Origin of the sequence: Croceibacterium xixiisoli (genome assembly GCF_009827305.1) — a bacterium.
In the GTDB taxonomy this organism is placed as follows: Bacteria; Pseudomonadota; Alphaproteobacteria; order Sphingomonadales; family Sphingomonadaceae; genus Croceibacterium_C; species Croceibacterium_C xixiisoli.
This window is the reverse complement of sequence record NZ_WTYJ01000003.1, coordinates 172769-230439: the sequence shown is the minus strand read 5'-3', so window position 1 is coordinate 230439 and position 57671 is coordinate 172769. Positions and strand designations below refer to the sequence as shown.

Annotated in this window: 42 protein-coding genes (2 of these 42 running past the window's edge); 19 read left to right on the top strand and 23 right to left on the bottom strand. The window is 63.3% G+C overall.

The features are described 5' to 3' along the window. A protein-coding gene (locus GRI97_RS14710; protein ID WP_161391965.1) for a DEAD/DEAH box helicase crosses the window boundary here: on the top strand, nt 1–1400 show its 3' portion. The gene continues 421 nt to the left of window position 1, outside the view; only the last 1400 of its 1821 coding nucleotides appear in the window; the start codon falls outside the window, past its left edge; its stop codon occupies nt 1398–1400. Nucleotides 1401–1642: 242 nt separating this feature from the next. Here the strand turns inward: GRI97_RS14710 and GRI97_RS14705 are convergent, their stop codons facing one another. The 6 genes from GRI97_RS14705 to GRI97_RS14680 form a co-directional block, all read right to left on the bottom strand. Continuing rightward, the gene (locus GRI97_RS14705) at nt 1643–2062 is read right to left on the bottom strand and encodes a hypothetical protein (RefSeq protein ID WP_161391964.1); all 420 of its coding nucleotides are present in this window, start codon (nt 2060–2062) and stop codon (nt 1643–1645) included. Between the two features lie 190 nt (nt 2063–2252). Then, entirely contained in the window at nt 2253–2780 is a 528-nt protein-coding gene (locus GRI97_RS14700; RefSeq protein WP_161391963.1) for a hypothetical protein, read from the bottom strand. A gap of 104 nt (nt 2781–2884) precedes the next feature. After that, nucleotides 2885–3343 (bottom strand): hypothetical protein, encoded by a 459-nt coding sequence (locus GRI97_RS14695; RefSeq protein ID WP_161391962.1) that lies wholly within the window; start codon nt 3341–3343, stop codon nt 2885–2887. Between the two features lie 11 nt (nt 3344–3354). Beyond that, entirely contained in the window at nt 3355–4956 is a 1602-nt protein-coding gene (locus GRI97_RS14690; protein WP_161391961.1) for a GMC family oxidoreductase, read from the bottom strand. 4 nt (nt 4957–4960) lie between these two features. Next, nucleotides 4961–5341 (bottom strand): nuclear transport factor 2 family protein, encoded by a 381-nt coding sequence (locus tag GRI97_RS14685; protein ID WP_161391960.1) that lies wholly within the window; start codon nt 5339–5341, stop codon nt 4961–4963. Next, the gene (locus GRI97_RS14680; RefSeq protein WP_202392780.1) at nt 5338–7062 is read right to left on the bottom strand and encodes a GMC family oxidoreductase; all 1725 of its coding nucleotides are present in this window, start codon (nt 7060–7062) and stop codon (nt 5338–5340) included. Before GRI97_RS14680 ends, GRI97_RS14685 begins: the two co-directional genes overlap by 4 nt. A gap of 47 nt (nt 7063–7109) precedes the next feature. On the opposite strand from GRI97_RS14680, the gene GRI97_RS14675 reads away from it, so the two are divergent. Further along, the gene (locus GRI97_RS14675) at nt 7110–8618 is read left to right on the top strand and encodes an aldehyde dehydrogenase family protein (protein WP_161391959.1); all 1509 of its coding nucleotides are present in this window, start codon (nt 7110–7112) and stop codon (nt 8616–8618) included. 110 nt (nt 8619–8728) lie between these two features. On the opposite strand, the gene GRI97_RS14670 is transcribed toward GRI97_RS14675, so the two are convergent. The 7 genes from GRI97_RS14670 to GRI97_RS14640 all read right to left on the bottom strand — a co-directional run bounded on the left by GRI97_RS14670 (nt 8729) and on the right by GRI97_RS14640 (nt 20049). After that, complete coding sequence (locus GRI97_RS14670) at nt 8729–9034, bottom strand: hypothetical protein (protein WP_161391958.1); 306 nt, start codon at nt 9032–9034, stop codon at nt 8729–8731. An 8-nt stretch (nt 9035–9042) separates the two neighbouring features. Beyond that, nucleotides 9043–10095 carry an ankyrin repeat domain-containing protein gene (locus tag GRI97_RS14665; protein WP_161391957.1) on the bottom strand — a complete coding sequence of 351 codons (1053 nt, stop codon included), beginning with the start codon at nt 10093–10095 and terminating at the stop codon, nt 9043–9045. Between the two features lie 106 nt (nt 10096–10201). Next, entirely contained in the window at nt 10202–11869 is a 1668-nt protein-coding gene (locus GRI97_RS14660; RefSeq protein WP_161391956.1) for a CocE/NonD family hydrolase, read from the bottom strand. 14 nt (nt 11870–11883) lie between these two features. Continuing rightward, nucleotides 11884–13191 (bottom strand): cytochrome b/b6 domain-containing protein, encoded by a 1308-nt coding sequence (locus tag GRI97_RS14655; RefSeq protein ID WP_328598570.1) that lies wholly within the window; start codon nt 13189–13191, stop codon nt 11884–11886. Between the two features lie 169 nt (nt 13192–13360). Further along, nucleotides 13361–15184, bottom strand: a complete 1824-nt coding sequence (locus GRI97_RS14650; protein WP_161391955.1) for a hypothetical protein — start codon at nt 15182–15184, stop codon at nt 13361–13363. Nucleotides 15185–15223: 39 nt separating this feature from the next. Next, entirely contained in the window at nt 15224–17428 is a 2205-nt protein-coding gene (locus GRI97_RS14645; protein WP_235917859.1) for a PQQ-dependent dehydrogenase, methanol/ethanol family, read from the bottom strand. An 89-nt stretch (nt 17429–17517) separates the two neighbouring features. Continuing rightward, nucleotides 17518–20049, bottom strand: coding sequence for a TonB-dependent receptor (locus GRI97_RS14640; RefSeq protein WP_161391954.1), 2532 nt, complete (start codon nt 20047–20049; stop codon nt 17518–17520). 199 nt (nt 20050–20248) lie between these two features. On the opposite strand from GRI97_RS14640, the gene GRI97_RS14635 reads away from it, so the two are divergent. Then, complete coding sequence (locus GRI97_RS14635) at nt 20249–21199, top strand: helix-turn-helix domain-containing protein (protein WP_161391953.1); 951 nt, start codon at nt 20249–20251, stop codon at nt 21197–21199. A 142-nt stretch (nt 21200–21341) separates the two neighbouring features. After that, on the top strand, nt 21342–22265 hold the full coding sequence (locus GRI97_RS14630; protein WP_161391952.1) for an SMP-30/gluconolactonase/LRE family protein: 924 nt from the start codon (nt 21342–21344) through the stop codon (nt 22263–22265). A gap of 66 nt (nt 22266–22331) precedes the next feature. Here the strand turns inward: GRI97_RS14630 and GRI97_RS14625 are convergent, their stop codons facing one another. After that, nucleotides 22332–24734: a TonB-dependent receptor domain-containing protein gene (locus tag GRI97_RS14625; RefSeq protein WP_202392779.1), complete on the bottom strand. Its 2403-nt coding sequence runs from the start codon at nt 24732–24734 to the stop codon at nt 22332–22334. On the opposite strand from GRI97_RS14625, the gene GRI97_RS14620 reads away from it, so the two are divergent. Continuing rightward, nucleotides 24727–25092 carry a hypothetical protein gene (locus GRI97_RS14620; RefSeq protein WP_161391951.1) on the top strand — a complete coding sequence of 122 codons (366 nt, stop codon included), beginning with the start codon at nt 24727–24729 and terminating at the stop codon, nt 25090–25092. The two genes, GRI97_RS14625 and GRI97_RS14620, sit on opposite strands and share 8 nt — an antisense overlap. Before the next feature lie 14 nt (nt 25093–25106). On the opposite strand, the gene GRI97_RS14615 is transcribed toward GRI97_RS14620, so the two are convergent. Together GRI97_RS14615 and GRI97_RS14610 are read right to left on the bottom strand one after the other, a co-directional pair. Next, nucleotides 25107–28307: an error-prone DNA polymerase gene (locus tag GRI97_RS14615; RefSeq protein WP_161391950.1), complete on the bottom strand. Its 3201-nt coding sequence runs from the start codon at nt 28305–28307 to the stop codon at nt 25107–25109. After that, nucleotides 28304–29800, bottom strand: coding sequence for a Y-family DNA polymerase (locus GRI97_RS14610; protein WP_328598569.1), 1497 nt, complete (start codon nt 29798–29800; stop codon nt 28304–28306). The genes GRI97_RS14615 and GRI97_RS14610 overlap by 4 nt, the downstream gene beginning before the upstream one ends. Before the next feature lie 1227 nt (nt 29801–31027). On the opposite strand from GRI97_RS14610, the gene trxB reads away from it, so the two are divergent. Then, nucleotides 31028–31999, top strand: coding sequence for a thioredoxin-disulfide reductase (trxB, locus tag GRI97_RS14605; RefSeq protein WP_161391948.1), 972 nt, complete (start codon nt 31028–31030; stop codon nt 31997–31999). Between the two features lie 101 nt (nt 32000–32100). Here trxB and GRI97_RS14600 read toward each other — a convergent pair whose 3' ends face one another. Next, nucleotides 32101–32523 (bottom strand): hypothetical protein, encoded by a 423-nt coding sequence (locus GRI97_RS14600; RefSeq protein ID WP_161391947.1) that lies wholly within the window; start codon nt 32521–32523, stop codon nt 32101–32103. Between the two features lie 160 nt (nt 32524–32683). On the opposite strand from GRI97_RS14600, the gene GRI97_RS14595 reads away from it, so the two are divergent. Continuing rightward, on the top strand, nt 32684–33856 hold the full coding sequence (locus GRI97_RS14595) for a lysozyme inhibitor LprI family protein (protein WP_161391946.1): 1173 nt from the start codon (nt 32684–32686) through the stop codon (nt 33854–33856). A gap of 68 nt (nt 33857–33924) precedes the next feature. Further along, nucleotides 33925–34815, top strand: coding sequence for an SHOCT domain-containing protein (locus GRI97_RS14590; RefSeq protein WP_161391945.1), 891 nt, complete (start codon nt 33925–33927; stop codon nt 34813–34815). 70 nt (nt 34816–34885) lie between these two features. Here the strand turns inward: GRI97_RS14590 and GRI97_RS14585 are convergent, their stop codons facing one another. Then, nucleotides 34886–36559, bottom strand: coding sequence for a thiamine pyrophosphate-requiring protein (locus GRI97_RS14585; RefSeq protein ID WP_161391944.1), 1674 nt, complete (start codon nt 36557–36559; stop codon nt 34886–34888). A gap of 159 nt (nt 36560–36718) precedes the next feature. Between GRI97_RS14585 and GRI97_RS14580 the strand changes: the two genes are divergently transcribed. From GRI97_RS14580 to dcd, 3 genes are all read left to right on the top strand, one after another. Next, nucleotides 36719–37609 carry an MBL fold metallo-hydrolase gene (locus tag GRI97_RS14580; protein ID WP_161391943.1) on the top strand — a complete coding sequence of 297 codons (891 nt, stop codon included), beginning with the start codon at nt 36719–36721 and terminating at the stop codon, nt 37607–37609. Between the two features lie 248 nt (nt 37610–37857). Then, nucleotides 37858–40989: a bifunctional proline dehydrogenase/L-glutamate gamma-semialdehyde dehydrogenase PutA gene (gene putA, locus GRI97_RS14575; protein ID WP_235917858.1), complete on the top strand. Its 3132-nt coding sequence runs from the start codon at nt 37858–37860 to the stop codon at nt 40987–40989. A 48-nt stretch (nt 40990–41037) separates the two neighbouring features. After that, complete coding sequence (dcd, locus tag GRI97_RS14570) at nt 41038–41592, top strand: dCTP deaminase (RefSeq protein WP_161391941.1); 555 nt, start codon at nt 41038–41040, stop codon at nt 41590–41592. 53 nt (nt 41593–41645) lie between these two features. Here the strand turns inward: dcd and gltX are convergent, their stop codons facing one another. The 4 genes from gltX to rpoB all read right to left on the bottom strand — a co-directional run bounded on the left by gltX (nt 41646) and on the right by rpoB (nt 52209). Next, nucleotides 41646–42977: a glutamate--tRNA ligase gene (gene gltX / locus GRI97_RS14565; RefSeq protein WP_161391940.1), complete on the bottom strand. Its 1332-nt coding sequence runs from the start codon at nt 42975–42977 to the stop codon at nt 41646–41648. A gap of 91 nt (nt 42978–43068) precedes the next feature. Then, nucleotides 43069–43542 (bottom strand): hypothetical protein, encoded by a 474-nt coding sequence (locus GRI97_RS14560; protein WP_161391939.1) that lies wholly within the window; start codon nt 43540–43542, stop codon nt 43069–43071. A gap of 122 nt (nt 43543–43664) precedes the next feature. Then, on the bottom strand, nt 43665–47963 hold the full coding sequence (gene rpoC, locus GRI97_RS14555; protein ID WP_161391938.1) for a DNA-directed RNA polymerase subunit beta': 4299 nt from the start codon (nt 47961–47963) through the stop codon (nt 43665–43667). Nucleotides 47964–48042: 79 nt separating this feature from the next. Next, a complete protein-coding gene (gene rpoB / locus GRI97_RS14550; RefSeq protein WP_161391937.1) occupies nt 48043–52209 on the bottom strand; it encodes a DNA-directed RNA polymerase subunit beta in 4167 nt (1388 codons plus the stop codon). Nucleotides 52210–52564: 355 nt separating this feature from the next. Here rpoB and GRI97_RS14545 point away from each other — a divergent pair, with 355 nt between their 5' ends. The 5 genes from GRI97_RS14545 (at nt 52565) to rplL (ending at nt 54735) form a co-directional block, all read left to right on the top strand. Then, the gene (locus tag GRI97_RS14545) at nt 52565–52711 is read left to right on the top strand and encodes a hypothetical protein (protein ID WP_161391936.1); all 147 of its coding nucleotides are present in this window, start codon (nt 52565–52567) and stop codon (nt 52709–52711) included. A gap of 20 nt (nt 52712–52731) precedes the next feature. Further along, on the top strand, nt 52732–53268 hold the full coding sequence (locus tag GRI97_RS14540) for a DUF2975 domain-containing protein (protein WP_161391935.1): 537 nt from the start codon (nt 52732–52734) through the stop codon (nt 53266–53268). Further along, complete coding sequence (locus GRI97_RS14535) at nt 53268–53474, top strand: helix-turn-helix domain-containing protein (protein ID WP_161391934.1); 207 nt, start codon at nt 53268–53270, stop codon at nt 53472–53474. Before GRI97_RS14540 ends, GRI97_RS14535 begins: the two co-directional genes overlap by 1 nt. 303 nt (nt 53475–53777) lie before the next feature. Next, nucleotides 53778–54293 carry a 50S ribosomal protein L10 gene (gene rplJ / locus GRI97_RS14530; protein ID WP_161392204.1) on the top strand — a complete coding sequence of 172 codons (516 nt, stop codon included), beginning with the start codon at nt 53778–53780 and terminating at the stop codon, nt 54291–54293. Between the two features lie 67 nt (nt 54294–54360). Next, nucleotides 54361–54735, top strand: a complete 375-nt coding sequence (gene rplL / locus GRI97_RS14525) for a 50S ribosomal protein L7/L12 (RefSeq protein WP_161391933.1) — start codon at nt 54361–54363, stop codon at nt 54733–54735. Between the two features lie 185 nt (nt 54736–54920). Here the strand turns inward: rplL and GRI97_RS14520 are convergent, their stop codons facing one another. Next, nucleotides 54921–55520 (bottom strand): c-type cytochrome, encoded by a 600-nt coding sequence (locus GRI97_RS14520; protein WP_161391932.1) that lies wholly within the window; start codon nt 55518–55520, stop codon nt 54921–54923. Between the two features lie 154 nt (nt 55521–55674). Between GRI97_RS14520 and GRI97_RS14515 the strand changes: the two genes are divergently transcribed. The 3 genes from GRI97_RS14515 to groL form a co-directional block, all read left to right on the top strand. Further along, nucleotides 55675–57054, top strand: a complete 1380-nt coding sequence (locus GRI97_RS14515) for an MATE family efflux transporter (RefSeq protein WP_161391931.1) — start codon at nt 55675–55677, stop codon at nt 57052–57054. A gap of 143 nt (nt 57055–57197) precedes the next feature. Continuing rightward, nucleotides 57198–57485: a co-chaperone GroES gene (groES, locus tag GRI97_RS14510; RefSeq protein WP_161391930.1), complete on the top strand. Its 288-nt coding sequence runs from the start codon at nt 57198–57200 to the stop codon at nt 57483–57485. A gap of 53 nt (nt 57486–57538) precedes the next feature. Then, nucleotides 57539–57671, top strand: the 5' end (the start) of a protein-coding gene (groL, locus tag GRI97_RS14505) for a chaperonin GroEL (RefSeq protein ID WP_161391929.1). Its footprint extends 1505 nt past the window's final position; only the first 133 of its 1638 coding nucleotides appear in the window; it begins with the start codon at nt 57539–57541; its stop codon lies beyond the right edge, outside the window.

Sequence of the window (57671 nt, the reverse complement as noted above, 5' to 3'; positions counted from 1 at the left end):
GCGGGGCGCTGGACCTGTCAGCGCTGCGCATCATCGTGCTGGATGAAGCCGATGAAATGCTCGACATGGGTTTCCGTGACGATCTGGAAGAAATTCTCGACGCCACGCCGGAAGAACGTCGCACCCTGCTGTTTTCGGCGACCATGCCGCCGCAAATCGCCAATCTGGCGCGCCGTTACCAGCGCGATGCGCTGCGCATTTCCACCATTGGCGACAGCCGTGGCCATGGCGATATCGCCTATCAGGCCGTATCGGTTTCCCCGGCGGAAATCGAAAACGCCGTGGTCAATCTGCTGCGTTTCCACGAAGCGGAAACCGCGATCCTGTTCTGCGCCACGCGCGATAATGTCCGCCGTCTGCATGCAACCTTGCAGGAACGCGGTTTTGGCGTGGTGGCCCTGTCAGGCGAACATTCGCAGTCGGAACGCAACCAGGCGCTGCAGGCCCTACGCGACCGCCGTGCCCGCGTCTGCGTGGCAACCGACGTGGCCGCACGCGGGATCGATCTCCCCTCCGTCACGCTGGTGATCCATGTGGAAATCCCGCGCGATGCCGAAACCATGCAGCACCGTTCGGGCCGTACCGGCCGCGCCGGCAAGAAGGGCACGGCCGTGCTGATCGTCCCCTATCCGCGCCGCAAGCGGGTGGAAGGCATGCTGCGCGGGGCGCGCGTCACCGCCGAATGGATCAGCCCGCCGACCCCGGAATCGATCCGCCAGCAGGATCGCGAACGCCTGCTCGCCACCCTGCTGCAGCCGACCGAGTTCGAGGAGGAAGACCGCGAAATCGCCGCACGTGTGATGGAACAGCGCAGCCCGGAAGACATTGCCGCCGCCTATGTGCGGATGCACCGCGCCAGCCTGCCGCAGCCGGAAGATTTCAACGAAGATACATCGGCCGGTTATGAAGCGGGCCGCAAGGACCGCCACCGCGAAGGATTTGAGGATATCGTCTGGTACCGGATGGATATCGGCCGGCGCCAGAATGCGGACGCCCGCTGGATCCTGCCGCTGCTGTGCCGTCGCGGCCATATCACCCGCAATGAAATCGGCGCGATCCGCATTGCCGCGAACGAAACCTATTTCCAGATTCCGCGCAATATTGCCGACAAGTTCACCGCAGCGGTGGAACGCACCGCCGGCGGCGCGGAAGACGGCAGCGATGTCATGATCGAGGCATCGTCCGTTCCGCCGCGCGATACCGCCCGCCAGAACCGCAAGTTCGGCAAGGGTGCAGACAATGCCAGCGGCCGCCCCCAGGGCCGGTTCGATCGTGGTGGCGATCGCCCGGCCAAGAGCTTCGTGCGCAAGGACGGTCAGCCCGCCAAGGGCGGTTTCGGCAAGGGTGGTCCGCGCAAGGACGCCCACCGCAAGGGGCCGAAGCCGCGCCGCCCGGATTGATCATCCGGCACGGCCAGTTGCAGCAAACAGGAAGGCCCGGGCCATTGCCCGGGCCTTTTTTCATGGGTTTGGCTGATGCGACACCGCCAGAACCACCCACAGCGCAGACCTCGTCAGAATGTTGCGGTCATTCGCTTCGCATTGCCTCAACACGACATTGACGCGATCGCTTGGGTATCGTGCGCCTTTTAGCCGATTCCGTGTCGAAGACCGGCGCGGAAAGGCGTTCAAAGTCCGGTAGCCTAAATTTCTCCAACCGAAGGCGGCTCATAGGGGCAACGCCCCCACACCATCTGCCGACTGCTAACCTTGTACAGCGCCGCCAGACTCTCCAAAATCTCGCCCGCGCCAGTCTGATAGGCAAAATAATTGATCCGCTGGCAATAGCGCTGCCCTTCGACCGGTCGGCGGCAGGACAATTCCCGACTGCCGGCAACGCGGGCCGGACGGATGGCGCAGTCGAACCCATTGCGCTCCAACACGGTCAGTCGCGCATCCAGCGGTGTCTGCCGGGGGATATGCGCATCGATCGTGGCGGTAAGTTTCCCGGAATCCCCACCCTCGGCAACATGGGCCAGCAACTCGGCCGCCAGTGGCCCGGAAGCGCGCGGCTCTTCGTGAAACCAGAAGCGCCAGCCGCCATAGAGTGCCGCACAGGCCACCAGCAACGTGGCAATCAGCAGGATGGTTCGCGCCTTGATCGCACATCTCCGTCAGCTTCGATGACAAATGAGTAATCAGGCTGGGCGTCATGGGCAAGACAACCCGTCCTGATCTCTCACCCTGTCTGAAAGCTGCCATCTTCAGCAGCCGATTGAAACGCCTCTTGGACCTTAAGCCGGGCTGAAAGGCTTAAGCGCCTTGCATCGCAGGCGGCAAAGAGGGGCCACGTCCCCATTTTTCCGTAAAATAGGTTGCGACGAGGAATGACAGAGCAGATGCGGTCAGCGGCAGAGACCAACTGCGCTGCCAATTGATCGCGGGGGACATTAGCGGCATGTACCACAGGAATACTGTCGTGCTGACAAGGGCCAGCGCTCCGATGGCAGGGAGCATCAGCCAGGCAAACCGGAATGGAAATGTTTTCCTGACAAACAAGCCTGCCGCCGCTGATGCGAAGGCGATCGGCCAGACCGTCAATGACATCATCAGCAGCCAGAACGGCAGGCCAGTCCCCAAGGTAGACAGAAAAGACCACGCACGGTTCATGCCGGCCAAACTATGAATCAGATAGGCAAAAGACCCGCCGAAAGCACCCAGTGAACCAGTGGCCATTATGCGCAATACTGTCGCCAGCGGGCGCGATGATCTCGCTTCTTCGCAAAACCAGAACCGCCAACTGCTGTAGAGGCCAGCACAGGCCACCATCAGCGTGATCATCAGAAGGAGTGTTCGTACTTGCATCACACTTCTCCGGCTACTGCCATGAGCAGCGAGTAATCAGGGCAGATGTCAGGGGCAAGGCGGACAGTCCTGCTGCGGCGTCAGCTGCCGTCACGCCGGACAGGCCGCAGTCGCCTCAGACGCCGAGCTAGGGTGTAGGGCTGTCGCAATTCGAACCGTCTGGCATCGTTCTGGGCGTTGGTCTCGCCCGCTCTGGCCGCTTTTCGTATCCAGTGCCGATAGCCCTGCAGATCCCCGAAATTGAAATGGGTCATTGCCAGGTTCTGGGCGGCATTCGGTTCTCCCAGGCGATAGGCCCGATACATCAGATTGAACGGGCTGAACCATTGGGCCGCTGTTCCCAGTTCGGATCGCGCGCCGGTCCGGGTGGCATGGTTGGCGATCTCCAGCATGGAACGGCCATGATGGCGCAGAGCCAGATGCCACAGGATGGGCGCCCCCAATCCGGTCTTTCGTCCATAGAGAATGGCTTCGGCACGGTTGAAGAGCCGGTCCATCCGGTTTTCGGAATTCTGTTTGCCGGAATGGGGGGCTGGCATTCTGTTTCTTCTCACCCCCCAGCGATCATCGCTGCCGCCTTCTCACCGATCATGATCGACGCGGCATTGGTGTTACCGCCCACGATGCGCGGCATCACGCTGGCGTCGGCCACGCGCAGCCCGGCCAGGCCGTGCACGCGCAACTGGGCATCACACACCGCCTCCGTGCCGGTGCCCATGGCGCAACTGCCCACCGGGTGCATGGCGGTGTTGATCGCCTGGCGGGTCCAGGCGTCGATCTCGTCATTGCTGCGCACCTGCGGACCGGGGGCGATTTCGGATTTGATCACATCAGCCAGCGGGCTGGTGGCGAAGATTTCGCGGATCTGCGGCACGATCCGGCGGAAAAACGCGCGGTCGTTTTCCGTCGCCAGCACATTGGACAGGATGCGCGGTTTGGCCGTCGGATCCTTGCTGGCCAGCTTCACCCAGCCGCGACTTTCGGGGCGCAGCTGGACGCAGGCCATGGCCACCACATCGGGTGCGGGTTTCTTGACGCCGGGGAACCAGGGGCGGGCAAAGATGCTGGTCGGCTGGAACAGGCATTGCGCGTCGGGCCGCTCCAGATCTTCCCGCGTCTTGATGAAGCCATTGGCCGTCACCGGCATGTTGGCGATGCGCCCCTTGCCGCTGGCCAGCCATTCCAGCATCGACAGCGTCAGCCGGTCGAAGCGCAGATCGTTGGTCAGCGTTACCGACCGTTCGGCATGGGTGATCACCGCGACGGAGGGGTGATCCTGCAGATTGCGCCCGACCCCGGGCAGATCATGCACCACATCCACGCCCAGATCGCGCAGCTCGTCCGCCGGGCCGATGCCCGACAGCATCAGCAGCTGCGGGGAATTGAACGCCCCGCCCGAAAGCACGATATCCCGATCGGCGTAAAGCGTGTGTTCGGCGCCGTCCTGCCGATATTGCAGCGCGGTGGCGCGCCCGCCTTCCACCACGATCCGCGTCGCCTGCGCGCCGGTGATGATGTTCAGATTGGGGCGTTTCATGGCCGGATAGAGGAACCGCGCCGCCGTGCTGCCGCGCCGGCCGTTGTGGATCGAGATATCAGGCGATCCCCAGCCTTCCTGATCGGCGCCGTGATGGTCCACCTGGGTCTTGTAGCCCAGCTGCTTCACCGCATCGATGAACCGGGGGTACAGCGCCTTGTCCGGGATATGCTTGGTGATGGACAGCGGGCCGCCCTTGGCGTGGTAATGGTCGGCCGCGCCCCAGTGGTTTTCCGATTTCTTGAAGAACGGCAGCACGTCTTCATAACCCCAGCCTTCCAGGCCCAGCTGGCGCCATTCGTCATAATCGCGCGCATGACCCCGGGCATAAAGCATGCCGTTGATCAGCGATGATCCGCCCAGCCCCTTGCCGCGCGGCTGGCGCAGGCGGCGCTGGTCGGCATGAGGTTCCGGTTCCCCTTCGTATGACCAGTTGAAGCGCTTGTCGGCCATCACCATGGGGAAGGCGATCGGCATGATCAGCAGCGGATGTCGCTCGCGCCAGCCCGCCTCGATCAGGGTGACATGCACGCCCGGATCCTCGCTCAGCCGGGCGGCCACCACGGCGCCGGCCGAACCGGCGCCGATCACGATATAGTCTGTCCTGTCGCTCATCTGCTCACTTGCTCGAATAGCGGCCGGATTTGATCTGCACGATCTTGCCATTGCGCGTGCGGTACATGTTGATGCTTTCGACCAGGCGCACATCGCCCGCCACGGTCGGCCAGATCTCGAAATCGGGCCAGTCCTTGATGGTGGTGAACTTGGTACGGCTGTGCAGCGCGGCGCCATCGGGCGCGACGATCAGATCGACCACTTCCAGTTCTTCCTGAATGTGATCGAACACGCCGGTGTAGAAATCCACGATCCCCTGTGCGCCGATGATCTGCTTGCGATCGCCCAGGTTGAATTCGACATTATCGGCGTAATATTTCGAAAAGCCGGCAAAATCGCGCGCGTTGAAGGCGGCGATATAGCTGCGAAAATCCTGTTCGTTCATGCGGCATCCCTCTCGTTCTTGTTTATGGCCGGCAGGCTGCGCCCGCGGATGATGTCGGCGGCTTTTTCCGCGATCATGATCGTCGGGCCGTTGGTGTTGCCACCCGGCACATCGGGCATGATCGATGCATCGACCACGCGCAGACCGGCCAGGCCGTGCAGCCGCAGTTCCGGATCGACCACCGCGCCGGGCCCCGTGCCCATGGCGCAAGTGCCGACCGGGTGCTGGGTGGTGCCGGCGGTGGCGCGAATATGCGCGTCGATCGCCGGATCGCTGGTGACATCGGCCCCGGGAATGTTTTCCCCCGCGATCAGGCTGCCCATCGGTTCGGTGGCATAGATCTGCCTTGCCAGCCGCAGCCCGGCGCGTGCGGTGATCAAATCGGCTTCATTGTCGAACAGATTGAGCCGGATGGCCGGCAAATCGCGCGGATGGGCGGATTTCAGCCGCACCGAACCGCGTGCCTGCGGGTGCAGCAGGATGACATCGGCGGAAAAGCTGTGCGGCGGGCTCTTGATGAAACCGGGAAACCACAGATGTGCGCTCAGCTTCACCGGGTTGGAAAACAGCTGTATGTCCGGCTGGCTCAGCCGTGGGTCGCTGCGCAGCATGGGATTGGCGCTGTTAAGCTGCCGGGCGAAGGGCCCGCTGCCGAACAGATACCATTGCGCCACCGCCCGCACCGCCCGGTCGAACCGCAGCTGATTGACGAAGGTGACCGGGCCCTTGGCCGCGAATTCCACCGGCACGCGCGGATGTTCGGACAGATTGCCGCCCACGCCGGGCAGATCATGCACCACCGCTATGCCCATCTCGGCCAGATGCGCCGCCGGGCCGATGCCCGACAATTGCAGCAGCTGGGGCGAATTGAACGCCCCGCCGGACAGGATCACCTCCCGCCCTGCGCGCACGGTCTTCACCTGGCCATCATGTTCATATTCCACGCCGGTCACCCGGCCGCCTTCCACCAGCACGCGGCGCGTCAGCGCGTTGGTCAGCACGGCCAGATTGGGCCGCTGCATCGCCGGCTTCAGATAGGCTTCATAGGTGGATGCACGGCGCCCCTTCTCGTCGATCGTCAGTTCGACCAGGCTGGCGCCTTCTTCTGCCCCGCCATGGATATCATCCGTCACCGGCAGGCCGGCATTGGCGACGGCCTGTATCAGTTCGTCATGCAGCAAATACTGGGTGTTGTTCTTCGTTACCGGCAGCGGGCCATCATGGCCGTAATCGGCATTGTCCGCCCGCCAGCTGCGCTCCATCTTGCGGAAATAGGGCAGCACATCGGCATGGCTCCATCCCCGGCAGCCCTTCTGCGCCCAGCGATCGTAATCGCCCGAATGGCCGCGCATATAGACCATGCCGTTGATCGATGAACTGCCGCCCAGCAGCCGGCCGCGCGGCAGGAACAGCCGGCGGTTGTCCAGATGCGGTTCGGGTTCGGTCATCATCCGCCAGGTCAGTTCGGGCTTCAGCATGGCCTTCATCATGCCCAGCGGCATGCGGATCAGGAAATGATCCGCCCCGCCGCCTGCCTCCAGCAGCAGCACGCGCGTGCCGGGATCCTCGGTCAGCCGCGCGGCCAGCACGCAGCCGGCCGAACCCGCGCCGACGATCACATAATCGAACTGCCCTTCCAGAGCCTCTCTCCCGTCTCGATCCCGTCCGGCGTTATCGCCGTTCTTGTTGTTGCAGGCGCCTGTGGTAAGCCCCCGTGGCAATTGTTATGCGCTGCCGCGCAGCAGACAACAAGCCATGGGAGAAGGCGATGAACGCCGAAACATCGATTGAAAACCGTTTGGACGCATTCCGCCAGCGTTGGCAGGGCAAGGTTGGCAAAATGCTGATCGGCGGCGAATGGCGCGAAGCGGAAAGCGGCGAAACCTTCTCCACCGAAGATCCCTCCACCGGGGAAAAGCTGGCCGATGTCGCCAGCGCCGGCGATGCCGATGTCGATGCCGCCGTGGCCGCCGCGCGCAAGGCCTTCGATGGCCCCTGGCGCAAGGTGAAGCCGGATGAACGTGCGAAGCTGATCAACCGGCTGGCCGATCTGATCGAAGCCAATGCCGACGAACTGGCGCTGACCGAAACGCTGGACGTGGGCCGCCCGATCCAGTTCAGCCGCATCGCCGATGTCGGCGGCGCGATCAGCCAGCTGCGGTACCAGGCCGGCTGGGCCACCAAGCTGACCGGCGACACGACGGAAATTTCCGCACCCGGCGAATGGCTTAGCTACACGCTGCGCGAACCGGTCGGCGTCTGTGGCCAGATCGTGCCGTGGAACTTCCCGCTGGCGATGGCCGCCGGCAAGATCGGCCCTGCGCTCGCCGCCGGTTGCACCGTGGTGCTCAAACCTGCCGAACAGACGCCGCTCTCCACCATTCTGCTGGCCGAACTGGCGCTGGAAGCCGGCTTCCCCGAAGGCGTGATCAACGTCATCACCGGCTATGGCCGCACGGCGGGCGCATCGCTGGCCGCGCATCTGGATGTGGACAAGGTGGCCTTCACCGGTTCGACCCAGACGGGCAAGGCGATCATCGATGCCAGCAAGACCAATTTCAAGCGCGTCAGCCTGGAACTGGGCGGCAAATCGCCGACCTTCATCTTCGCCGATGCCGATCTGAAGAAGGCCATCCCGGCTGCCGCGATGAGCATTTTCTTCAACGCCGGCCAGGTCTGCGCCGCCGGCAGCCGCCTGTTCGTGGCAGAGGAAGTGGCCGATCAGGTGCTGGAAGGCATCGCCGGCATGGCCCGCATGCTGCCCGTCGGCCGGACGCTGGATCCCTCCACCGTGATCGGCCCGCTGGTCAGCGAACTGCAGCTGGAACGCGTGACCGGCTATATCGAAAGCGGCCGCAAGGAAGGCGCGACCGTGCTGGTCGGCGGTGGCCGCAAGGGCGATGGGCCGGGCTGGTTCGTCGAACCGACCGTGCTCGTCGATACGGAGGCGAGCATGCAGGTCCGGCGGGAAGAAATCTTCGGCCCCGTGCTCTGCGCCACCCGCTTCACCGATGCCGATGATGCCGACCGCCTGGGCGCGCTGGGCAATGAAACCCAGTTCGGCCTGGCCGCCAATATCTGGACCAGGGACATCAGCATGGCGCACAAGCTGGCACGCCGCCTGAAAGCCGGATCGATCCGCGTCAACGGAGCTGGCGGCGTCGATCCCGCACTGCCGCTCGGCGGCTTCAAGGCCAGCGGCTGGGGCCGCGAAAACGGCCGCGCCGGGGTGGAAGCCTATACCGAGCTGAAGGCGGTATCGGTCGCACTGGATTGAGGAATAAATGGGGCAGTCCGCAAGGGCTGCCCCCAATCTGAAAGACGGCGCGTAACTGTCAGCCGCCAAACTCCCAGCGAAAGCTGGTATCTTGGGCGTCAGGGATCTGACTAACCCAACCGGTGCGGTGACGGGTCGCCCCGTTCGCTGATCAACTCACTGCGGGCCTGGGCCAGACACTGGCGATATTGCGCGGCCACCGTCTCCCGCTCCAGCCGAGCAGCCTCTGCCGCCAGCGCAACCACTCCGGCTTCATCCTGCACCGCGATTTCGCGCACCAGCTGCTCTTCTTCCAACCCCAGCATCCGCGCCAGCAACCGCGTAGCGCGGGCGCGCTGGCGGAATTCAAAATCCATCAGCCGGGCGGATTCGAATTCCTCCTTCTTCAGCAGTGCGGCGCGAAGATCCCAGACCATGCGCCATGCTATCGCGTATAGGCAGGCTTGCCCAGAATCACCGGCGCCGGATTGGCGGCAACCCATTGCACCGCCAGTTCGCACAGCCCGGCCAGCGCCTCATCCGATCCACTGCCGCCTCTGGCATCCTCGGCATAATCACGCGCTCGATCGAGATCGGCCGGGGGCAGGGCCTCGCCCGATCCCAGATGATCGACCAGCGCGGACAACATCTTGCGATAGCCGGCATCCCAATTGCCGCCGCCATTCTCCGCCTGTTCGATATGCACGCGTCCGGAAATGCGGATCACTTCTCCCTGCACGGTCTCCGCCGCGCCGGAGGATGGGATCAGCCATTCCCACAATTCCTGATGCTGCTCGCGCCAGCCGCCCGGCTTGGCCACGATCGGGTCGGTGCCATTGTGGCTCCGCCGCACGGGCGCCGCATCCACGGCGAACAGCTGATACAGCCGTTGCAGTGCCGCGTCGGTTTCCGCCAGAAAATCGGGATTGAACCCAGCCCGGTGGAATTCGAAATCCTTACCGATCCGCTGCACGGTTTCGCGCATGTCTTCGGTCACCGGCGTTCCGGCATCGATCAGATATTCGGCCAGCAGCGCCATCTGCGGCAGGGCGGCATTGCGGCAACTGCGCAGGGCGATGGTCAGCGCATTGTCGCCGTCCCGCCCCGTGGCTAGCGGATCCACCCCACGATCCAGCAGCAGGCGCACGGTTGATGGTTTGATGCTGCTCGCCGCGCGTTGCAGCAGCGTTTCCTTGCCCGTGTCCATCGCGGCTCCAGCGTCGAGCAGCAGAGTCACCAGCGCATCATTACCGGTCGAAACATGCCGGCTGGCCGGCGTATTGCCATATCCGCAATCGGCATCGATCTGCGCCCCCTGATCGACCAGCCAGCGCGCCAGCTCGGGTGTGCAGCCATAAAGGCCTAGCGCCGTGGACCCGCCCGGCCCATCGCGCGCATCCAGTTCACAACTGTCGAACACCGCCGTCAGCGCGGCGAGATCGCCCTGTTCCAGCAGATCACGAAAATCCTTCGGCAGGCGTTTCTTCTTCTTGGCCATGGCGCATCCCCGCAATTGCTGATGCCGTGATCTGCTGTTCCGTCGCAGAAATGGTCAAGCGGCCATACCACGCGGAGAAGTGGTTTTGCGGCGGAGCGTGCGTGGCTCAGCTGCTGGCCGCCGGGATCAGCGGCAGCAACAACCGGCTGTCATATTCGCCCCCGCAATACAGCACATGCCGCCCGCGATTGCGCGTGTCCTCATGCCGGGCAAAGGGCAGGCGCGGCAGGGCGTCGCGATAGAGATCACGCCCGCCGATGCGCAGCCGCAGGGTTTCACCGGCACGGAACAGGGTGGACGACGGCCAGATCTCGATATCGCAGCAGACGGGGCCCGCATCAGGCAGCGGCTCTTCCCGATCATGCGGATGCACCGGCTGCAGATCGCTCGACCGGTCCGGATCGATCGCCCGGTGGGTGGCACGCAGCCAGCCGAGCGCCACCGGCCCGTTTTCGTAGAAGGCGTAGAAGGTGAAGCCGACCGGCTCGCCCGCCCGGTCCAGCTTTTCCAGCGCCACGAAGATATCGGCATCCTGCGCATCGGGTGCCTCCAGCCACAGCCGCAACGCGGCATGGCCGGTAAACTCGCTGTCGGTGTCAAACCGATGATCGAACACCACCTCGTCATGTGCGCTGTCCCACTCCACCCGCGCGGGCGATGCGGGGTCAGCTTGCAGCGCCTCACCGGACGCCAGGTAAAGCGCCGTCGGCTGCTGGCGCGGCAGTGGATAATCCTCTTCTGCCCGCGTCGCAGCCACGCCGGCGGCTTCGCGCACCTCCAGCTGCACGCGCGGCCAGGCCGGCAGGGTGCATCCCGGTTCCAGCAGGAAATGGTCAAAGAAGCTGTGCCGCCGCCGGGTGCTCTCGGGCAGATAATAATGCGCCCATTTCTTCTGCCCGTGGATATCCAGCCATTTTTCGCGGCTGGCCATCTGCTTGAACGCTTCCAGCGTACCGCGCGTGTGCAGCCCTTGATCGGCCCAGCTGGCCACCACCCAGCAGGGCTGGGTAATCGCGGTCAGATCGATCTGCTTGCTGCGCCAATATTCATCCAGCAGCGGGTGGCGCTGCATCTGCTCCCAGGTGTTTTCGGTCAGGTTCGGGCCATACTGGATATTGTCCGATGCGCGCGGGGCGAAGCCGGTTTCCGGAATCCCGCCATGGGTGCCGAATTCGCGATACCAGTCGGAAAATCCCTCCCACGGGTTGAGCGCCTTGAGCGAAGGCGGCTGCAGCCCGGCCACGATATACTGGATGCAGGCGAGATAGCTGACCCCGGTCATCCCCACCCGGCCATTGGCCCATGGCTGCGCGGCCAGGAACTCGATCGTGTCGTAGCAATCCTGCGCCTCGATCGGGCCATTGTGATAATAATCGCCGTTCGACCGCCAGGCCCCGCGCGGATCGATCACCGCCACGGCATAGCCACGCGGGCACCAGTCGAACGGGTCGGGCCCTTCGAAGGGGGTCAGCGGAGACAGCCATTCCGGGTTCACCCCGGATGGCGGCCAGAACACCTGGTTGGACTGGGCATGCTTGCCATAGGGGCTCCAGCTCAGGATCACCGGCAGATCATGCGCCACCTCCGACGGGCGATAGACATCGCCATAGATCACCGTTCCGTCGCGCAGCGGGATCGGCAGATCGCGTTCGACGATGATCGCCTCATCCTGCCATGCGACCGGTTCGATCCGGTGGCCGAAGCGCGGGATCGGCGGCTTGTTCGGCGCGGCTTCGGGCGGCAGGCCGGGGCGCATCAGCGGTTGATAGGTCATGCAGTGATGATCCTTTACGGGGCGCGGCCAACCGCGTCGAAAGCGAAACTGAGCGCGACATTGGGGGCCAGCCCCTCTGCCGATGATCCGACCCCGACCTTGAAGGCATTGCGATCGATCGTGGCGCTGCCTTCCACATTGCGGCGCAGCCCGCTGCCGGACAGGGTGAAGCTCAGCGATTGCGGGCGGCTGGCGCCGTTGAGCGACAGCGTGCCCTGCGCGCTATAACGATTGGTACCGGTCTTGCGCACCGATGTGCTGCGCCAGGTTGCGGTGGGGTTGGCGGCGGTGCCGAAGAATTCCGCGCCCTGCAGCATATCGTCCTGCGTGGCATCGCCCATCGATGCGCTGGCCAGCTTGATGCTGATGCGGATATCGGCGCTTTCGGAATTGTCCGGATCGAATTGGATCGTGCCGCTCCAGTCGGAAAAACTGCCGCGCAGCCCGCCCGAACCATTGTCGATTGTGAAGCCCAGCCGCTTGCCCGGCTGGATCGCCCACACCGGCGGCGGGCCGGCAGCGGTATCTTCTTCGGCCGCCGCCTCGCTGGCTTCGGCCTCTGGCGTTGCCGCATCACTTGGCGTCGCCTCCGGTTCCGGTGTTGCGCTATCCTCGGGCACAGCCTCCGGCGCCGCTACCGCCAGCGCCTCGGCCGTCTGCTGACGTTCGAGCGAAGGAACCAGATATGTGCTCGCCACATACATGCCGGTGCCGAAATAGGTGACCACGACCAGCGCCAGCAGGCCGAATGCCGCCGCTGCCGCACCGCCGGGCGCCATGCGGCGCAGCAGATTGTCCTTCTTCACCAGCTGATGGCGCAATGCCCCGGCCACATGCAGCAGGAACAGCGCGATCCCGAACCAGGCGAGCAGCTCATGCGCGTCTTCCATCGATCCGTTGATGCCGGCCGGCAGCGGCAGATGCGGCCAGGGAATAGCGCCGAACAGCATGGTGGGGATCTTCAGCGCATCGGTGGACACCATGGCCCAGCCGGTCAGCGGCGCCCCGATCATGAAGACATAGAGCCCAACATGCACGGCCTTCGCCAGAAAACCGTTGAACCCGCCCTCCACCGCCGGCGGGGGTCGATGCATCAACCGCCAGACGATCCGCAACACAGTCAGCAGCAGGATCGTGATGCCGATGGATTTGTGAAACTGATACAGCGCAAACCCGCTCGCATCGCGCGGCATGGCAAAGCCCAGGGCCAGCTGAAACGCCAGCGCCAGCGCGATCAGCCAGTGCAACGCCATTGCAACGCTGCTGTAACGGGCGCCATCGGCGGCGGGGGCAGGAATGCCCATCGGCTCGTCTGTGTTCACTTGACCCCTCGACGCTGTGTTTTTTGTTTGGAAAAACATAGCGCGATGTCGGGCGATTGACAGCAGCAAATGGCTGTTGCTCTTAAACCCCTCACGTCATCCTGGCGAAGGCCAGGATCTCAGGCAGGTGGGCGCGAAGCATTAGTCCCGCGCCCATGCCCGCCCGCGATCAATGCGGCCGCATCCCGATCGGCAGTTCGGAGGTGAAGCTCTCGATCGCGGCGATCTTCCCGCTTTCGAACCGGAACACATCCACCACCTGCAGCGTCAGCGGATAGCCGCCGCCGGTCGCCGGCATATCTTCGAACCGGCGGAACACCGCCAGCCCGCGGGTCTCGTCCACGGCCAGCAGGCCGCTGTCGCGAATGGTGCCGATCCCGGCGCCCTGTCCGCCAACGCCTTGCCCGGGCCCATTGGCCGTGCAGCGGCCCAGCACCTGCCCATTGACCGTCCATTGGCAGCCATCGCTCAGCGCTTCGGATGCCGGGCCGCGCCCGGTCAGTCCGGCATAGAACCCGGCCACGCCCACCTTCATGTCATTGCGTGACGTTCGGCGCGCCTGCGGCAGGTTGGCAAATTGCGGTGCGCCCTGCGGTTCGGCATAGGGCGGGCCATATTCCTTGCGCCGGATCAGCGCGTCGATCCCGTCGATCTGCCGCCCGGCGCTGCGCACCGTGATCGCGGCCCAGGCCGGCTGGCCATGTTCTTCGATCCGCCCGATCCACACGCCATTGCCGGTCTCGGCATCGCCAACCACCAGCGGCTTGCTGTCCACGGCGGTCACGCCTTGCCAGATGCCTTCATTGATCCGGATGCCGACGCTGTTTTCGGCATAGCCGACGCGATTGGCCCAAGGCAGTTTCTCCCAAGCGCCGCGCACCGGATAGGCCGCCATCACCGCATTGGTATGCGTGGTGACGCAGGCCGTATCGCAAGCGGCCGCATCGGGGCGCGGTTCGGGCGATGGCGAATGCGGGCCCCAGAACGGGTTGTGCATGAAATAGGGCACATAGGTGAAGACGGTTTCAATGCGGGAGATTTCGGCATTCCGGATGCGGAACGCTTCCAGCAAAGTGATCGAATTGGGCCATTTCAGCGCGGTGCGCATCTCGCGCCCGTCGGTCAGCCTGTAGCGATCCCATTCATTGGCATGGTCGAAGAACCCACGCCCCACCGCCACGCCGCGTTCTTCATCCACGATGAAGAAATCGCGCCGAACCCGCTTGTTGATGCGATAGATGCCCAGCAGAAACTGTTCGCGGCAACCCGTGGCGATCGACGCCGCATTGCCGCCGCCACCGGTCACGCCGCCCGCTGCGGGCGCCGGGGCGGTGGTGGAAATGCCGTTTTCCAGCCTGCCGCAATCCTGGGAAAATGGCGCGAACACCTGCCCGTCATTCACCTCGACCGTATCGAAATAGGCGTCCGCGATGGCCAGCATGCGTTCGCGGCTGCGGCGCTGTTCGGGCGGCAGGATCTGGTTGAACTCATCATCATGGACCATGTTTTCCGCATCGCCATAGGGGGCGGGCAGGCTGGTCTTGCGGTGGACCACGCTCTCGATCTCGTCGATGATGCCGTCCTTCATGTGGATGCGCACGGCATAGAAGGCCGGCACGCCGTGCTCGCGCACCGATCCGAACCAGGCGGCATTGCCGGTGGTGGGATCGGCCGCCTCCAGCCCGGTTTCATCGACGGCGGTGACCGTGCGCCACAGCCCTTCGCCCATTTTGATCGGCACGTTGTTTTCGGTGAAGATCACCCCCCGGCTCAGCGGCAGGGCGGAGGGGTCACGTGTCGCCAGCGCCTTCATATGGTCGCGCAGCGCATCGATCAGGCAGGCGCGGTCACACGACCGGTCGGGCACGGCGCTGGCTTCGCCCGGCGCCTGCGCCAGGGCCGGGGTGGCTGGCAACAGGGCTGCTGCCCCGGCAAGAAGCAGCGCGGCGGTTGCGGATAGGCGTGTAATCACATTCTCTCCCTCGCCGGTCATCCAACCGGCCTGATTATGCTGTGCGAGCTTTAGCCAGCTCTATTTCCCCTGCGCGGCGGCATCCTGCCAGTCTTCATTGGCCCGCGCGATCAGATAGGCATGAATCGCCTCGGCCTCATTGCGGCTCAGCACATCGGCAAAGCTGGCCATGCCCTTGTCTGCGCGGCTGCCTTCCAGCACGATCTTCAGGAAATCATCATGCGTGGCCTGCGTCATCCAGCGCAGATCCTTCAGCCCGCCGACGGCATTTTCGCCATGGCAGCTGCGGCAGGTCTGGGAATAGAGTGCCTGGCCTTCCTTCACCTGCGATTCCCCGGCGCGCAGGAACGGCGGGCGCGGCAGTTCGCTCGGCGGCGGCATGGCCGGCAATTGGGCCGTCCCGCCCAGCTTGAACACCAGCAGGCGTGATGTCGAATGCTGGAAACCGCCGGGGATCTGGCTCAATCCATAGACGGGCGATCCGCCCCAGCCGACATTGACGGCGATATATTGTTCGCCATCCACCATATAGGTGATCGGGCCGGCGATCCCGACATTCTGCACCGGCATCTGCCACAACAGCTGGCCATTGTCGGCGCGATAGATCGCGAAATTCTTCTCGATCGTCCCCTGGATCAGCAGATTGCCAGCCGTGGTCAGCACCCCGCCCGAACCGGGATAGGGATAGGCCACGCGAAACGCTTCTTTCTGCGTCACCGGATTCCAGGCGAGCAGATAGCCCTTCTCCCGCGAATTGGCGATCTCCTGCAACCGGCGGCGTTCTTCCGGCTGGCTGGTGAAATCGCGCCCCGAATTGGATCGGAACGGCACCCAGCGGAACTGGTCGTCGGGCAGGCGGGCATAGATATCCCATTGTTCCTGCGCCGGCAGATAGACCAGGCCCGTCAGCGGGCTGTAGCTCATCGGATTCCAGCTGTGCGATGCCATCCAGGTCGGGCTCATCAGATGGAGCTGGGTGGTGATCTTCGCATCGGGCAGCACATTGGGGCGCCCGGTTACCGGGTCCACGCTGCTGGCCCAGGTGTTGGGCACATAGGTTTCCGCGCTGATGAATTCGCCGGTGGCCCGGTCGATCACATAGAAGAACCCGTTCTTGGGCGCCTGCATGATGACCTGCCGCTTGCGTCCGCCGATCTCCAGATCGGCCAGCGCCATGGGCTGGGTGCAGGTGTAATCCCACTCTTCTTCGGGCACCATCTGATAGTGCCATTTGTATTCGCCGCTGGTGGCATCGACCGCGACGATCGAACACAGGAACAGATTGTCGCCGCCCTGCGGGCTGCGGAAATGCTGCACATGCGGGCCGCCGTTGCCGGTGCCGATGTAAACCAGATTGAGTTCGGGGTCATAGGCGAAGCTGTCCCACGCCGTGCCGCCCCCGCCATACTTCCACCATTCCCCGGTCCAGGTGGCGGCCGCGCGCTGCATCACGCTGTCCGATGCCTCCCCATCGGGACCCTTGGCCGGGTCTCCGGGCACGAGGTAGAATTTCCACAGCTTGGCTCCGGTTTCCGCGTCCCAGGCGGATACGAAACCGCGCACGCCGTAATCGGCGCCGCCATTGCCGATGATCACCTTGCCATCATAGACGCGCGGCGCGCCGGTAATGGAAAAGGCTTCATCGGTGGGGAAGGTCTGCGTTTCCCACACCTTGCTGCCGGTCTTGGCATCGACGGCGATCAGCCGGCCATCCAGCGCGGCGATGATGATCTTGCCGTTCCAGGCAGCAATCCCGCGCGTGCTCGGCCCGCAACAGGCCAACCGGGCGAATTCGCGCGCCACCTGCGGATCATAGGTCCACAGCTTCTGCCCGGTCTTCGCGTCATAGGCGGTCACGACGTTGAAGACGGACGCATTGTACAGCACTCCATCGACCACCAGCGGGGTGGCCTGCATGCCGCGATAGGTTTCCAGATCGTCGAACCAGGCCAGGCCCAGCTGATCGGCATTGCCGGCGTTGATCTGTTCCAGCGGGCTGAAGCGCGTTTCATCCCACCCGCGCCCATGGCTCATCCAATTGCCGACATTGCCCGGCGCATCGATGCTGCGCATCCGCGCGGTGTTGACAGCGGCCGGGCCGGCGGGCGCAGTGGCGGCTGTGGTGCCGACCGGCGCATTGTCAGCGGCCACGCAGCCCGCCAGCACCAGCGCACCGGCTCCCGCCCATCCTGCCGCCCAATTGCGCAGCGTCTTTCCCATCACGATCGGGCCCTTGTTTCCCGGCCCGCCGGTTGCGGCAGGCATCTTATTGTTCTTGTCATGTGATCATGGCGGCAGGCGGCGCGCTTGTGAAGCGTGTGCTTCGATCAATCGCGCTGCCTGCTGCCAGGGGATCAGAAATTGCGCCGGACGGTCAGCGCCACCTCGCGCGGGCGCCCGGGCTGGCCGACGACATAAAATGTCGTCAGCTTGTTCAGGTAATACACCTTGTCGAAGATGTTGGTCGCCTCCAGCGCCACGGTCCAGTCGCGATCGGGTGAGCGATAGGTGATCCGGGCATTGGCAATGGTGAAGCTGTCGACATTCACATTGGGGTGGCATTCGAAATTGCCGCAATATCCGGGCGTGTAGGCCACATCGATGCGCGGGGTCAGCGTACCCAGGCTGTCACCCAGATCAGCTTCATATTGCGCGCCCACGCTCCATTGCCATTCGCCGATGCCGGGGCGGCTGGAACCCACGACAATGGCGGTGGTCGGATAGTTGATCGACGTGAACTTGAAATCGGTCAGGCTCAGCGATCCGTCGATCGTCAGCCCCCGAACCGGGCGCAGCGTGGTTTCCAGTTCGAAGCCCCTGACCCGCGCATCGCCAATGTTCAGATATTGCCCGCACAGACCGGGAATCCCGCCCTGATCCTCGGGCAATTGGTTGTTGTCGCTGTCCAGGCAGACATTGGGTGTGCCCTGATAGCCGGTGTAATCCATGTGGAACACATCGCCATTGATGCGCAGCAACCGGTCGAACAGGTCGGCCTTGAAACCGATTTCATAGGATTTCAGCTTTTCCGCGCCGAAGGGCCGGATCTGGCGGAAGCTGTAGGGGCGCGGCGCCACCCCGCCGCCCTTGAAGCCGGTGGAATATTGGGCATAGGCCATGATGTCGGGCGTGAAGCGATAGGATGCCACCGCGCGGTAATCGGTCAGCGTTTCGCTATAGACGCCAACCTGGCCGGTCAGCGGATTGTTGGGGTTGCTGAGCGGCAGGTAATCGCCATTCCCGTCCGGGTTGAGCCGCTTGTAGGTATATTCCTTCTTCTGGTGCGACACGCGGATGCCGCCTTCCAGCGTCAGCCTGTCGGTGATGTCCCAGGCCACATTGCCGAATCCGGCATAGGTCGTCAGATCGGCCGTATCGTCATTGAGGAAGGAAAAGCACGGTGTCGCCGCCGGGCAGAAGCCGGAAAACGGCGTATGGATGCGCGCGTCATAGCGGGTGGCGGCATCATAATAAAACCCGCCCAGCACCATATGCAGGCTGTCATCGGCAAAACTGCCCGACAGGCGCAGTTCCTGGCTGAACTGGCGATGCGAATAGATCGAATGATCCTGAATGAACACAACCGGGGAATGGTCGTTGTCCGATCCGCTGTTGCTGGTCAGATCGCGGTAACCGGTGATCGATTTGATCGCCAGATTGTCGCCCAGTTCGTAATCAATCGTGCCGGAAATGCCCCAACCATCGACCTGCGCCGCCGAAGGGGCGATGAACGGCCCCAGCCTTGCACCCGGCGTTATCGATGCGCCTGGGCCCGTGCCGGCATCGGCCGCTTCGAACATCACGCCCGGGTCGTAGAAATTGGCATAGCTGGCATAGGGATCGTTGAGCACAGCGCCCGGGCGGCGGTACTGGCCATAGGTGACGAAGCGATCGTCATAGGCAACGCCTTGATAGGGCACGCTCAGGCCCGACCGATCGGACGGATTGGCCGTCCCCTTGTTGGCGGATTCGGCGCTGGCGATCAGCACCGATGCCTGCATTTCCGACGTGTCCTTGGTGTAATCGGCCGAAATATTGATCTCCAGCGGGCTTCCCGCCGGGGCGATGCGCAGCGATCCGCGCAGCGCATACATCTGCTGATTGCCCAGTTCGCCGGTCTTGCAGTCGCTGCCCGATGCCAGACGCGGGATCGCGCCTGAAATCACATCGGGATCATCCGGATTCATGCAGGCATAATCATATCGGGTGACGAAGCCATTGCGGTTGCGTGTCACCCCGGTGATGCGGGCAAACACCGCATCGGGCACCACGGTGAAATCGGCGCTGCCCTTGATGTCGTGGCGGCCGTAACTGCCCAGGGTCAGTTCCAGGAAACCGCCTTCGCCCGCCGGCTTGCGGGAATAGAGCTTGATCGCGCCGCCTTCGGAATTCATCCCTGCCAATGTACCCTGCGGCCCGCGCAGCACTTCCACGCGGTCCAGATCGGTCAGATCGAACGCGGCGGCGGTGACGGTGCCGTAATAGATGTCGTCGACATAGATGCCGACCCCGGGCTCCACCGACGGGCTCTGGTCCGCCTGGCCCACGCCACGGATGAAGGCGCGCATGGAATTGCCCTGACCGGACGGGTTCTGCTGCAGCAGCACGTTCGGCGCCTGGGCGGCAATATCGGTCAGCCGGGTCTGGCTGCGGGCTTCCAGCAATTCGCCGCTGATGGCGGTGATCGACAGGGGAATGTCCTGCACATTCTGCGCCCGCAACTGCGCCGTCACGACGATTTCATTGCTGGCGCTTTCCTCAGCCGGCGGAGGCGCCGCTTGTGCCGCTTCCTGCGCCAATGCGGGGGTGGCCATCCCCGCCAGAGCCATGATCGTCAGTGGTGAAAGGGCGCGACACAACAGCGCGGCCCGGTGCGGCCTGGTCATAAATCTTCTCTCCCTTGCGATCCCTGCCGCCCGGCCTGTGCGGCGGTGCGGGCGGGAACCGGTTTGTTTTTCGGCCCGGGCTTGCGCCGGGTCCACCTCGTCGATTGGATCAGCGATCGGCTTGCCAATCCTGCCTGGTGACCATAGGCAATGAAAAAACGGTACGCTTTGACCGAACTGGCGGGGCGGATTGTCGATAATGGAAATGGGGGTCCAGGTGGCGGAAAGCGCTTTCCTTGATCTGGGAGAGATCGAAGTCGGTCGGCGGACCGGTGCCTGGGATGGCATGATCCGTGGGCTGTTTCCCGGAATCTCGGTACACATCGATGCCGATGGTCCGCAGGCCGGCCGGGTCGACCGGTTTGCCATGGGCCAGGCCGAACTGTGCCTGATCGAATCCGCCCCGGCAGAGGTGCGCTATCGCCCGCCGGGCAGTGCCCCCACTCCGCCACCCCTGTCGCTGATGGTGCAATCCTGCGGCCATTCGCTGGTTGCCCATGGCGGTGCCAGCGCCCGCCTGCGCGAAGGGGATATGTGCCTGATCGATGAACAGCATGGCTTCCGGCTGGAAACCGATGATTTCGGGGGCATTCTGTTCCTGCGCCTGCCGCGCGGAGCGGCGCTCAGCCGCTATCCGGATCTCGAACGCTTGTTCGGCACCGTGCTGTCAGGCGATCACTGCGGCACGCGGGTGCTGGCCGATACGCTGGTCAGCTTCAGCCGCCATGTCGGCCAATTGGGCGAATCGCAAAGGCTGGCCATGATCGGCTCGATGATCCAGCTGTTGGGGGTGACCGAACCCATCGCCATGGTACCCGATGCCGGCGAATGGCGCGTGCAGCGGGCGGTGGAATTCATCGAACTGAATCTGTCGGTGGCCCGGCTGACAGCGGAAGATATCGCCAATGATCAGCGGATCAGCCGGCGGCGACTGGATCAGTTGATGCATGAGAAATTCGGCTGTTCCATCGCCGGCTATCTGTGGCGTCGCCGCATGGAACAGGCGGCGGAGGATCTGCGCGATCCGCGCAAGGCGCAGCAGTCTGTGTCGCAGATCGCCTTCGCCAATGGGTTTGAGGATGGCGCCCATTTCAGCCGCGCGTTCAAGCGTCGCTTCGAACTGACGCCGGGGCGCTTTCGGGTGAATTGAGGCTTTCCTCTTCGGCGCGCCACCCTATCATCGGCGCGATCACCGGAGGCGAATGACCGCCGGAACAGGGAGACTGCCTTTGCCGTATCAATCCGCTCGCGCTGGCCTGCGTCGATCGCTGCTGCCGCTTGCCGCAATCCTGATGGCCGGCTGCGCCACAGCCGAGCTCGGGGCTCAACAGGGCGCCGCACCGCGCGACATCCCCATCGCCGGGACGGAGGTATTTCCCGAAAGCATTACCTCCGATCAGGCGGGCAATCTCTATCTCGGCAGCGGGGCGGGCATCATCTATCGCGCGCAGGCCGGCGCCGCCCAGGCAGTGCCGTGGATCCGGCCCGATGCCGCCAATGGTCTGCAGTCGCTGTTCGGCGTGCTGGCGCATGATTCCAGCGGGCTGCTGTGGGTCTGCTCCAACCCCGATTTTTTCGCCCCGCCCGCCGGCGCAGCAAAGCCTTCGGCGCTCAAGGCGTTCCGCCTGTCTGACGGGAAACTGGCCGCCAGCCATGATTTCCCCGCTGGCCCGGCCGCCTGCAACGACATTGCTATTGCGGCCGATGGCACGGTCTTCGCCACCGAGACATCCGGTGGGCGGATATTCGCGCTGAAGCCCGGCGGCGCCACGCTGGACCTGTTCGCGGCGGGTGAAAATCTGATCGGCGTGGATGGCATCGCCTTTGCTGACGATGGCGCGATGTACATCAACAATGTCCGCGCCAATCAGGTCCAGCGCGTGCGCCGCAAGGCCGATGGCAGCTATGATGGTTTGACCAATCTGGTTCTCTCGCAAGCTGTCGATGGGCCGGACGGGTTGCGGCCCGTGGGCGGCAATCGCTTCCTCCAGGCAGAGGGAACCGGCGGCCGCGTGACGCTGGTCGATATACAGGGTGATCGCGCCACCATCACCACCATCAGGGACGGTCTGGGCGCCAGCGCCTCGATCACCCGCGTCGGCCGCGTGGGCTACACCATGGATGGCAAGATCGGCTACAAATTCGACCCTGCGCTCAAGGGCAAAGATCCGGGGGCTTTCACCATCCAGGCCTTCCTGCTGCCGGATGGCGTTTGACCCGGATATGCAAAGGGCGGGAACACCGGAGTATCCCCGCCCTTTTGTTTCAGGACGCGATCGGGATCAGAACGAAGCGTTCAGACTGACCCAATAGCTGCGCGCCTTGTCCTTGTTGTTGTAGTGATCGATATAGGTCGGCGTGTATACGCCGGATCCGGGCGCCGTTTCCGTGAATGTGGTATCATAGGCGGTGAAGTCGCGATTGAACAGATTGTTCACCCGGCCGCCAATGGTGAAGTAATCGTTGATCCTATACTGGGCACCCAGGTTGAACACCTGATAGGCCTTGTAATACAGATGGTCGCCGGCGGCGTTCACACCGCGATAGCGATCCGAACGATGTTCGAAGTTGAACTGGGCCGAAAGGCTCTGGGTCGGTTTCCAGTCCAGCGTGGCATTGGCCATATGCTTGGCGGTGTTGGTCAGGGGCAGGCCGGCATCGGCACCGCTCTGCTGTTCGCTGTCGGTATAGGTGTAATTGGCGCGCAGCGACAATCCGTCGAAGAACTGGACACGACCGGCGACTTCCGCACCCTGGATGCGGGCTTCGTCGATGTTGATCGGCACGCTGATCGTCGTACCCAGGCCCAGGACTTCGTAATAATCACCCAGATTGGCGCAGGGGCGGACGAAATCGGTCACGGCGCAGGGCTCCACCGTGGTGGATGCGATCTTGTCCTTGAACTTGTTGTGGAACAGCGTGACGTTGATGCCACTGTTCTGGGTCGGATTCCAGTAGACTGCGATTTCGCTGTTGGTGCTGGTTTCCGGCTTCAGATCGGGATTGCCGATGAAAGGGCTGGTGCCCTGACCGCCAAATCCGCGAATACCGTCATACAGATCGGTCGTCTTCGGAGTCTTGTAACCGGTGCTGACGCCGCCCTTGACCGTCAGGGTCGGGGTGATGTTCAGATTGGCATAGATGCGCGGGCTGACATGGCCACCGAACAGATTGTGGTTGTCATAACGGATACCGCCGGTGATCGTCAGAATGTCGATCGGGCTCCAGTTGTCTTCGGCGAAGACCGACCAGATCCGGTGGGCCTGCACGGCCTCGATGCCGCCGACCGACTGTTCCAGGCCGAACACGCCGTCGTCCAGTTCGCCGTCGATATACTGGCCGCCGACCACGATGTGATGCTTGCCGACGAAATCGGCCACCTGCATGTCGAGCCGCGCGTCGAGCGTGTATTGCGCGCTTTCCAGCGTGCGCAGCGGACGCGGCAGGAAGGTGGCTTCGGCCAGATCCTTGCGCTGTTGCTCGGACATGCCGGCATATTCAGGCTTCGTGCCATTCCACATGTCCTGCAGCAGCAGGCGTTCGGCGACGGAGAAGGGCATGGTGCGGCCCTTGTTGTTGGTTTCCACGCGCGCCAGCGAGATGAAGCTGCGGCCGAAGCCCCAGTCGCCATTGTGGGTCAGGGACCAGTTCAACCGGTCGAACACCTGATTTTCGGTATAGCCAACGCGCGGCTGAACCACATTGCGGGTTGCGCGCCAGATGCTGTCGATGCCGTCCAGCGTGCCCAGCGGATAGGTGATCTCGCCGGTGTCGGGATTCACGATCGGGGTGTTGTTGTACTTCTGACGCGAATAATCGATGTCGAAGATGAAGCTGTGGCCTTCGAACGGGGTCAGGCTCAGCGATCCACCATAGTTTGTATTGGTGTTGTCGACGGTCTTGCCGCCACCGCCGAAGCCCAGGCCACGCGCATGCGAAACGCCAGCCGGATCGATCACCGGGGCGAAATCGGGCTCGGACGGATAACGCTTGTACAGCGCGCCCCGCAGGCTCAGCCCCAGCAGGCCAGGGATCACCGGGCCGCTGACCGTGGCGTCGAACGTCATGTCATCGCCGAAAGTGGTGTCTTCCTGGATGCTGCGGCCGAAGGTGGCCGATCCGCTCCAGCGGTCGCGCACCTTCTTGGTGATGATGTTGATCACGCCGCCCAGCGCGTCGGCGCCATACAGCGTCGAGGCGGGGCCACGAATGACTTCGATCCGCTCGATCGCATCCAGCGGCGGAATGTGGTTGAACTGGTTGCCGCCGAAGCTGTTGGGATAGATGTCGCCATGGTTGTTCTGGCGGCGGCCGTCGATCAGGATCAGCGTGTAATCGGCGCCCATGCCACGAATGCTGATGGTGCGCTGGCCGGTCTTGTCCGACGTTTCGCCGACGTCGACCCCTTCGATGTCCCGCACGGCATCGATCAGCGTCATGTAGGGGCGCTGCTTCAACTCTTCGGCGGTGACCACGGTGATGCTGGCCGGTGCGTCGGTGATCTTCTGTTCGAAACCGGCGGCAGTCACCACGATGGTGTTGCCCGGTGCTTCTTCGGCGGCCGCAGCATTCTCGGCCAGCGCTGCATTGTCTGCGGCCTGTGCCGGTGCCGCCATCAGCGCGATCGCCAGCAGGCTGGCGCCCGCACAGAATTGCCGCGCGGTGCGCGTTGCAAGAATGGTCACTGAAACCCCTATCGTCCGTCGAGTGATATTGAAATTGATTATCAAGAACTGGCGCGCTGTTGAGATATCGGCGGGGGAGGGTCAACAGCACCAGGGCGACAGAAATATTTTGTTACAATGCGAAATTTGTTGGATTTTTGTATCCGGCAAGTCGCTCATACGCCAGATAACTATCGCAATCTCATCGGCTTTTTATTGCTTGAATGGGTCAAATTGGTTCGGGATAGATTCCACATTTTCGCTACACTCAGCTGGCTGCGCAGAGATTGCTTTTGTTGCTGTGATGCATTTGCAACAGATTCGCATAAGCAATATATCCCAAATGGATGATGGTAATCTTGCGCATATCAACAAATGATGGGCTTGGACGACTCAATGGAAGTCGCGCGATTTGGGCAGAATGCGCACCTGGCGCGGATGCTGGCGCAGGCTGGGCGTCACCACGCGTTCTCCTGCGCTGTCCAGGCGTGCCAGCAATTCGGTCTGGTCGATGATGGTCTTGGCCATCAGATGGGTCACGCCTTCCTTGCTGCGCTGGATCACGCCCCGGATCAGCATCAGCCGCGCCGCCATCACCGCGCCCCGCTGCTCCTCGAAATCCCGCGCCCATAACAGAGCGTTGACCACCCCGGTCTCGTCCTCGATTGTGATGAAAATGGCATTGCCCTTGCCCGGCCGCTGCCGCACCAGCACCACCCCGGCGCACAGCACCGGCGCGCCATCCTTCGCCGCATTGACCTGCGCACAACTCAGGATCCCCCGCCCCGTCAGCTCCCCCCGCAAAAACTGCATCGGATGGCCTTTCAGCGACAGGCGATGGGTCTGGTAATCGGCCACCACCTCCTGCGCCAGCGGCATGGCCGGCAGAGCGGCATCGGCTTCGGTGCCCAGTTCGGGCGCGTCCATGGCGGCAAACAAGGACAATTGTTCAGCCTGCTGGCGCGCCTTCTGTGGAGGCAGGCGGCGGACTTCCCAGCCGGCATTGCGGCGGTTCTGCCCCAGCGATCCCAGCGCATCGGCATCTGCCAGCAGGGTCATCGCGCGTGTAGGCAGGGCGGCGCGGCGGGCCAGATCCTCCAGGCTGGCAAAGGGCGCGGTGGAGCGTGCTTGCCTGATGCCTTGCGCCCACTCCTCCCGAAAACCGTCGATCTGCCGCAGACCCAGCCGCAGGATATTTCCGCGCCCTTCCAGCGTGTTGTGCCACAGGCTGCTGCCGATATCGATCGGTCGTACCTCCACCCCATGGTCCCGCGCATCGCCGACCAGCTGCGCCGGGGCATAGAACCCCATCGGCTGACTGTTGAGCAGAGCGCAGGCAAACACTGCCGGGTGGTGGCACTTCAACCAGCTGGAAACATAGGCCAGCCAGGCAAAGGCCTGAGCATGGCTTTCGGGAAAGCCATATTCGCCAAACCCCTCGATCTGCTTGAAGCAGCGCTCGGCAAATTCCCGCTGATATCCACGCGCCACCATGCCTTCGATCAGTTTCTCCTCATAACGCGGCATGGTGCCGGTGCGGCGAAATGTCGCCATGGCCTTGCGCAGGCCATCGGCTTCACTCGGCGTAAAGCCTGCGGCGACGATGGCCAGCTTCATCGCCTGTTCCTGAAACAAAGGCACGCCCAGCGTCCTGCCAAGCAAGCCCTTCATTTCGCCGCGCGGCCCCGGCCATTCGGGTGTTTCTTCCCCATTGCGACGGCGGAGATAGGGATGGACCATGCCGCCCTGAATCGGGCCCGGCCGCACGATCGCCACCTGGATCACCAGATCATACAGCTCCCTGGGTTTCATGCGCGGCAACATGGCAATCTGAGCGCGGCTTTCGACCTGAAAGGTGCCGATGCTGTCACCTTGCTGGAGCATGATATAAGTATCTTCGTCCTCTTTGGGTGTGCTCTCCAGCGTCAAATCGCCCAGCCCATGCTCCCGCATCAGGTCGAAACTCTTGCGGATCGCGGTCAGCATGCCCAGTGCCAGCACATCGACCTTCATCCAGCGCAATTCCTCGATGTCGTTCTTGTCCCATTCGATGAAGGTGCGATCGGGCATGGCGGCATTGTGGATCGGCACCAGCTCATCCAGCCGGCCTTCGGTCAGCACGAAGCCGCCGACATGCTGCGACAGATGGCGCGGGAATTCCAGCAACCGCTCGGTGATGTCGCGCAGGCGGATCAGCTCGGGGCTGCTCGCATCCAGTCCCGCCTGCGTCAGCCGCTCTTCCGCCACCGGGCCGCCGCGCGTTCCCCAGATCGTGCCGGAAAGCCGCGCGGTGATATCCTCGCTCAGGCCCAGCACCTTGCCCACTTCGCGGATGGTGCTGCGCTGGCGATAATGGATGACGGTGGCGGCAATGGCGGCGCGATCACGGGTGTACCGCCTGTAAATATACTGGATCACCTCTTCACGCCGCTCATGTTCGAAATCGACATCGATATCGGGCGGTTCATTGCGCACGTCGGACAGGAAGCGGGTGAACAACAATTTCTGTTCCACCGGATCGATCGGCGTGACACCCAGGAAATAGCATACCAGCGAATTGGCCGCGCTGCCGCGCCCCTGGCACAGGATCGGCGGCTCCAGGCTGCGGGCGTGGTGCACGATGTCGTGCACGGTCAGGAAATAATGCGCGAACTTGTGCTTGCGGATCAGGCGGAATTCCTCCGCCAGGGTCGTCTGGTATTTTTCGGGCAACCCGTCAGGGAAGCGTTCCCGCCCCCCGCGATCGACCAGTTCTTCCAGCCAGTCCTGCGCTGCCCAGCCCGGCGGCACGGGTTCGTTTGGATATTGATATTGCAGCTGGCCCAGATCGAAGCCGATCACATCGAACAGATCCTGCGTGGCAGTCAGCGCCTGCGGACAGGCGGCGAACAGCCGGGCCATTTCCTGCGGGCGTTTCAGATGGCGTTCGGCATGCGGGGCCAGCAGGCGCCCGGCGGTGTGCACCCGCGCCCCTTCGCGGATGGCGGTCATCACATCCTGCAGCACGCGGCAATCCGCCTTGGCATAAAGCGGATCATTGGTGGCGATCAGCGGCACGCCGGCTTCCCCGCCCAAGGCCATGCGTCGCCCCAATTCGCGTGCGTCATGGCCCGATCGCGGCATGCTGGCGGCCAGCCACAGATGCGCCGTGGCCTCACGCAATCGGGTCAGCAGCGGCGCATCCCCATCCATGGCGATCAGCGCCATTCCCTCTGCATGGGCCAGCAGATCGGCCAGCTGCAGTTCGCATTCCCCCTTGTGCGTGCGGCGATTGCCCAGCGTCAGCAATCGGGTCAGCCGCCCCCAGGCGGTGCGATCGGTGGGATAGGCGATGATGTCCGGCGTGCCGTCGGCAAACACCAGCCGGGCGCCGACGATCAGGCGAAACTCGCCCGCATCCCGCCCGCCGGTTGCATCCATCACATCCTTCCACCCCCGCCAGGCGCGCACCACCCCGGCCACGGTGTTGCGGTCGGCAATGCCGATGCCGCTCATCCCCAGATGACGTGCCTGCGCCACCATATCCGCCGGCTGGGATGCCCCGCGCAGGAAACTGAAGCTGGTGGCCGCGACAGGCTCGGCAAAATCCGTCATGCGAACAGGCCGTGGAGATACCAGGGCGGGGTTTCGGGCAGATCACTCCGTTCGCCGAACTGCCCATGGCGGAACACCCAGAAACGGTGCCCCGCGCTGTCTTCCACCCGGTAATAATCGCGGGTGAAGCCGATACCCGACCCACCGGCATGCCCATCCATGCTGCGCCACCATTCCGGGGCGATCCGTTCGGGCCCTTCGGCCATGCGCACGCGATAGGCTTGCCCGCGCCAGCGGAATTGCTGCGGCGGGCCATCGGGCACCTCGGCAATGGTGGTGATCCGTTCGGGTGGATCGAGCAGCAGGGCGGGGCGGGGCAGTGGAGGGGCAGGATGGGGGCTGTCCGTCCAGTCTGCCGGGGGGCGCTGTGTCGCGGGCAACCAGCGCTGGGCGCTTTCGGGAATATGGCGATCCTGCGGGTGCAGCCGGCGCACGGCATCCGGTCCCAATCGTGTGGCCAGCCGGTCGATCAGCGCGGCGACATCGTCTTGCAGCGGATCCTCGCCATCCAGCCCAACCTGCTGCGCGGCCAGCGGTTCGGTGCGCGGCACGGCCAGCGCGATGGCGTCAAAGCCGAATCCGGGATCGATCGGATCGGCCAGATGCTCGATCCTTTCGCGCAGCAGCCGCATCACCGGGGCGGGATCGCGCAGCGGGATGGATGTTTCCACCATCAACCGCCGCCGGGCACCATCGCCGCGTTCCAGCTGCACGGCAAAGCGTCGTCCGCCCAGTTGGCGATCTTCCATCTGCCGGGCGATGGCGCCCAGCAGCGTTTCGATCACCTCCAGCGCATCATCGACATGGCGGACCGGTTCGGCAAAGCGCGCGCCGGCCCGGATCGGTGCCGCTTCGCTGCGGGGGCTGATCGGCCGCTCCACCTCCCCCAGAATGGCGCGCAGCCGGGTGACGGCATCGGCCCCGAACCGCGCCGCCAGCCCCGCCATCGGGCGACAGGCGAGATCACCCAGCGTGACCAGCCCGGCGCGCTGCAATCCCGCCAGTGCGGCCTGCGGCAATTCCAGCGCCGCCACCGGCAGGCTGCCGATCGTCTGTTCTGCTGTCTCCGAAGCGCCAAACCGGGCCAGCGCCCGCGCAGCGGCGGCATGACCGGCGATGGCATGGCGGCTGCGCAGCCCAGCATCCTCCCGCGCCAGCCGGGCCAGTGCCTCATCTCCGCCGAACAGATGGCCGCAACCGGTGATGTCCAATATCAGCCCATCGGGCGGTTCGCTGGCGACCATGGGAGTGAAACGCATCATCAGGGCCGCCAGCCGCTCCAGCTCGGCCGCGTCGGCGGCCGGATCATGCGGCGATGTTGCCAGATCGGGGCAGCGGGCCCGCGCATCGGCCAGCGTCATGCCCGGTTTCAGCCCCTGCTGCGCGCTGATCGGGCTCACGGCCGCCAGGCGCAGGGCATTGCCGGTCCGGATCACCAGCGCGAAGGGCAGCGGCGGCATATCCGGCTTGCCGGCCTGGTTCCGGCTCGCCACTTCGCTGGGCAGCCAGGGGAACCACAGCGCCAGATAGCGGCGCTTGCCGGGCGTCTGCCGGGATGTCGGGCGGGGCGGCAAAGCCCGATCGGGCGGGGATTTCCCGGAAACAGCCATCGTCTTCATTCCATTGCAAATGCCAGCACAGCCCCGCCGCCCCGCCCCTTTGACGCAACAGTTCCGCCTCGATCATGGGCGGGCCGGGGGCTGCTGCCGACCAGGCCGTCACCCCCGCCTGGGGCAGAGCCTGGGAGGGCCGGCTGCGGATTATCCAGCGGCTGTGCGCGGCGCTGGTGCGCGGGGCGGCATCGCCGCGCAGCATGATGACCGGCACGGCGGATTTTTCCGCCGCCAGCACCAGCCGGCGACTGGCAGTCAGATCATAGCGGGCGCAATCGCCCCAGCTTTCCAGCACCACCGCCGCCAGTTGCGGGCAACGCGCCGCATCCAGCCCCGCCTGCAGCAGCGACAGATCATCCGCCACCCGCACCAGCACCAGCCGCGTGGGAGAAATCCCCAGCTGCAGCCAGCCTTCGCCACAGGGCATCAACTGCGTGCGTCTGCGTGCGGGTGATCGCAACAGTACGATCGGCTTGTCCTCCGCGGATCCGGCAGAGCGCGGGGGCGCCAGCGCAAAGGCCAGCGCGCTGGCCCAGTCTTCCATCCCGGCATGAATTTCATGCAGCCGGCCCGCAGTCAGCGCCGGTATCGGTACAGCTTCCAGAGCAGATGTGGCGGGGGGCGCCGACCCGGGGATGGAAAGAGCAGTGGGGGGCATTGCGGAACAGGCCTCGAATCGAGATAATGTTCCTATTATGTTCCAAACGAAGGCGGCTAGTCCACCGCCTTCAGATTTGCGCCCCCGGCACCCGACCGAATACGGAAAATGCGGGGGCCGGTCCACTCCCCGGGCCACATCACCATGCGACCGCCGGGGTTGATGACGGAACGGATGCTGTCCGGGTCCATTCGCCTGCCGGGACACCGATATACAGCACCCGCGCGCTTGTTGATCATGATCTAGGTGTAGCCGCCACGCGTCATAGGCCGATGGTATGGCAGATTGCGCGAATGTCACGCCCCCACGCACTGGTATGACGATGGGTGTCTGGCGAAGGCAGGCCGCCCACCCCATCTGTAGGCAAGCACACGCTGATAGCGTGACAGATTGACTCAGGGCCTGCGCGTATTACCGCGCGGGCTGACACTTTCGGACGGAATTGCAGAATGACCACCCACAAGACCAGAATGCTCATCATCGGATCGGGCCCCGCCGGGCTTTCCGCCGCCATCTATGGCGCGCGTGCCGGGATGGAACCGATCGTGGTGCAGGGGCTGCAGCCGGGTGGCCAGCTGACCATCACCACCGATGTCGAAAACTATCCCGGTTTCCGCGATGTGATCCAGGGCCCGTGGCTGATGCAGGAAATGCAGGCGCAGGCCGAACATGTCGGCACGCGGATGCTGTGGGATACGATCACCGATATCGATATCGCCGGGGGCAGCCCGTTCCGCGCGGTGGGGGACAGTGGCGATGAATATATCGGCGATGTGCTGGTGATCGCCACCGGGGCCCAGGCCAAATGGCTGGGTGTGCCGGGCGAACAGGAACTGGGCGGCAAGGGTGTTTCTGCCTGCGCCACCTGCGACGGGTTCTTCTATCGCGGGAAGCGCGTGGCCGTGATCGGCGGCGGCAACACCGCCGTGGAAGAGGCGCTGTATCTGACCAATCATGCCACCGAAGTGGTGCTGGTCCATCGCCGTGAAGAACTGCGTTCGGAAAAGATCCTGCAGGACCGGCTGTTCGCGCATGAGAAGATCAGCCCGCTGTGGAACAAGCAGGTCCGCCGCTTCATCGGCGATCCCATGGTCGGCGGGCTGACCGCGCTGGAACTGGAAGACACGGTCACCGGCGAGATATCGCAGCTGGAAGTCGATGGCGCCTTTGTCGCGATCGGCCATGCGCCGGCGACCGAGCTGTTTCAGGGCAAGCTGGAGCTGGATGACAGCGGCTATATCGTGGTCGAGCCCGGCACGCCGAAGACCGCCGTCCCCGGCGTGTTCGCCTGCGGGGACGTGATGGACCACACTTACCGCCAGGCTGTTACCGCCGCTGGCACCGGCTGCATGGCAGCCCTGGATGCCGAACGCTTCATCGCGGCGCGCGATTATGTGAAGCAGGTCGAAGCCGCCGAATAAGGCGATGCTGGGGCGGCGGGCTTGTACCGCCCCCCCAGTTGCGATGTTTGAAAACCAGTTTTATTCTCGCCAATAGGCGCTTCAAGATCGCCTGCTATGCATCACTTCCACCGGCAGAACGGGTGAATTCGGCAGGATGCAATGACAACGGCAAACACCTGCTCACCGGCGGCATAGACGATCAGTTCACCCCTCTCTGCGGGGAAAACGACATCCACCCGTTCCCAACCTGCAGGCATGCCGCTGGCCAATTGCGAACGAAAACCGGCGATATCCCCTGCTGGCAAGATGTAGCTTCTGCGGGAAAGATTATCCCAGCGGGGCGCCAGAGCATCCAGTGCGGCCATGGTGCTGCGATTGAACAGGCGCATGTTGGCGCTGCCCAATGGCAATTCGTCTGGCGACTGAAGAACCGCAGGCAGATTCACATCCTGGGCCAAGATCTCCCGCTGTCGATCACATCCAGCAGTGATCATTCCTGCCAGACAGAACGCCAAAGCGGCCGCTCCTGTTCGCCAGCGCATGCGTATGCTCCTGTGTTGTCGGATCCTGAGAATAAAGCGGCTTTGCGTGAATGCTGCACCTTGGCCTCATAGGTTACGGCGACCCGCCCCAATCCCCCGATCAGCCGATGTTGCAGTCCCCGCCCATTTGCCGGAGATTGCCTGGCAGCGGAGGTGGGCGATGGGTGCGATCAGAAGCTTGAGCATCGGCGCGGGCCTGGCCCTGTCTGCCTTGTTTTCGACCATCATTGGATTTGCGGCACCCGCTGCCGCTCAGGCCCAAGCCGGTTCCAGGCCGAGCTTTTCCTGCTCCGGCAGCTTGAGCCCGACGGAACAGGCGATCTGTGCCGATCCGGCGCTGTCGGCGGCAGACCGGGAGATGGCCGCGCTCTATGCATTGTCGCGCCAGAGCGCGTTCGGCCGTGGTCCGTCCAACCAGCTGGCCGCGCAACGCGCCGCGCTGAAATCCATGCGTGAATGCGGCGATGGTGCCTCTGCCACGCTCAATACAGAACAATGCCTCGCCCGGCTGTACCGCGAACGCAACGCGCAGCTGGCGCTGGCCAGCGTGATGCAGGCGCCCGACGCCGCCCTGCCCGCGCTCCAGCGCGCGGATCCGGAATTCGCGCCGATGGTAGAGGCGATTGCGCTATGGGCGGCTGAGCCCGTCGATGCCGACTGGAACGCCCCTGCCCGCGCAGCCAGCCGGGCGCGCATTACCTCGCTGCTGGCGCCCTATCTGTCCGATCTGCAGACCAATCCGGACCGGTCATTCGGCTGGTCAATCCTGTCGGGCGACCGCGTGGACAAGGCCACAGTGTCCAGCACCGACGATCTTTTCCGGTCGGAACGGCACTTCAAGGCCTTCCTCAATGTCATGGGCCCCTATGTGACGCGCGATGATCAGGCCGATCTGATGCAACGCAATCTCCCCTGCGCGGCAATCCTGCGCCACCCCACCCTGCTGGATGCGACGGATGCGCAGTTCGGATCCTCGCTCGACATGTTCGTTTTCGGCAGTGATTGCGCCGATACGTTGCCGCCCACGCCCCGGCTGAATGCGCTCAGTGATGCGATATTGGACAGCTGGCCCGGCTGCGACGGATCGATCCGCTTTGCCGCCTCCACTCATTACCGCTTCCTGCTCGACGCCGCGCGGCTGGGCCTGAACCCGGACGCCGCCGGGGGCGAACCGACGGTGCCTGAGGGGGTTTCGCCCGATGCTATCCGGGCGGCGCGGGAGGAGATGGCGCAGTATTACGCCAGCTATCTGGACAAGCCGCAAGCCGATGCGGGGAGGCTGGCGCGCGATACGATTGCCGCGCTGACAGCGGGGGCGCATCGCTGCGAGTAAGGGGAATGACCGTTCAGCACTGATGCTCTAATCCATGCTGTCTGTGAGTATGAACGCTGGAGTTTGCGGTGGCTGATCTAGACGCACTTGAACGCTTGAACCGTCTTCGGGAAAGTGGTGGCCTGACGCAGGAAGAATTCGAGCAGGAGAAGGCCAGGCTGCTAGCCGCGCAAGCAGTTGAACCGGCTGCACCACCGAACAAGACCAGATTGTGGATGTTGGGTATCGGCGCGGCAGTCATCGCGCTGGCATCGATCGGCTATGTGCTGACCAGGCAGGACAGCGCAGATGGCGGCGCCGACGAAGCGACGGTTGCCGACAAGGCGGCGCTAGACTCACCTGCCCTGGCATCTGCTGCACCCACGCCAACCCCTTCCTCGCCAGAGGAGCTGTATGCTTGGGCAACGGATGTGGCACGGTTGGGCAGCAAGCCCGCCATTTTTGAGGAGCAACTGGGGAAAGCCGACGAAAAACAAAGCAATTTCATGGCCTTTCAAGTGGGCGCTTGCGATGTCGAATATCAGCTTTCCAACGGTGTCGTTGAATCCATCGGGCTGCAGATTTCTCCCCGCTGCAAGCCAGTGGTCGATGACATGGTTATCGGCCCCGACACCACCTTTGCTTCGGTGAAGGAAGGCTATCCGGTTGCCGATTGCATTGGCGGGGTCTGCGGCAACGCGGCCGATCCGACCATCGATCTGTTTTACACCGCATCCCGCGCGCCCAATTCCGTCGGCTATTATTTCGTCGGGGATTATGATGACGCGACGAGCAGGGCGATGGACCTGTGGGTGACAGCCATTGCTGAAACCAATGGCGCGCCCACGCCAGGGGATCTGGATCCATCCCTGCTGACCTGCCTCAAGGATGCACCCCCAGAGGTCAGCCAAGTGCTGGCATCAAAGCGGGTATCGAAGGTCTATTTCGGTTTCAATCTGCGCAAGCATTGCCCGCGATAACCGGCCGGCAGAGCTGGTCCGATCGGGGGATCGAAACGGCCAGGGCCTGACGCTCTGGCCGTTTTGGCGATTATCCGCGCGGGAAAGTGGTTTCCTTTTCCGTGATGAATTCCACCAGCGCCGGCTGGCCCGCTTCGATCGCGGCCAGCGCGCGCTTCAGGGCCGGCACGATTTCGCTGGCCTGGGTGACGCGTTCGCCGTGGCAGCCGAGCGAGCGGGCGAAGGCGGCGTAATCGCCGGAGATATCGGTGGCGCGGAACTTGTCCGTAGCGACGGGCATGATCGGCAGCTCGATCGCCATCGCTTCATTGTTGAGCAGGATCGAAAGGATCGGGATATTGTCGCGCGCGGCGGTTTCCAGATCGGTGCCGGTGAAACCGATCGCCGCATCGCCCCAGACATTGATGCACAGCTTTTCCGGATGGACGAGCTTGGCACCCATCACCAGTCCCAGCCCGTAACCCAGCTGCGTGCTCTTGCCCCAGCCGATGTAGCTGTGCGGGGCGATAGATTTCCAGAAGGGGACCAGCTGATCGCGTGGGCTGCCGGCATCATGGGTGATGATGGTGTTGGCCACATCCACCGTCTGCTGCAGATCCCACAACACGCGATAGGGGGACAGAGGGCTGGTTTCCTGCGTGCATTTGGCTTCCCAGCGGGCGAACCATTCCTGTTCCGTCTGCTTGATCTGCGCAGCGATGGCCGTGCTGTCACGCGGTTGCGGTTCGATGGCCTTCACTGCATCCAGCAGCGCGGCCAGCACCAGCTTGGCATCACCGATCAGCCCCACTTCGCAGGGGACCGATTTGTCCAGATCGGTCGGGTCGAGCGTGGCGTGGATCACCCGCTTGCCGTCCGGAATTTTCAGCCCAAAGCTGGTGGCGGTGAAGCTGCAGCCGATGCCGAACAGCAGATCGCTTTCGGCCAGCCAGCGCGCCACGCAGCCATTGTGGCCATTACCACCCGATCCCAGCGCCAGCGGATGGGTTTCATCAAAGCTGCTTTTGCCCGGCAGGCTGGTCATCACCGGAATGGCCAGATGTTCGGCCAATGCGCGCAATTCCTCATAGGCTTCGGCCCAGTGCACGCCCTGCCCGGCATAGATCGCCGGGTTTTTCGCGCCCACCAGCGCCTGCGCGGCAGCGGCGACATCCTTGGGATCGGGCGCGCCGACCACCACCTTGCCCGGGCGATAGTCGAAATCACCCTGATAGGGCTGATCCAGCACGTCGAACGGCAGTTCGATCACCACGGGTTGCGGCCGGCCATTGCGCAGCAGGCTGAAAGCACGGCGCAGCACCGGCACGACCTGATCGCCGCTGGTCAGCGGTTCGGCATGCTTGGCCACGCTCGCCATCGAGCGGGTGGAGTTGAAATTGTAGGGCACATAGGCCTGCGAAAGCTGGTAACCCTGCGGCATCACCAGCACCGGCACGCTGTCGGCAAAAGCCTGCGCCACCCCGCCAAAGGCATTTTCGGCGCCCGGCCCCTGTTGCATCACGAACACGCCCATCTGGCCGCCCTTGCTTATGCGGCTGACGGCATCGGCCATGTGCAGGCCGGTGCGTTCCTGCCGGACGATCACGGTGCGAATATCGATCCGCGCGGCGGCTTCGAGAATCTGGTTGCGGGGATAGCCAAAGACGATTTCCACCCCTTCGCGCTTCAGCACCGCGGCGATAGCATCGGCCACCGTGCCATTCGCGTGAACGGGGTAATTCGCATCGCCATTGCCTTGCCGCATCAGTCATTCTCCCAAATTTTGCTACCGGGCTAAGCCATAGTGCGCAGCAGTTCAACGGGATGACGCGCCTGATTTCGACGAACCCGCCCAGCCCCCTTCGCTCAGCGACAAGCGGTTACGCTGCCGCCCGGTTAGCATCGGCAGCGGGAAGGAATTGCGATGAAGCCGATCGAACTGGGGCGTATGCGCGTCCACAAGGTGCATGAGATGGAAAGCCCGGTGCCGCTGCTTAGCCAGCTGCCGGGCGTGACGCGGGATGATCTGGCGCGGGTGATGCGCTGGTACCAGGCGCCTGACGAGATCACCGGCGATCCCGAAACCAGCATGATGACCTATGCCGTGCACAGCTGGGTGATCGAGATCGGCGGCAAGCGTGTGCTGGTCGACAGCTGCGACGGCAATCACAAGAACCGGTCGATCGAGGCGGTGCATCAGCTGAACACCCCTTATCTCGACAATTTGCGCGCTGCCGGATTTGCGCCGGAGGATATCGATCTGGTGCTCTGCACCCATCTCCATTTCGATCATATCGGCTGGAACACACGGCTTGAGAACGGCCGCTGGGTGCCGACCTTCCCCCGCGCCCGCTATCTGTTCGGCAAGCGCGACTACGCCTATTTCCAGGCCAATCCCGCAGGCGAGGCGCTGCATTACGAAGCGTTCTGCGATTCCATCCTGCCGGTGATGGATGCCGGCCAGGGGGAACTGGTGGATGAAGACATGCAGGTGATGGCGGAAATCACCCATGGGCTGTGGCTGGAACCGGCATTTGGCCATTCGCCCGGCTGCTGCACCGTCAATGCGCAGGCCGGCGGCCCGCCGGCGATGTTCTGGGGCGATGTGATCCATCATCCGATCCAGCTGATCCGCCACGATCTGCCCTTTGCCTTCGATTCCGATCCGGCCCAGGCGAGCAAGGTCCGCCGCGCCACGCTGGACCGGGCCGCCGACAGCGATCTGATGTGTTTCCCGGCGCATTTTCGCGGCACAGCGGCCGGCCACGTGCTGCGCGATGGGGATGCGTTCAAATATCGCTGGATTGAAGCGTAGCGAGTGGAATTTGGCGTCTTTCCCGTCATGCCGGACTTGATCCGGCATCCATTTGTCGGCTCCGAACAGGGCTATAGGTTGGGTCACCGACGGCACGGCAAGGTGCGAGCCTAGCACCATTTTTCGAACGCATGCGGCGAAGGCCACATGGATGCCGGATCAAGTCCGGCATGACGAAGTAAGGGAGGTACCCGTCCCACTCCATCACAACACTTGATTGCAGGTGAAACCGGATGCATCACCCTGCGATGATCGACCGTTCCGCTCTGCGCGCCGCCTATCGTCAGGAAGAAGGCGCCTGCATCGCCCAGCGGCTGCGTGATGCGGCTGCTGCCTCTGCCGCCCATCCGCAGGCGGCACCGCTGGCGGCGCGGTTGATCGAGGGTGCGCGGGGGCATCGGGCGAGTGGTCTGGATGCGTTTCTGCAAAGCTATGGTTTGGGCACGGAGGAAGGCATTGCCCTGATGTGCCTGGCCGAGGCACTGCTGCGGGTGCCCGATGCCGATACGGCCGATGCGCTGATCCATGACAAGCTGGCCGGGATCGACTGGGGCGAGCATCTGGGCGAAAGCGGATCGACCTTCGTCAATGCCGCGACATTTTCGCTGATGCTGACCGGGCAGGTGCTGCGCGGTGGGCCGAATGCGGCGGGCCGGTCTGAAGAAGGATGGGCCGGCAGCCTGCGCCGCGCGGTCGGCCGGTTGGGCGAACCGGTGATCCGCCAGGCCACGCTGCAGGCCATGCGCATTCTGGGCGGGCAATTCGTGTTCGGTCGCACGATCGACGAAGCGCTGGAACGCGCAGGGCCGGAACAGAAAAAGGGCCTGACCTTCAGCTTCGACATGCTGGGTGAAGCGGCGATGAACTTCGCGGACGCCGAACGGTATCGCGCCAGCTATGCCGGGGCGATCGCCCGGCTGGCGCAGGAGGCGCGCGGGGGCGTGGCCGCCAGCCCGGGGATTTCGGTCAAGCTGTCCGCGCTCTATCCCCGCTATGATTTCCTGCATGCCGATGCGGCGAAGGCGGCGCTGCTGCCGATCCTGCGTGAACTGGCCGGCGCGGCGCGCGATGCCGATATTCATTTCACCATCGATGCGGAGGAAGCCGAACGGCTGGAGCTGTCGATGGATCTGATCGAGGCGCTGGCGGCGGATGACACGCTGTTTGCGGGCGGATGGTCCGGCTTCGGGCTGGCGCTGCAGGCCTATCAAAAGCGCGCGGTGCCGCTGGTGGACTGGGTGGTCAATCTGGCCCGGCGGCAAAACCGGCGGATGATGGTGCGGCTGGTCAAGGGCGCCTATTGGGACAGCGAAATCAAGCTGTCGCAGGTGGGCGGCTATCCCGATTATCCGGTGTTCACGCGCAAGAGCGCGACCGATGTCTCCTATCTCGCCTGCGCACAGAAACTGATTGCGGCGCAGGATGTGATCTACCCGGCCTTTGCCACGCACAATGCCTACACGATTGCGGCGATCAAGGCGCTGGCCCACAACCATGCCGGGCAGCGGGAATTCGAATTCCAGCGGCTGCATGGCATGGGCGAGGCCGTCTATGCCACGCTGGCGGAAGTGGAGGCCCATGCCGGCGAGCGACCAACACGGGTGCGCGTCTACGCCCCGGTCGGCGGGCACAAGGAACTGCTTGCCTATCTCGTCCGGCGCCTGCTGGAAAACGGCGCCAATTCGTCCTTCGTCAACCGCATGGCCGATGCCGAAGTGCCGGTGGAGGAACTGGTGGGCGATCCGGTGGCGGAACTGGCCGCCATCACGCCCAGGCGCAATCCGGCCATTCCGCTGCCGGCCGACATCTTCCCCGGGCGCCGCAACAGCGCCGGGGTGGATCTGGCCGACCCGCTGGTGCGCGAAGCCCTGCTGGCGGACCTCGCCGGAATGCGGGAACGGCAATGGGCGGCGGCGCCCACCGTGATTGCCGAAGGTGGCGAGCCCTGCCCCGTCACATCCCCGCAGGACCGATCCGACATTGTGGGCGATGTGATCGATGCCACACCCGCAGATTGCGCGCTGATGGTGGGGCGCGGGCGGGCGGCGCAGGCGGCGTGGGATCAGAGCGGGGGCGCAGCGCGTGCCCGATTGCTGGACCGGGCGGCCGATCTGTTCGAAGCGCATCGCAGCGAAATTCTGTCCCTCTGCCAGCGGGAGGCAGGCAAGACGCTGAGTGATGCCGTGCTCGAACTGCGCGAGGCGGTCGATTTCCTGCGCTATTACGCTGCTGAGGCACGCAGCCAGTTCGCTGCGCCCACACTGCTGCCCGGACCCACGGGGGAACAGAACTGGTTGCGGCTGCATGGGCGTGGGGTTTTCGTCACCATCTCGCCGTGGAATTTCCCGTTGGCGATCTTCATCGGCCCGGCCGCCGCCGCGCTGGCCGCCGGCAACAGCGTGATCGCCAAACCGGCGGAACAGACCCCGCTGATCGCCGCGCTGGCCGTGCGTTTGTGTCATGAGGCGGGCCTTCCCAACGATGTGCTGCAATTGGCCCCGGGCGATGGCCGCACCGGTGCCGCGCTGACATCGGATGCGCGCATCGCGGGGGTCGCCTTCACCGGATCGACCGAAACCGCGCTGGCGATCAACCGCAGTCTGGCCGCGCACAACGGCCCGATCGCGACGCTGATTGCCGAAACCGGCGGGCAGAATGCGCTGATCGTCGACAGTTCGGCGCTGCCCGAACAGGTCACCCGCGATGTCGTGGCCGGCGCATTCCAGAGCGCAGGCCAGCGCTGCAGCGCGCTGCGCGTGCTCTATCTGCAGGACGATGTGGCCGATGCCATGCTGGCAATGATCCGCGGCGCCTTCGATGCGCTGGTGATCGGCGATCCGGCAGAGCTGGCCAGCGATGTCGGCCCGGTGATCGATGCCGAGGCGCAAACCGCGCTGAACGATCATGTCGCGGCCATGCGTGCCGCCGGCCGCAGGGTTTGGCAGCGGGATCTGCCCGCATCGCTTGCGGCCGATGCCAGCTTCGTTGCGCCGGCGATCATCGAGATCCAATCCATCACCGACTTGGCGCAGGAGAATTTCGGCCCCGTGCTTCATGTCGCGCGCTTTCCGGCCGAGGGGCTGGCGCAGGTGATCGAGGACATCAACAGCGTAGGTTACGGGCTCACCCTGGGGCTGCACAGCCGCATCGATGCGCATCACCGGCTGGTCGAAGGCCGGGCGCGGGTCGGCAATCTCTATATCAACCGCAACCAGATCGGCGCGGTGGTGGGCAGCCAGCCGTTCGGCGGCGAAGGCCTGTCAGGCACAGGGCCCAAGGCCGGCGGCCCGCATTATGTCGCGCGCTTCGCGACAGAGCGGGTGACTTGCGTCGACACCACCGCTGCCGGGGGCAATGCCAGCCTGCTGGCGGGGGAGTGATGCATTAGAGCTTGTGTATCGCCATGGCATCGGCAAATCGCTGATGCCATGGCGATACTCAACGACAGATGGATTCGGGAAAAGGCTCTGGGTGAAGGGATGATCGAACCCTTCCACGACCGGCAACACCGCGACGGCTGCATTTCCTACGGGCTTTCTTCCTTCGGCTATGACGCGCGCGTGGCCGATGAATTCAAGATTTTCACCAATATCGACAATGCGATCGTCGATCCGAAGAACTTTTCCGCCACCAGCTTCGTCGATCGCAAGACCGACATCTGCGTCATCCCGCCCAATTCCTTTGCCCTCGCCCGTACGGTTGAATATTTCCGCGTGCCCAATGATGTGCTGGTGATCTGCCTGGGCAAGAGCACCTATGCCCGCTGCGGCATCATCGTGAATGTCACCCCGCTCGAACCCGGTTGGGAAGGGCATGTGACGCTGGAATTTTCCAACACCACCCCGCTGCCGGCGCGCATCTATGCCAATGAAGGCGCCTGCCAGTTCCTGTTCCTGCAGGGGAACGAGCCCTGCGAGGTCAGCTATGCCGACCGCGCCGGGAAATATATGGGCCAGCGCGGGGTCACGCTGCCCAAGCTGTAACCGGTTGAGTACCCGCCGGCAGCGCACAATTGCCATCCACCCCTTTGGGTGATTCAATCCGCTGCTGCGGCAACCAATCGCGCGCGCGCTTGAATCTCCCCGATCAACGGCAGCAGCGCATGCATGTCCGGCCCCGAGTCACGTCCGGTCAGCGCCTGACGCAGCGGCAGGAAAAGCGTCTTGCCCTTGCGCCCGGTTGCTTCCTTCAGCGCGCTGGTCAACCCGCCCCAGGGATCACTGCTCCAGTTCAGCAGACGGCCAGCTTCGGCGAAGAACTGGCGGGTTTCGTCATCGAAATCGGGGGTCGTGATCGGACCAGTCACCACTGACCACCAGTCTGCCGCATCATCGACGCGGTCGAGATTGGGGCAAATGGCATCCCAGGCTGCCGCGTCCATGCCGGCAGGCAGGCGCCCTGCAACATGGTCGAACGGCAATTGATGCACGATCGCGCTGTTGAGCCGCAGCAGTTCCGCGTCATCGAACTTGGCCGGGGCCCGGCCGAACGTGCCAAGGTCAAAACCGCTAACCAGCGCGGCGCGATCGGCAATGGGTTCGACTGGCTGCGAGGTGCCAAGCCGGGCCAGCAGCGCCACCAGCGCTTCGGGTTCGATGCCCTGTTCGCGGAAGGATTCCACCCCCAGCGAACCGAGCCGCTTTGACAGCTTGCCCTCGCGGCCGACCAGCAGCGCCTCATGCGCGAAACGCGGCGGCGTGGCGCCCAGTGCGGTAAACATCTGAAGCTGGGCGGCAGTGTTGGAGACGTGATCTTCCCCGCGCAGCACATCGGTGATGCCCATGTCGATATCGTCGATCACGCTGGGCAGCATATAGAGCCACGATCCGTCGGCGCGGCGTACCACGGGATCGGACAATTGCGCTGCATCAAAAAGCTGCGCGCCGCGCACGCTATCATCCCAGCGGATGGGTTCGGCATGATCGAGCTTGAAGCGCCAGTGCGGGGCAACGCCCGAGGCCCGCTGCGCGGCGTGATCGGCGTCGGTCAGTGCCAGAGCTGCACGGTCATAGATCGGTGGTAGCCCACGCCCCAGCGCGATCTTGCGCTTCAGATCAAGTTCCTGCGCGGTTTCGTAGGCTCGATAGACGCGCCCCGAAGCCTGAAGCCGTTCGAACGCCGCCTCATACAGGGCCAAGCGGGCGGACTGACGCTCTTCACCCATCGGCTCCAGCCCCAGCCAGGCGAGATCGGCGCGAATGCCATCGACGAAGCGCTCCTCACTCCGCGCTGCATCGGTATCGTCGATGCGCAGCAGGAATTGCCCGCCCGCTTGCTGCGCCAGCATCCAGTTATGCAGAGCCGTGCGGATATTGCCGACATGCAGCGTGCCGGTGGGCGAAGGGGCGAAACGTGTGATGATCGTCATGAGCTCGCGCTAGCCAAGAAAGCCCGTCGGCGAAAGCACGCGATGCTGGCGAGCGCGCACTACCCGCGCCACAGCCCAGCAAGCGATGCACCTATTGCGAGAACAACAGCACACTGCTCCCTTCGCCCGACAGCAGAATGCCGTTGGAAGGCGTCCGTTCGGCCCGGCTGACGGCATCGAGCGCACGGGCGAGTGCGGCCTGTTCGGGAGCGACGGCTATGGCGCATACGGGTGGCGGCATGCCATCGGGTCCTTGAGCGGCACGATGTCGTGACGTGCGGAGGCGATCACCGGTAAAACCGATGTTCCAGACGAAACCGGCACAGGTCGGCTCGAACGACAGCAGGGCGCCCTTGATCGACAGCGCAATGCCAATCTCTCCATCAAGCGGGAGGCCATTGATGCTCGCCACCCGATATTCGCCGATCAACCCGCCTTGCCCGGTGATGACAGAATGCCCCGGCAGGACCGCGTTGATCGCATTGCCCGCATTCGAACCGCCACTGTCGTCGCAAGCCGTTGCCAGGACGAGAAACGATAGCAGCGGAATGCAGGACATGCGCATAGAGAGCGAACGTCATATGCGCGCATGCGGTTCCGATCAGGCAGGCAGCTGAGGGTCGTGCTGAACAAAAAACCCCACCGGATCGCTCCGGCGGGGTTTTTGTTTGAGCCTGTCAGCCGGGCTTAGTCGGCGTTGTCGCCGTCCTTGCCCTGGGTCAGGTAATCGCCCGCGTCGGCGTCGGTGCCATGGGTTTCACCCTCGACCGATGCCAGCGGAGATCCGCCCTGGGCCGCTTCCGGACCCTGTTCGAGTTCAGCAGCATGTTCTTCCTCGGCGGTGTTCGCCATGATGATATGCTCCTGAGCCTTCTTCCACGAAGCGCGGATGGCAGCATCGCGGCTGTTGGCGGTCACCCGCAGGCGGTTCATGCCCGCACCGGTACCGGCGGGGATGAGGCGGCCGACGATGACGTTTTCCTTCAGACCGATCAGCGTGTCCTTCTTCCCTTCGACCGCCGCCTGCGTCAGCACGCGAGTGGTTTCCTGGAACGACGCGGCCGAGATGAACGACCGGGTCTGCAGGCTCGCCTTGGTGATCCCGAGCAGGATCGGGACGCCGGATGCCGGAGCCTTGCCTTTGGGAAGCTTGGCATTGATTTCCAGCATTTCTTCCAGATCGACCTGTTCCGCTGGCAGCAGGGTAGTGTCGCCACCATCGGTGATTTCAACCTTCTGCAGCATCTGGCGAACGATCACCTCGATGTGCTTGTCGTTGATCTTCACGCCCTGCAGACGATAGACTTCCTGGATTTCGTCGACGAGATATTCGGCCAGCGCCTCAACCCCCATCACTTCCAGAATGTCATGCGGGTTCGGCGAACCCGAGATCAGCGTGTCGCCCTTCTTGACGAAGTCGCCTTCCTGGACGTCGATGATCTTCGTCTTCGGGATCAGGTATTCGACAGTATCGCCTTCTTCCGGGATAATGGCGATCTTGCGCTTCGCCTTGTAATCGCGGACGAATTCAATCCGGCCGCTGATCTTGGCGATGATCGCATTGTCCTTGGGAATGCGGGCTTCGAACAGTTCCGCCACCCGCGGCAGACCGCCGGTGATGTCACGGGTCTTGGCCGCTTCGCGCGATGCACGGGCAAGAATGTCACCTGCTTCCACCTGCTGACCGTCTTCGACCGACAGCGTGGTACCCGGAGCCAGCATGTAACGTGCCGCTTCGGTTTCATCGGACGCTTCGTTGAGCAGGGTCAGACGCGGACGCAGATCCTCCTTCTTCGAACGGCCGCTGGCGCGGTATTCGGTGACGACGCGCTGGGCGATGCCCGTCGCTTCGTCGACGCGTTCTTCCATGGTCTTGCCTTCGGCCAGATCCTGGTAACGCACCACACCTGTGGTTTCGGTGATGATCGGCAGGGTGAACGGATCCCATTCAGCCAGGCGATCGCCTTCCTTCACCGTCGCGCCGTCTTCGAACATCAGCATGGTGCCGTAAGGCACGCGGTGGATCGCGCGCTCCCGACCCGCCGGATCGACAACGACCATTTCACCGGTACGAGCCAGTGACAGACGACGGCCACGCTTGTCGGTGATCGTCGGCATGTCACGGAACACGACCTTACCGTCGGAGATCGATTCCAGATGGCTGGTTTCGTTCACCTGGGCAGCACCACCGATGTGGAAGGTACGCATGGTCAGCTGCGTGCCCGGTTCACCGATCGACTGGGCAGCGATAACGCCGACAGCTTCACCGATGTTGACCGGCGTACCGCGAGCGAGATCACGCCCATAGCACTTGCCGCAAACGCCCTGTGCCGCTTCGCAGACCAGCGGCGAACGGATCTTCGCCTGCTGCACTTCGGCGTCTTCGATCGCCTTGACCATCGGTTCGTCGAGCAGCGTGCCGCTGGGCACGATCACTTCACCGGTGGTTACATTGACGATGTCTTCTGCCGTGGTCCGGCCCAGAATGCGTTCGCCCAGCGATGCAATCACCGAACCACCCTGAATGATGGCGCGCATTTCCAGCGCATTTTCGGTTTTGCAGTCATCTTCGACGATGACGCAATCCTGCGACACGTCGACCAGACGGCGGGTCAGGTAACCCGAGTTTGCCGTCTTGAGCGCGGTGTCGGCCAGACCCTTGCGAGCGCCGTGGGTGGAGTTGAAGTATTCAAGAACGGTCAGACCTTCCTTGAAGTTCGAGATGATCGGCGTTTCGATGATTTCGCCGCTCGGCTTGGCCATCAGGCCGCGCATGCCCGCCAGCTGCTTCATCTGCGCCGGGGAACCACGCGCACCGGAGTGCGACATCATGTAGATCGAATTGATCTGCTTCTGCCGGCCATCCTCGTCCTTGGGCTGGGCGCGGATTTCGTCCATCATGGCGTTGGCCACCTGGTCGCCGCAACGGCTCCAGGCGTCGATCACCTTGTTGTACTTTTCCTGCTGGGTGATGAAGCCGTCCTGATACTGCTGTTCATAGTCAGCAACCAGCGCCTTGGTTTCATCGACCAGGCCATCCTTCGCGTCCGGAATGATCATGTCATCCTTGCCGAAGGAAATGCCAGCACGGCATGCGTGGCGGAAGCCGAGTGCCATGATCGCGTCAGCGAACAGCACCGTGTCCTTCTGACCGGTGTGGCGATAGACTTCGTCGATCACGTCGCCGATGTCCTTCTTGGTCAACAGGCGGTTGACCACGCCGAAGGGCACCTTGTGGCTCTTGGGCAGGCATTCGCCCATTAGCATGCGGCCCGGGGTCGTTTCCACGCGCAGCATGAATTCATTGCCGTGTTCATCGACCTGCGGCACGCGGCTGGTGATCTTGGAGTGCAGCGTCACCGCGCCGACATGCAGAGCCTGGTGGACTTCCTGCATGTTGGTCAGGACCTTGCCCTCACCCGGTTCACCTTCACGGTCCATCGACAGATAATACAGGCCCAGCACCATGTCCTGCGAAGGCACGATGATCGGCTTGCCATTGGCGGGGCTGAGAATGTTGTTGGTCGACATCATCAGCACGCGCGCTTCCAGCTGAGCTTCCAGGCTCAGCGGAACGTGGACGGCCATCTGGTCACCGTCGAAGTCGGCGTTGAAGGCCGAGCAGACGAGTGGGTGCAGCTGGATTGCCTTGCCTTCGATCAGCACGGGCTCGAACGCCTGGATGCCCAGACGGTGCAGCGTCGGTGCGCGGTTCAGCAGCACGGGGTGTTCGCGGATCACCTCGTCCAGGATGTCCCAGACTTCCTTGCGTTCCTTTTCGACCCACTTCTTCGCCTGCTTCAGGGTCATCGAAAGACCCTTGGCGTCGAGCCGCGCGTAGATGAACGGCTTGAACAGTTCGAGCGCCATCTTCTTGGGCAGGCCGCACTGGTGCAGCTTGAGTTCCGGACCGGTCACGATCACCGAACGGCCCGAATAGTCCACGCGCTTGCCGAGCAGGTTCTGACGGAACCGGCCCTGCTTACCCTTGAGCATGTCGCTCAGCGACTTGAGCGGACGCTTGTTGGCGCCAGTGATGACCCGGCCGCGACGGCCGTTGTCGAACAGGGCGTCGACCGCTTCCTGCAGCATGCGCTTTTCGTTGCGGACGATGATGTCCGGCGCGCGCAGTTCCATCAGCCGCTTCAGGCGGTTGTTGCGGTTGATGACGCGACGATAGAGATCGTTGAGGTCGGAGGTGGCGAAGCGGCCGCCATCCAGCGGCACCAGCGGGCGCAGTTCCGGCGGGATGACCGGCACGACTTCCAGGATCATCCATTCCGGGCGGTTGCCGGAATCGATGAAGCTTTCCACGACCTTGAGCCGCTTGATGATCTTCTTCGGCTTCAAAGTGGACTTGGTGGTCGCCAGTTCCTGCAGCAGGTCTTCGCGTTCCTGCACCAGGTCCAGATCCATCAGCATGTGCTTGACGGCTTCGGCACCGATGCTGGCGGTGAAGGCGTCTTCACCATATTCGTCCTGCGCATCGAGCAGCTCGTCTTCGGTGAGCAGCTGATATTTCTCAAGCGAGGTCAGGCCCGGCTCGGTGACGATGTAGGATTCGAAATAGAGGACGCGTTCGAGCTGCTTGAGCTGCATGTCGAGCAGCAGACCGATACGGCTCGGCAGCGACTTCAGGAACCAGATATGCGCGACCGGCGCGGCCAGTTCGATATGGCCCATGCGTTCGCGGCGCACCTTGGTGACCGTGACTTCGACGCCGCATTTTTCGCAGACGACGCCCTTGTACTTCATCCGCTTGTACTTGCCGCACAGGCATTCGTAATCCTTCACCGGACCGAAGATGCGCGCGCAGAACAGGCCGTCACGTTCGGGCTTGAACGTGCGATAGTTGATGGTTTCCGGCTTCTTGATTTCGCCGAAGGACCAGCTGCGGATGCGTTCCGGGCTCGCGATCCCGATCTGGATCTGGTCGAACGTTTCAGGCTTGGCCAGCTGATTGGTGAATTTGGTCAGTTCGTTCATGTCTCAATTCCCGTGTGCAGGGATAAACAGGGGCGAAGGGGGTGGGCGGTTCCGATCAGCGGAACCGCCCCGCCGCCCGTTATTCAGCAGCCTCTGGCCATGCGCCGTCTTCATCTTCGCCATCATCGAGCGACGACAGTTCGACATTGAGGCCGAGCGAGCGCATTTCCTTGACGAGCACGTTGAAGCTTTCGGGAATGCCGGCTTCGAAGGTGTCGTCGCCCTTGACGATCGCTTCGTAGACCTTGGTGCGGCCGACCACGTCATCGGACTTCACCGTCAGCATTTCCTGCAGCGTATAGGCTGCGCCATAGGCCTGCAGTGCCCACACTTCCATTTCCCCGAAGCGCTGGCCACCGAACTGGGCCTTACCGCCCAGCGGCTGCTGGGTGACGAGGCTGTAGGGGCCGATCGAACGGGCGTGGATCTTGTCGTCGACAAGGTGATGCAGCTTCAGCATGTAGATGTAACCCACGGTGACCTTGCGGTCGAAGGCTTCACCCGTACGCCCATCGAACAGCGTGACCTGGCCACTGGTGTCGTAACCAGCCTTCAGCAGCATGTCCGAAACGTCGCTTTCACGCGCGCCGTCGAATACCGGGGTGCCCATCGGCACGCCGTTCTTCAGATTGACGGCCAGCTCGACCACTTCTTCGGTCGTCCGGCTTTCAATGTCATCATGATACTGCGGGCCGTAAACGTCCTTCAGCTTTTCCACGACGGCGGCTGGCGGCGGGGCAGCCTTGGGATCGGGGTTGTTTTCACGCCATTCTTCCAGAGCGCGCGTAACCTGCTGGCCAAGACCGCGCGCGGCCATGCCCAGATGGGTTTCGAAGATCTGGCCGACGTTCATGCGCGAAGGCACGCCCAGCGGGTTCAGCACCAGATCGACCGGGGTCCCGTCTTCGAGGAAGGGCATGTCTTCCTGCGGCAGGATCCGGCTGATCACACCCTTGTTCCCGTGACGGCCGGCCATCTTGTCGCCCGGCTGCAGCTTGCGCTTCACCGCAACGAAGACCTTGACCATCTTCAGCACGCCCGGGGCGAGTTCATCACCGCGTTCGAGCTTTTCCTTCCGGTCTTCGAACTTGTCCTTGATGCGCTTCACCGCCTCATCATACTGGCCCTTCACCGCTTCGAGCTGGGCCTGCATGTTGTCGTCGGCAACGGCGAACTTGAACCATTCGTGGCGTTCGACTTCGTCCAGCAGATCGCCGGTGATGTCGGTGCCCTTCTTGATGCCCTTCGGTGCGGCAGAAGCGACCTGGCCTTCGAGCATTTCGCGCAGACGGTTGTAGGTCGCCCGGTTGAGGATGTTGCGTTCGTCCTCGCTATCCTTCTTGAGGCGTTCGATTTCCTCGTTCTGGATCGCGCGGGTACGGTCATCGATTTCGATACCGTGGCGGTTGAACACACGTACTTCGACGATGGTGCCGGCAACGCCCGGGGGCAGGCGAAGCGAGGTGTCGCGCACGTCGCTGGCCTTTTCACCGAAGATCGCGCGCAGCAGCTTTTCTTCCGGGGTCATCGGGCTTTCGCCCTTGGGCGTGATCTTGCCCACCAGAATATCGCCCGGATGCACTTCTGCACCGATGTAGACGATGCCCGCTTCGTCGAGGTTGCGCAGCGCTTCCTCACCGACATTGGGAATGTCGCGCGTGATGTCTTCAGGCCCAAGCTTCGTGTCGCGGGCCATCACTTCGAATTCCTCGATATGGATCGAGGTAAAAACGTCATCCTTCACGATCCGTTCGGAGATCAGGATGGAGTCTTCGTAGTTGTAGCCATTCCAGGGCATGAAGGCGACGAGGCTGTTCTTGCCCAGGGCCAGTTCGCCCAGATCGGTCGAGGGACCATCGGCGATGATATCGCCCTGCTCCACATGATCGCCCACCTTCACCAGCGGACGCTGGTTGATGCAGGTGTTCTGGTTGGAACGCTGGAACTTCTGCAGGTTGTAGATGTCCACGCCGGGGTTGCCGGCATCGACTTCGCCGCTGGCGCGGATGACGATACGGGTGGCGTCCACCTGATCGACCACGCCGGCGCGGGTGGCACCAATGGCAGCACCCGAATCGCGAGCCACGGTTTCTTCCATGCCGGTGCCGACGAAGGGCGCTTCCGCCTTCACCAGCGGCACGGCCTGACGCTGCATGTTGGAACCCATCAGCGCGCGGTTGGCGTCATCGTTTTCCAGGAACGGGATCAGCGATGCGGCGACCGAAACCAGCTGCTTCGGGCTGACGTCCATCAGAGTGACCTGATCCGACGGGCTCATCACGAATTCGCCGTTCTGGCGGGCCGAGATAAGATCGTCGACGAATACGCCGTCGGCATTGAGTTCAGCCGATGCCTGGGCAACCGTCTGCTTCTGTTCTTCCATGGCCGACAGATAGGTCACCTCGCTCAGCACCTTGCCGTCGCGGACGGTACGGTACGGGGTTTCGATGAAGCCATATTTGTTGACGCGGGCGAAGGTCGACAGCGAGTTGATCAGACCGATGTTCGGGCCTTCCGGCGTTTCGATCGGGCAGATACGGCCATAGTGGGTCGGGTGAACGTCGCGGACTTCGAAGCCGGCGCGTTCGCGGGTGAGACCGCCCGGCCCGAGAGCCGAAACGCGACGCTTGTGCGTGACTTCGGACAGCGGATTGGTCTGGTCCATGAACTGCGACAGCTGCGAGGAACCGAAGAATTCGCGCACCGCGGCCACGGCCGGCTTTGCGTTGATCAGATCGTTCGGCATCACGGTCGACACGTCGACAGAAGACATGCGTTCCTTCACCGCACGTTCCATGCGCAGCAGACCGACGCGATACTGATTTTCGAGCAGTTCGCCGACCGAACGGACACGACGGTTGCCGAGGTTGTCGATATCATCGACTTCGCCACGGCCGTCCTTCAGATCGACCAGTTCCTTGACCACGGCCAGGATGTCTTCCTTGCGCAGCGTGGTGACGGTGTCTTCAGCGTCGAGGCCCAGACGCATGTTCAGCTTCACGCGGCCCACAGCCGACAGATCGTAGCGTTCCGGATCGAAGAACAGGCCTTCGAACAGCGCCTCTGCGGTTTCCTTCGTCGGCGGTTCACCCGGACGCATGACCTTGTAGATCGCTTCGAGGCCCTCGTCGCGATTTTCGGCCTTGTCGACTTCCATCGTGTTGCGGATCCACGGGCCGATGGCGACGTGGTCGATATCCAGCAGGTCGATCTGGTCGATACCGGCGGCATCGAGCTTTTCCAGATTTTCGGGCGAAACTTCGTCACCGGCTTCGATGTAGATCCGGCCGGTGCGTTCATCGATCAGATCGCGCGCGGAATAACGGCCGAAGATTTCCTCGGTCGGGATCAGCAGGGTTTCCAGGCCATCCTTGGCAGCCTTGTTGGCTGCGCGCGGGCTGACCTTCTGATTGGCGGGGAACACTTCTTCACCCGTCTTGGCATCAACCAGGGCAAAGCCCGGCTTCTGGCCGCGCCATGCTTCGGCGACGAAGGGAATCTGCCAGCCTTCGGGGCCGCGCTTCCAGGCGACGGTGTTGTAGAAATGATCGAGGATCTGTTCACCGTCCAGGCCCAGCGCATAGAGCAGCGCGGTGACCGGCAGCTTGCGCTTGCGGTCGATTCGGACGTTGACGATATCCTTGGCGTCGAATTCGAAATCGAGCCACGAACCGCGATAGGGAATGACGCGGGCAGCGAACAGGAACTTGCCGCTGGAGTGGGTCTTGCCGCGATCGTGATCGAACAGCACGCCCGGCGACCGGTGCATCTGGCTGACGATAACGCGTTCGGTGCCGTTGATGATGAAGGTACCATTGCTGGTCATGAGCGGCATGTCGCCCATGTAAACGTCCTGTTCCTTGATATCGAGAACGGAACGGGTTTCGGTTTCCTGATCGACTTCGAACACGATCAACCGCAGCGTCACCTTCATCGGCGCCGCATAGGTGATGCCGCGCTGGCGGCACTCGGTGGTGTCGTATTTGGGATCTTCAAGTTCGTAATGCACGAAATCAAGCTCGGCAGAGCCGGCGAAATCGCGAATCGGGAAGACCGAACGCAGGGTCTTTTCCAGACCAGACACATAGCCGATCGACTTGTCCGAACGCAGGAATTGTTCGTAGCTTTCGCGCTGCACCTCGATCAGATTCGGCATCTGCACGACTTCGTGAATGTCACCGAAGATCTTGCGGATACGCTTCTTCTTGCTGCCGGTCGGGGCGGGAGCGTTCGCCTTTGTCGCCATAGAAAGAGGTGCCTCTTTTGAATGTGCCGCCGGGCGCAGATGCGACCGGGACAGAAAATCGATTCCACGCAGTGCAAGACGACAAAAGGCCGCAGCGCAGCCTGGGCCATGCCCGGCTTTTGCAGCAGCACCTGATCGTCATCTCACGGAAAAAACCTTCGGGCTTCCTTCCGATGGTAGACCCCCGCGTTGGATCCACCCTGCTCGAAGCACCTCTGGCGATGTCGCGCATATAGGAACAACACCCTCCCGAGTCAAACCCGGCCGACCCAAAACAGGCGCGCGTGCAAGGGTTTGGCCGATCGGATTATCGAATTTCGATATTATCGATTGACGATAAGAATGACTCGAATTATTGAATATCGATATCACGCATATCGAGGAACGAGAAATGCCCCGCATCCGGATCGCCGCCGCCGCGCTGATGCTTGCCTTGCTTGGCGCCTGCACCGGCCCCGCGCCTTCATCCATCGAGGCTTTTGCCCTCGCCCAACTCGCCTGATCCACGGAAAGGAACTTCGCATGCCGATTGCTCCGAAGGATCCGCTGCTGACCGCGGCACGGATCACCATCATTATCGCCCGCATCGCCCTGGTCATCGGAATGATCGGACTTGGCGTGGCTGCCGCCGTCACCCTGATCGGCAGCAGCAGATTGTCCGACCAGATCACCATTGCCATCGAACAGGGCGGCGTGGGGGAAGTGACCGGCGGCGCCACGCTGGTGATCCTGCTCACCCTTTTCTCTCTGGGTCTGATGTATGATTTTGCCGCGCGACTGGCGCAGATCATCGACACTGTCGGCCAAGGAGATCCCTTTACTCTGGCAAATGCAGCGCGTTTGACGCGGATGGGCTGGCTGGCCGTGGGCGTCCAGCTGCTTGCGCTGCCCTCCATGCTGCTGTCGACATGGCTGGAAACGCGCGTGGACAAAGGCGTATTTCACCTGGATTCGGATCTGTCGTTGACCGGGATCGCGCTGGCCCTGGTGCTGTTCATCCTGGCCCGCGTGTTTCGCACCGGCGCCGCCATGCGCGACGATTTGGAAGGAACCGTCTGATGCCGATCGTCGTGAAACTGGACGATCTGCTGCATGACAGGCGGATGACCCAGACCGAGCTGGCCGAACGGATCGATTTGACGCTGGCCAATGTTTCCATCCTGAAGACCGGCAAGGCCAAGGCAATCCGCTTTTCCACTCTGGAAGCGATCTGCCGGGTGCTGGAATGCCAGCCCGGCGATCTGCTGGGCTATGAGCCGGATTGACGACGACCCTGACAAGCAATCTTGACTCTGGCCGCCCGATCCGTCATTGGCCCGCCCCGATCAGGAAGGTTCGCCCTGCCCGATCATCCGTCCGAGACAGCTGGCGCCGGTTTTCCGGCTTAATTTCCAGCCTAGGCGGGGAAAAGAGTTTCAACGGCGCCGCCTGGCTGCGCCGTTTCCGGCATGTGATGCATGCCGCCCTCCTTCCCCAACCGTGGACTCGCCCGCGCCCTGACCGGCGCGGACAAGCATGAGCCGGTCGCGGCGGCGCAAGCCAAGGCGACCATAGTGAAGGAGTATGGCATGGATCGTTCGCAGAAAGCCGATTCCGTCGCCCAGCTCAACGCAGTCTTCAACGAGGTTGGTGTGGTGGTCGTCACCCGCAATCTCGGCCTGTCGGTGGCCCAGTCCACCGCCCTGCGCGTGAAGATGCGGGAAGCCGGTGCGACCTACAAGGTTGCGAAGAACCGTCTCGCCACCATCGCGCTGAAGGACACTCAGTACGAAGGCCTTGAGGCACACCTCAATGGCCCGACTGCTCTCGCCTGGTCGGTAGACCCGGTGGCGGCTGCCAAGGCAGCAGTGGATTTCGCCAAGACCAACGACAAGCTTGAAATTGTCGGTGGTGCAATGGGGGCAACGAAGCTCGACGAAGCTGGTATCCGGGCGCTCGCCTCGATGCCGTCGCTCGACGAACTGCGTGGCAAGCTCGTCGGTCTCGTCAATGCGCCCGCCACCAAGGTGGCGCAGCTGGCAACCGCACCTGCAGCCAAGCTCGCCCGCGTTTTCGGCGCCTATGCCGCCAAAGACGCTGCGTAAGCGGTTTTTTCAAACAAGCGAATTCGCCGGGGCAACCCGGTTCATCATTTGAACGGAGTAATATAACATGGCTGATATCGCCAAGATCGTAGAAGAACTGTCGCAGCTGACCGTGCTCGAAGCCGCTGAACTCGCCAAGGCTCTGGAAGAAGCATGGGGCGTTTCCGCCGCTGCTGCCGTGGCTGTTGCTGCACCTGCCGCTGGCGGCGACGCACCTGCCGGTGAAGAGCAGACCGAATTCGACGTCATCCTGACCGGCGACGGCGGCAAGAAGATCCAGGTCATCAAGGAAGTCCGTGCGATTACCGGCCTGGGCCTGACCGAAGCCAAGGCGCTGGTCGAAGGCGCGCCGAAGGCTGTCAAGGAAGGCGCTCCCAAGGCAGAAGCCGAAGAAATCAAGAAGAAGCTGGAAGAAGCCGGCGCAACCGTCGAACTCAAGTAATCTGTCGGCGGGTACCCCGCCACAGACCAGCTTTGGTCAAAACGGAAAAGGGCAGTGCCATCGGCACCGCCCTTTTTTGCGTCCGCCATTCTGAAACACCTCGCGCGATCCAGCGACCGGATGCAAAAAAGGCGGCGTGCCCCTGCAGGGGCACGCCGCCTTTTGCCATTATACCGCAGCGTGGATCAGAGCGACTTCAAATAATCGATGATCGCCTGACGACGGGCATCATCCTTGACGCCGCCAAATGCCATGGTGGTACCCGGCACGACCTTGCGCGGATCGCGCAGATATTCGTCCAGCGTCGCCTGGTTCCAGGTCAGACCCGATTCCTTCATCGCATTGCTGAAGGTAAAGCCCGCCACATCGCCAGCCTTGGCATTAAAAACATTCGCCAGTGACGGGCCGAGGCCGTTTTCGCCCGGACCAACCTTGTGACAGACCGAGCACTGGGCGAAGGCCGGCGGCGGGCCGGCGGCAGCAACCGGCGCAGCAGTTGCGCTTGCGCGCGCAGCCGGTGTGGCGGCAGCGGAAGCGGCGGTGGTCGGAGTGGCACTAGGGCTCGGCGTGGCGGCGACAGATTCGCTTGCCGCCGGGGTCGGCGTGGCATCCGCTGCTGCTGCATCAGTGGCCGCAGCATCGGGTGCCACCGCCGTGTCAGCTGAAGCAACAGCCGCCGGGCTGGCCGGGTCTTCCGGCACATTCGCTTCTTCAGGCGGACCGCCGCAGGCGGCCAGGGCGAGAATCAGCGTCAAAGCAGACGCAGTCGTTTTGATGTTCTTCATGAATCTTCCCAACCAATAGGCTCCCCTCCCCTATCGCCGCTTGGCGACAATATAAAGGGGCTGCTGCCCGTCGGGCACTGGGCCGTGACAAAACGGATGCAGCCGCCAACATCCGCTTCCCCCGGTGCTGCTAGAGGCCTATCGGACGCGGCCCATGTCTTCTGTCTTCCTCTCCCCCGCCGGACGCGCGGAATTCGGTGCCACCCTGCGCCTCGCCGGACCGCTGGCCGCCGCCAATCTGCTGCAGATGGCGATCTATGGGGTGGATGTGATCTTCGTTGCCCGGCTGGGCGCCACCACGCTGGCCGCAGCCAGCCTGGCCGTGACGATCCAAGGCCTGCTGCTGTGGGCCCAGGCCGGGATGATCGGCGCCGTATCGGCCCTGATTGCCGAGGAGAAGGGCCGGCGGCGCCATGCCGTGCGCGAGGTGCGCCGGTCCGTCCGGATGGGCCTGTGGCTGGCAGTGTTAGCCGGACTGGTCGGGATGACGATCTGCCTGGGCGCGGGGCCGTTGATGCGGTTGACGGGGCAGGATCCGGAGATCAGCGCCCATGCGCTGCATTTTCTGGCGATCATCGCCCTGTCGACCATTCCGATGAACATTGCCGCCGTGCTGCGCAATTTCGTGGCCGCCGTTGGCCGGCCGATGTTCGCCACCCTGATCAACGCGGCAATGATCGGCGTGCAGGCGCTGGGCAATTACATGCTGGTGTTCGGCAAATGGGGCGCCCCGGAAATGGGCCTGACCGGTTCCGGCGTCGCGACAGTCATTACCAGCATCGTCTTCGTCATCGCCTATGCTGTGGCGATCCATACCGATCGCAACCTGCGCCGCTATCGCATCTGGGGCAATCTGTGGCGGGCGGAATGGGACCGCTTCGCCGCGCTGCTGCGCATCGGCGTGCCCGTAGCAGTGACGATCATTGCCGAGGCCGGCATCTTCAGTGCGGCCGCCTTCATGATGGGAGCGATTTCGCCGCTCGCCCTGGCCAGCCATACGCTGGCGCTGCAGATCGCATCGCTGGCGTTCCAGATTCCGTTCGGCATTGGCCAGGCGGTGACCATCAGGGTCGGCTATTTCTATGGTTCGGGCGATCGGGTCGGCGCGGGCCTGGCCGGGTGGACCGGCATCGCCATCGGCGGCGGCTTCATGCTGGTGACGGCCAGCGCCATGCTGCTGTTTCCGCGCCTGCTGCTGAGCATCTATGTCGATGTCGATGCGGCCGCCAATGCCGCCATGATCGCGCTGGCGCTGCAATTCATGGTGGTGGCGGCGGCGTTCCAGATCGTCGATGGCACGCAGGCGGTGGCGATGGGCGCGCTGCGCGGATTGCAGGATACGCAGATACCGATGCTTTATGCCCTGTTCGGTTACTGGGTGCCCGGCTTCATGACCGCACTGATGCTGGGGTTCCATACGCCGCTGCAGGGGATCGGTATCTGGATCGGGCTGGCGACAGGCCTGCTGGTGGTGGCGGTGCTGCTGATGATTCGCTGGCTGCGCCGCGAACGGTTGGGCTTGCTGCCGGGGTAATCCGGCGCAGATCCGCGCTTTGTCATAAAATTCTTGCGGCTTGCGGTTGACGGCCACTGGCTGGCTGCACATATGCGGCCCGCTGGCACTCTCCCCCTGAGAGTGCCAAATCGATAACCCATTCTAATGGAAGAGGTCATATAATGGCATTCCGTCCGCTGCACGACCGCGTACTGGTCCGCCGCATTGAGGCCGAAGAAAAGACGGCCGGTGGCATCATCATCCCCGACAGCGCCAAGGAAAAGCCGAGCGAAGGCGAAGTGGTTGCCACTGGCACCGGTGCCCGTTCGGACGATGGCAAGATCACCCCGCTCGACGTCAAGGCTGGCGATCGCGTGCTGTTCGGCAAGTGGTCCGGCACCGAGGTCAAGGTCGATGGTGAAGACCTGCTGATCATGAAGGAAAGCGACATTCTGGGCGTGATCGCCTGATCGCGACCCTTTCGTTTTTCCCTGTTTGAAATTTTCCAGAGAGGAATAATCCAATGGCTGCAAAGGACGTGAAGTTTTCGCGCGACGCGCGCGAACGCATCCTCAAGGGCGTTGACACGCTCGCCAACGCCGTGAAGGTCACGCTGGGCCCCAAGGGCCGCAACGTCGTGATCGAAAAGAGCTTCG

What these genes read in the sequence shown, in the direction of transcription:
- GRI97_RS14620 (WP_161391951.1), top strand. Translation starts at nt 24,727, where the DNA reads ATGGTCACTGAAACCCCTATCGTCCGTCGAGTGATATTGAAATTGATT.
- putA (WP_235917858.1), top strand. Translation starts at nt 37,858, where the DNA reads ATGATCGACCGTTCCGCTCTGCGCGCCGCCTATCGTCAGGAAGAAGGC.
- gltX (WP_161391940.1), bottom strand. Translation starts at nt 42,977, where the DNA reads ATGACGATCATCACACGTTTCGCCCCTTCGCCCACCGGCACGCTGCAT.
- GRI97_RS14535 (WP_161391934.1), top strand. Translation starts at nt 53,268, where the DNA reads ATGCCGATCGTCGTGAAACTGGACGATCTGCTGCATGACAGGCGGATG.
- GRI97_RS14685 (WP_161391960.1), bottom strand. Translation starts at nt 5,341, where the DNA reads ATGAACGAACAGGATTTTCGCAGCTATATCGCCGCCTTCAACGCGCGC.
- rplL (WP_161391933.1), top strand. Translation starts at nt 54,361, where the DNA reads ATGGCTGATATCGCCAAGATCGTAGAAGAACTGTCGCAGCTGACCGTG.
- GRI97_RS14675 (WP_161391959.1), top strand. Translation starts at nt 7,110, where the DNA reads ATGAACGCCGAAACATCGATTGAAAACCGTTTGGACGCATTCCGCCAG.
- GRI97_RS14650 (WP_161391955.1), bottom strand. Translation starts at nt 15,184, where the DNA reads ATGACCGGCGAGGGAGAGAATGTGATTACACGCCTATCCGCAACCGCC.
- GRI97_RS14700 (WP_161391963.1), bottom strand. Translation starts at nt 2,780, where the DNA reads ATGATCACGCTGATGGTGGCCTGTGCTGGCCTCTACAGCAGTTGGCGG.
- GRI97_RS14635 (WP_161391953.1), top strand. Translation starts at nt 20,249, where the DNA reads ATGGAAATGGGGGTCCAGGTGGCGGAAAGCGCTTTCCTTGATCTGGGA.
- GRI97_RS14560 (WP_161391939.1), bottom strand. Translation starts at nt 43,542, where the DNA reads ATGCGCATGTCCTGCATTCCGCTGCTATCGTTTCTCGTCCTGGCAACG.
- GRI97_RS14665 (WP_161391957.1), bottom strand. Translation starts at nt 10,095, where the DNA reads ATGGCCAAGAAGAAGAAACGCCTGCCGAAGGATTTTCGTGATCTGCTG.
- GRI97_RS14600 (WP_161391947.1), bottom strand. Translation starts at nt 32,523, where the DNA reads ATGCGCTGGCGAACAGGAGCGGCCGCTTTGGCGTTCTGTCTGGCAGGA.
- groES (WP_161391930.1), top strand. Translation starts at nt 57,198, where the DNA reads ATGGCATTCCGTCCGCTGCACGACCGCGTACTGGTCCGCCGCATTGAG.
- GRI97_RS14645 (WP_235917859.1), bottom strand. Translation starts at nt 17,428, where the DNA reads ATGCCTGCCGCAACCGGCGGGCCGGGAAACAAGGGCCCGATCGTGATG.
- GRI97_RS14670 (WP_161391958.1), bottom strand. Translation starts at nt 9,034, where the DNA reads ATGGTCTGGGATCTTCGCGCCGCACTGCTGAAGAAGGAGGAATTCGAA.
- GRI97_RS14660 (WP_161391956.1), bottom strand. Translation starts at nt 11,869, where the DNA reads ATGACCTATCAACCGCTGATGCGCCCCGGCCTGCCGCCCGAAGCCGCG.
- GRI97_RS14695 (WP_161391962.1), bottom strand. Translation starts at nt 3,343, where the DNA reads ATGCCAGCCCCCCATTCCGGCAAACAGAATTCCGAAAACCGGATGGAC.
- GRI97_RS14630 (WP_161391952.1), top strand. Translation starts at nt 21,342, where the DNA reads ATGGCCGGCTGCGCCACAGCCGAGCTCGGGGCTCAACAGGGCGCCGCA.
- GRI97_RS14540 (WP_161391935.1), top strand. Translation starts at nt 52,732, where the DNA reads ATGCCGATTGCTCCGAAGGATCCGCTGCTGACCGCGGCACGGATCACC.
- rpoB (WP_161391937.1), bottom strand. Translation starts at nt 52,209, where the DNA reads ATGGCGACAAAGGCGAACGCTCCCGCCCCGACCGGCAGCAAGAAGAAG.
- rpoC (WP_161391938.1), bottom strand. Translation starts at nt 47,963, where the DNA reads ATGAACGAACTGACCAAATTCACCAATCAGCTGGCCAAGCCTGAAACG.
- trxB (WP_161391948.1), top strand. Translation starts at nt 31,028, where the DNA reads ATGACCACCCACAAGACCAGAATGCTCATCATCGGATCGGGCCCCGCC.
- GRI97_RS14690 (WP_161391961.1), bottom strand. Translation starts at nt 4,956, where the DNA reads ATGAGCGACAGGACAGACTATATCGTGATCGGCGCCGGTTCGGCCGGC.
- GRI97_RS14640 (WP_161391954.1), bottom strand. Translation starts at nt 20,049, where the DNA reads ATGACCAGGCCGCACCGGGCCGCGCTGTTGTGTCGCGCCCTTTCACCA.
- GRI97_RS14615 (WP_161391950.1), bottom strand. Translation starts at nt 28,307, where the DNA reads ATGACGGATTTTGCCGAGCCTGTCGCGGCCACCAGCTTCAGTTTCCTG.
- GRI97_RS14580 (WP_161391943.1), top strand. Translation starts at nt 36,719, where the DNA reads ATGAAGCCGATCGAACTGGGGCGTATGCGCGTCCACAAGGTGCATGAG.
- GRI97_RS14520 (WP_161391932.1), bottom strand. Translation starts at nt 55,520, where the DNA reads ATGAAGAACATCAAAACGACTGCGTCTGCTTTGACGCTGATTCTCGCC.
- GRI97_RS14595 (WP_161391946.1), top strand. Translation starts at nt 32,684, where the DNA reads ATGGGTGCGATCAGAAGCTTGAGCATCGGCGCGGGCCTGGCCCTGTCT.
- dcd (WP_161391941.1), top strand. Translation starts at nt 41,038, where the DNA reads ATGGCGATACTCAACGACAGATGGATTCGGGAAAAGGCTCTGGGTGAA.
- GRI97_RS14515 (WP_161391931.1), top strand. Translation starts at nt 55,675, where the DNA reads ATGTCTTCTGTCTTCCTCTCCCCCGCCGGACGCGCGGAATTCGGTGCC.
- rplJ (WP_161392204.1), top strand. Translation starts at nt 53,778, where the DNA reads ATGGATCGTTCGCAGAAAGCCGATTCCGTCGCCCAGCTCAACGCAGTC.
- GRI97_RS14585 (WP_161391944.1), bottom strand. Translation starts at nt 36,559, where the DNA reads ATGCGGCAAGGCAATGGCGATGCGAATTACCCCGTTCACGCGAATGGC.